We start from the raw sequence: 57671 nt of genomic DNA on the forward strand, positions 1-57671 counted from the left end.
CGGTGGCCGATGCGGCGGTTGCGGTGACAGTGGTGCCTGCGGCGAGAATAGCGGCAATAAGCAGTTTCTTCATGACTTGGTCCTCCAAGATGTGCAGCTGAAATCCTTGGGTGCTGCTGTTCGTGATGTGACCCAAATTAACCTTTTCGGGCTGAACCGCGTAGTCTGGAAAACCGGACGGAGGTATTCCTTACCCTTCGCTACGCTGCATCGGTGGTTTGCCAAACCGTCGCAGGGCGCTTGAAGCCCCTGAGGTGCGGCACTACTGTCCCGGCGAAACGGAGGGCAGGATGGCCGAGAAACGTAAGCTTTTCGAAGAGGTGGGCGCCGAGCGGCGTGACGAGACCCAGCGCCAGACCGGCATGATCGATCAGGGCCGCAAGGGTGCGCGCCGGGCGATCCGTGTGTGGCTCATGGTGTTGTTTGCGCTGGTGGTGGCGATGATCGCGGTGGGCGGGTTGACCCGGCTCACCGATAGCGGGCTGTCGATCACCGAATGGCGGCCGGTGACCGGGGCGCTGCCGCCGATGTCAGCCGAGGAATGGCAGGTCGAATTCGACAAGTATCGCGAAATTCCAGAGTACCAGTTGCAGAACAAGGGTATGTCGCTGGACGAATTCAAGGTCATCTATTGGTGGGAATGGGGGCATCGTCAGCTGGGCCGTTTCGTGGGGCTGGTCTGGGCGATCGGCTTCTTTGGTTTCCTTGCGCTGCGGAAAATTCCGCCGGGCTGGACCGGCAAGCTGCTGATCCCCGGCGTTCTGGGCGGGGTGCAGGGGGCTGTGGGCTGGTGGATGGTGTCCTCGGGGCTGACCGGGACCATGCTGGATGTGGCGTCCTACCGGCTGGCCACGCATCTGGGGCTGGCTTTCGTGATCCTTGGCATACTGGCCTGGTACATATTCCAATTGGGCTGTGAAGAGCGGGAATTGATGCAATGCCGCCGAAACCGCGAGAAAAAGCTGTTCTCCATGGGCACCGGGTTGATGCATTTTGCGTTTCTGCAAATCCTGATCGGTGCCTTGGTGGCCGGGATTGATGCCGGGCGGAACTATACCGATTGGCCGTTGATGGCGGGCGGGTTCTTTCCGCCGTTCCCGTTCGAGATCGAGCCGGTCTGGCGCAACTTCTTTGAAAATGACGGGTTGGTGCAGTTCATGCACCGGATTGCGGGGTATCTGCTGTTGATCTATGCCGTTGTTGTCTGGAATCGGGCGCGACGGTCGCCCAATGGGCAGACGCGCTTTGCCTTCAACGCGGTGCTGGCGGTGACACTGTTGCAGGTGGTGCTGGGGATCGTCACGGTGATCTATTCCGCGCCGCTGCATATCGCGATTGTGCATCAGCTTGGCGCGGTGCTCTTGTGGGTGCTGATCCTGCGGGCGCGGTTTATTGCGGGCTATCCGCGGGCGGATTCGATCCGGGGGAGCATCCGATGAGCGCTTATGATGATCTGATGGCCTATCAGCGCCAGACCGAGGCTTTGGCACAGGTGGCCGGGCGGCTGGGCTGGGACCAGGAAACGATGATGCCGCGCGGCGCGGCGGAGCAGCGGTCGGAAGAAATCGGGGCGTTGGAAAGCGTGCTACATGCGCGTCGCACGTCTCCTGAGGTCGGGGACTGGCTGGCGGCGATTGATGATGCATCGCTGGACGCGGTGGCGCGGGCTAATCTGCGCCACATCCGCAAGGATTTTGAACGGGCCAGCAAAGTGCCCGCAGCCTTGGCGTCCAGGATTGCGCAGGTGACCTCGGTGGCCTTTGGCAAATGGGCCGAGGCGCGCGAGAACGAGGATTTCGAAGCCTTCGCGCCGGTGCTTGAAGAGATCGTGGCGCTGCGCCGCGAGGAAGGCGCGCATGTGGCGGGTGGCGGCAATGTCTATGACGCGCTGTTGTCGGAATATGAATTCGGCGCCACGGGCGACGAGGTGGCGGCGCTGTTCGATGCGCTGCGTCCGGGGCTGGTGGCTTTGCGCGCGGCGGTGCTGGAGCAACCGGAGCCTGCCGGGCTGACCGGGCATTTCGAGGAAGAGGCGCAACTGGTTCTGGCACGGTCAATCGCCGAGATCTTCGGCTATGACATGACCCATGGGCGGCTCGACAAGTCCGTGCACCCGTTCAGCTCGGGCGGCGGGGCGGATGTGCGGATCACCACGCGCACGGCGGAGGATGATCCCCTCAATTGTCTGTATTCGACGATCCATGAGGTCGGGCATGCCACCTATGAGCAGAGGATCGACCCGGACTATCGCCTGACGCCGCTGGGGCAGGGTGTGTCGCTGGGGGTGCATGAGAGCCAGAGCCGGATTTATGAGAACCAGCTGGGCCGCAGCCGGGCGTTCTGTCACTATCTTTATGGCCGGATGCGCGATGCCTTTGGCGACATTGGCGTGACCAGCGAAGAGGCGTTTTACCGCGCGGTGAACCGGGTGCATCGTGGCTATATCCGCACCGAGGCGGATGAGGTGCAGTATAACCTGCATATCATGCTGCGCTTTGATCTGGAGCGCGCGATGATGGGCGGGACGCTGGAGGTGCGCGACCTTGAGGATGCGTGGAACGCGCGGTTCGAAGCGGATTTCGGCTATGCGGTGAACAAGCCCTCAAACGGTGTGTTGCAGGATGTGCATTGGGCCGCCGGGCTGCTCGGGTATTTCCCGACCTATGCCTTGGGCAATGTCTATGCCGGGTGCCTTTACGAGGCGCTGCGCGCGGCGGTGCCGGAACTGGATGAACAGCTTGCGCAAGGTGAGTTGGGCGCGGCGACGGGATGGCTGCGCGACAACGTGCAGCGCCATGGCGGGCTCTACCTGCCGCGCGAGGTTATAGAGCGGGCCAGCGGACAAGCGCCCAGCGAGGGGCCGCTCCTGCGCTATCTGGAGGCCAAATTCGGCGATCTCTACGGCATCTGAACGCAACAGAGACGCGCCTTGATCCCGGTCAAGGCGCAGAAATACGCGCCATGCCATGCTGACCCTCAAAGAGAGGGAGGATTGGTATGGATGATCTCATCAAACTCGGGCGCGACTTCGTTCAGGCAATGCGGGAGCGACGAGGCATCGGGCATGTGGACGAGATTTACGCGGAGAATGCGCAATCGGTCGAGGCGGTGGTGCCGCCGGGACGCGATGTGCGCATCGCCAAGGGGCGGGGGCCCATTGCCGCCAAGCGCGAGGATTGGGCGGCCACGCATGAGATCCATTCGTTGGAGGCGGACGGGCCTTATGTGCATCCGCCCAACCGCTTTGCCGTGCGTTTTGAGGCGGAGGTGACGCAGAAGGCCACGGGTCGCAAGATGACCCTGCGCGAGATTGCCGTGTATTCCGTGGAAGACGGCAAGATCGCCCGGGAAGAATTCTTTATGCTGCCGAAAGAGGAAGGCTAGAAGTTGCCGCATAAAACGGTGCCTTTACAATGTGTTAACTTCTTCAGTCTTGACTCTGCGCGCGGTTTCGCGTATCGATTGTGACATGCTAGGAGATGTGGGCGAACAGTCCCCGGGGTGACCCGGTGGGCTGTTTTTTCGTGTCTGTCGTGCGGGGGAACCACCCTTTGCATGAGAGGTATACGAGCAGAATGGTTCTTATTACCCCGGAGCAGGAAATCGCGCGGCTTGAAGGCGATCTTGAAGACGTGCGCGACATCCTCGGCGAGTTCGAGGAGACATTGAGAGACCTGAGAAAACGGGTCCGGGCCGGGGAAGTCGATAATCTGAAGGATGCCAGCAAGACGCTGACCGAGTTGCGGTCATGGCTCAGGCTGGCCAAGGAAACGGAGGCGCAGCTTGCGGAATATGCACGAAAGGAAGCAGGAATCGTCGGGTCCTGGGGGCTTGACCTCGACCGGGCGCGATCTGAGGTCGGGTGCCGTCTGGCTCGGGTCCGCGCCTGTTGCGGCGCAAGAGGCGTTTCTGGCTGATCTGGAGGAGGGAGAGCTTATGGCTCTCCCTTTTTTGTTCGAGTTCTGGGCGCATCCGCATCAATTGCCGCCCGACGGCGATTGGCGGGCTTGGGTGATCCTGGGTGGGCGTGGCGCGGGCAAGACGCGGGCGGGGGCGGAATGGGTGCGCGCGCAGGTGGAAGGCGCGCGGCCGCTGGACCGGGGCCGGGCGCGGCGGGTGGCGCTGGTGGGGGAAACCTATGACCAGGTGCGCGATGTGATGGTGTTTGGCGACAGTGGCATTCTCGCCTGTTCGCCGCCCGACCGGGTGCCGAAATGGGAGGCGACGCGGCGGCGGCTGGTCTGGCCCAATGGCGCGGTGGCGCAGTGTTTTTCGGCCAATGACCCGGAGGCTTTGAGGGGGCCGCAATTTGATGCGGCCTGGGCGGATGAACTGGCGAAATGGCCCAAAGGGCAGGAGACCTGGGACATGCTGGCCTTTGGTTTGCGGCTGGGTGATGACCCGCGGGTTTGCGTGACGACAACGCCGCGCAATGTGGAGGTATTGAAGGATTTGCTGGAGGTGCCGTCCACGGTGGTGACGCGCGCGCCGACCGAGGCGAATGCGGCGTATCTGGCGTCCTCGTTTCTTGATGAAGTGCGGGCGCGCTATGCCAATACGCGGCTGGGGCGTCAGGAACTGGATGGCGAGCTGCTCACCGATGTGGAGGGGGCGCTCTGGACCCATGCGATGCTGGATCAGGCGCGGGTGGAGCGTTCCGGGCGGCTGGACCGGATTGTCGTGGCGGTCGATCCGCCGGTCTCGGGCCATGCGGGGTCGGATGACTGCGGGATCATTGTCGCCGGCGTGCGGATGCGCGGGCCGGTGAGCGATTGGGAGGCGGTGGTCTTGGAGGATGCGTCGATTGCGGGCGCGTCCCCGGCGGAATGGGCGGCGCGGGCGGAGCCGGTGGCGGCGCTGTATGAGCAGGGGCGGGTCAGGCACCTGCCGGGGTTGGGTGATCTGGAAGACCAGATGTGCCGCATGGCGCTGCGTGGGTATCAGGGCAAGGGGAGCCCGGACCGGGTGGATGCCTTGGTCTGGGCCTTGACCGAGTTGGTCACGGCGCATGTGGGGCATGTGCAGGCGCGGGTGCGGGTGTTGTGAGTGGCGATTTCTTTTGAAGAAATCGGACCGAAATCTTTTGAAGATTTCGGTTTGGGGGCAGCGCGCGGTGTGATCGGGGGATGTTAACCCTTTTTTAGCAGAATGATCGGGACAGAGCCGAGGGGCGGTTGGCCCATCGGAGCGGGTTTCAGAAGTGGCGTCGGCGTCGTGGAGTGGTGGGCAGGATTGCCCACCCTTTGGGAAAAGGCGTGCCGCGAAAGAGATGAAGGAGCAGGACGCGATGTTCGATTTTTTGCGGCGGGACAAGGCGGGCGACGCGCCGGAGGCCAAGGCCAGCGCCACGGGGCCGGTGGTGGCGCATATGAGCGCGGGGCGCGTGGCCTGGAGCCCGCGCGACGCGGTGTCGCTGACCAAGACGGGATTTGCGGGCAATCCGGTGGCGCATCGGGTGGTCAAGCTGATCGCGGAGGCCGCCAGCGCCATCCCGTTGATGGTGCAGGACGATACGCAGCGTTACGAGATGCATCCGCTGGTGTCGCTTTTGGCGCGGCCCAATGCGGGTCAGGGGCGCGCGGAACTGCTTGAGGCGCTTTATGGGCATCTGCTCTTGTCGGGTAATGGTTATGTGGAGGCTGTTGCGGCGGAGGATGGCTTGCCGGTGGAACTGCATGTGCTGCGTTCTGACCGGATGGCGGTGGTGCCGGGGCGCGATGGTTGGCCGGTGGCCTATGAATATCGCGTGGGCGGGGCGAAGCACCGATTTGATGTGACCGGGCCGATCTCGCCCATTTGCCATGTGAAGAATTTCCATCCGCAGGATGATCATTACGGGTTCTCGCCCCTGCAGGCGGCGGCGCAGGCGCTGGATGTGCATAATGCGGCCTCGCGCTGGTCGAAGGCGCTCTTGGACAATGCGGCCCGGCCCTCGGGGGCGATTGTTTATCGCGGCGCGGATGGGCAGGGCGCGATGTCGACGGAGCAATATGAGCGCTTGGCGGGGGAGATCGAGGCCAACCATCAGGGCGCGCGCAATGCGGGGCGGCCGATGCTGCTGGAAGGCGGGTTGGACTGGAAACCGATGGGGTTCTCGCCGTCCGACATGGAGTTTCACAAGACCAAGGATGCGGCGGCGCGGGAGATTGCGCTGGCTTACGGCGTGCCGCCGATGCTGTTGGGCATCCCCGGCGATGCGACCTATGCCAATTATGCCGAGGCGAACCGGGCGTTTTACCGGCTGACCGTGTTGCCGCTGGTGGGGCGGGTCACGGGAGCCTTGTCGGCCTGGTTGGCCGGGTTTGCGGGGGAGGATCTGGCGATCAAGCCGGATCTGGACCAGGTGCCCGCGCTGGCGGTTGAGCGCGACCAGCTTTGGGCGCGGGTGAGTGCGGCGGAGTTCCTGAGCGAGGCGGAGAAGCGGCGGTTGTTGGGGTTGCCGGTGGAGCGGGTTGATGGGTGAAAGACCGGGTTTTGAGCCTTTTGACTGTGCGCCTGCGCTGAGGCTGGAAGCGCATGAGCGGGTGGCGGCATTGCAGTTCGACGCGATGAACAAACGGCTGGATCGGTTGGAAGAGCTGCTGGAGCGGTTGGAAAAACGGTTGTGGCTGGCGGTGTACGGGGTTGTCGCGGCGATTTTGGGTCAGGCGTTTCAGGGGTTGCTGAGCGCGGTGCCTTGAGGGGGACGGATCGGTGGGCAGATTGCCCACCCTACGGGGCGATGGAGAGAATGATGGTACTTGAGACGAAATTTGCGCGGTTTGAAGACGGGCTGAGCGTCACAGACGGGCATCAGATCGAAGGCTATGCGAGCCTGTTTGGCGCGGCGGATCAGGGTGGCGACGTGGTGCAAAAGGGCGCTTATGCGGAATCGCTCAAGGCGCTGGCTGCGGAAAAGCGGCAGGTGCGGATGCTCTGGCAGCATGACCCGGCCCAGCCCATCGGGATCTGGGATGAAGTACGTGAGGATGGCAAGGGTCTTTATGTGAAGGGCCGCATTCTGGAGAGTGTGGAAAAGGGGCGCGAGGCGGTGGCGCTTCTGGCTGCGGGCGCGATTGATGGCTTGTCGATTGGCTATCGCACCAAACGCGCCAGCAAGACCGACAAGGGCCAGCGGCTCTTGATGGAACTGGAGCTTTGGGAAGTATCGCTTGTCACTTTTCCGATGCTGCCCAGTGCTCGTGTCGGGGCGCGGGTCGCGGCCAAGGGGGAAACCCCGGTGACCGAGACCATGCGGGAATTGGCGGCGGTGTTTGACGCGGCGCGCCGGGAGATCGCGCGGGGCTAAGCCCGCCGAATTCAGGAGAGAGAGCGAATGGACATGACCCATGCAGAGGCATGGGACGGGGAAGATCTGTCTTCTCCGGCCCAGGAGGTGAAGCGCGCGATGGGCGGCTTTTTGTCCGAGCTGAAGGCCTTTCAGGCCGAGATCACCGAGAAAGTGGAAAAGCAGGAAGAGAAAATGACCAAGATGGAACGTAAATCCCTGACCGCGGCGCGCCCGGTTCTGGCCGCCACCGATTACGATGCGCCGCATCAGAAGGCGTTTGATGCCTATCTGCGCTCGGGCGATGACGATGGTCTGCGCGGGCTTGAGCTTGAGGGCAAATCCATGTCCACGGCTGTGAACAGTGATGGTGGTTACCTGGTGGACCCGGCGACCGCCGAGAAGATCAAATCGGTGCTGCATTCGGGCGCGTCGATCCGGGCGATTGCCACGGTCGTGAATGTCGAGGCGACGTCCTATGACGTGCTGGTGGACACCACCGATCTGGGCGCAGGCTGGGCGGATGAGACAACGGCGACCAGCGAGACCGGAACGCCGACCATCGACCGCATTTCCATTCCGCTTTACGAGCTGAGCGCACTGCCCAAGGCGTCGCAACGTCTGCTGGATGATGCGGCCTTTGACATCGAGAGCTGGCTTGCGGGGCGGATTGCCGAGAAATTCGCCCGTGCCGAGGCGAGTGCGTTCATCAATGGCGATGGCGTGGACAAGCCGACCGGTTTCCTGACCCATACGTCGGTGAACAATGATGTCTGGACCTGGGGCAATCTGGGCTATGTGCCGACCGGCGTCGATGGCGCGCTTGGCAATGGCGATGCGATCATTGATCTGGTTTATGCGCTGGGGGCGGAATACCGCGCCAAGGGCACCTTTGTCATGAATTCCAAGACTGCCGGTGCGGTGCGCAAGCTCAAGGATGGCGATGGCCGGTTCCTGTGGTCCGATGGTCTGGCTGCCGGGGAGCCCGCGCGTCTGCTGGGCTATCCGGTGCTGATTGCCGAGGACATGCCGGACATTGCCATTGGCGCGGATGCGATTGCCTTTGGTGATTTTGGCGCGGGCTACACCGTGGCCGAACGCCCGGACCTGCGCGTGCTGCGCGATCCCTTCTCGGCCAAGCCCAATGTGCTGTTCTACGCCACCAAGCGCGTGGGCGGTGACGTGAGCGATTTTGCCGCCATCAAGCTGCTGCGGTACGCCATCTCCTAAGCGGGGATGGTGAGGCCGGGGCCTCGTCAGGGGCCTTGGCGGGCGCGCGCCGGAGAGCCGGTGTTGTCTAGCTGCTCCCCTCCGTTCGAGCAACGCGGGTGGCGCGCGCCTGACTATTTGGCCGAGGGGCCGGGGATATCGGGAGACGAGACAAGATGATGTTGGTGGAAGAGACCACAGTGCCGGGCGCGGCCCTACCGGTCGAGGCATTCAAGGCGCATCTGCGGTTGGGGGCCGGGTTCTCGGGCGCGACGGTGCAGGATGCGGTGCTGGAAAGCTTCCTGCGCGCGGCCATTGCGGCCATTGAGGCGCGCACGGGCAAGGTGCTGATTGCGCGGGATTTCAGCTGGACGGTGAGCCAGTGGCGCGCGGCGAATCTGCAGCCGCTGCCGGTGGCCCCGGTGAGCGCGGTTGGTACGGTGGAGATCGAGGATGCGGGCGGTACGGTGAATGTGGCCGATCCCGGGGCTTACCGGTTGGTGGCGGAGACGCATGTGCCGAAACTGCGCGCAACGGGGGCGTGCCTGCCTGGGATCCCGGCGAGGGGCAGTGCAAAGGTGACCTTTACCGCAGGCTACAGCGCGGATTGGGGCGCGCTGCCCGCCGATCTGGGGCAGGCGGTGATGCTGCTTGCCGCACATTACTACGAATATCGCGATGAGACGGCGCTGGGACAGGGGTGCATGCCGTTTGGCGTGACCTCGCTGATCGAGCGTTACCGGGTGATGCGCGCGGGCTTTGGAGTGGTCCAATGATCCGGCCTAGGCTGACGCGGGCGCTGACGCTTGAAGCAGCGCAGGACGTGCCGGACGGGGCCGGGGGCTTTGACCGCATCTGGATGCCGCTGGGGGTGCATTGGGCCGAGGTCACGGCACGCACCGGGCGGCAGGCGCGGGGTGAGGCGGGACCGGTGTCCGTCATGCCATGGCGGATCGTGCTGCGCGGGGCCCCGGTGGGCGATCCGGCGCGGCCCGAGCCGGGGCAGCGGCTTCGTGAGGGTGGCCGCGTCTGGCGCATCGAGGCGGTGGCGGAGGCTGATCCGGAGGGCCGCTACCTGACATGTTTTGCAGAAGAGGAGGTGGCGACATGAGCTATGCGGTATCCGCGGCGTTGCAGGAGGCGGTGTATCAACGCCTGTCGGGCGATGTGGCACTGGGCAACATTGTTGGTAGTGCGATCTATGACGCGATCCCGTCGGGGACCTTGCCGCCGATCTATGTGACGCTTGGGTCCGAGACGGTGCGCGACCGGTCGGACAAGACCGGGGATGGCGCGGATCATGATTTTTCCGTGTCGGTCGTGACCGGGGCGCAGGGGTTTTCGCAGGCCAAAGAGGCGGCGGCGGCGGTGAACGATGCGCTGGGCGATGCGGCATTGACCCTGAGCCGAGGGCGGCTTGTGGGGCTGTGGTTCCGCAAGGCCAAGGCCGCGCGGGATACGGGCAACGGCACGCGGCGGATCGACCTGATCTTTCGGGCGCGTGTGGAAGATAACTGAAATTCTCAAACGGAGTGAATGATATGGCTGCTCAGAACGGCAAGGATCTGTTGATCAAGGTGGATGTGACCGGGGACGGACAGTTTTCGACGATGGCGGGGCTGCGCGCCAGCCGCGTGAGTTTCAACGCGGAAACGGTGGATGTGACCTCGCTCGAAAGCGCGGGGGGCTGGCGCGAATTGCTGGGCGGCGCGGGGGTGAAAAGCGCGGCGATTTCCGGCTCGGGCGTGTTCAAGGATGATGCGACGGACGAACGTGCGCGCCAGATTTTCTTTGACGGGGAAGTGCCGTCTTTTCAGGTCATTATCCCGGATTTCGGCACTGTTGAAGGCCCGTTTCAGGTGACCTCTCTGGAATATGCCGGGAGCCATAATGGCGAGGCGACCTATGAGCTTTCGCTCGCGTCTGCCGGGCAGCTGAGCTTCGTCGGCTTGTAACATGGCCAATCCGTGGAGGGGAGAGGTGACATTGGTCATCGACGGAGAGGCGCGTGTTCTCAAGCTGACGCTTGGGGCGTTGGCGGAGCTTGAGGAGGCGCTGGGCGAGGACACGCTGGTGGCGCTGGTCGAGCGGTTCGAGGCAGGGCGGTTTTCCAGCCGCGATGTGCTCAGGCTCATCGTGGCGGGGCTGCGCGGTGGCGGTTGGCAGGGGACTGGCAAGGACCTTGTTCAGTCCGAGATCGCGGGCGGGCCGATGGGGGCGGCAAAGGCGGCGGCGGAGTTGCTGGCGCGGGCCTTCATGGTGCCGGACGAGGCACCATCGTGAGCCGCATCAACTGGCCCCGGCTGATGGGCGCGGGGCTGCGCGTGCTGGGGCTGAGACCGGCGGAGTTCTGGGCGCTGACGCCTGCGGAACTGATGCTGATGCTGGGGGTGGGCGGCGGCGATGCGCCGCTCACCCGGGACCGGCTGGATCAGTTGATCCGGGCGTTTCCGGATGAAGAGAAAGGGCAATGAGATGAGTGACTTGGACGGGTTGGAAGACCTTGACCTGACGGTGGATGCGCTGGCGGAGTCGTTGGGGTCGGCGTCATCGCTGGCCGCCGGTTTCAACGCGGAATTGCAGCGCATTCACCAGACGTTTTCGGCCACGGGCAACCAGGCGCGGGATCTGAGCAAGACGCTGTCGGGCGGGCTGAAACAGGCCATCGACGGCGTGGTGCTGGACGGGATGAAACTGTCGGATGCGCTGGGACTGGTGGGCCAGTCGATGATCAACGCGGCCTATAACGCCGCCGTGAAGCCGGTGACTGATCACTTCGGGTCACTGCTGGGCGGGTTGGTCAATTCGATCATGCCGTTCGAGAAGGGCGGCGCGTTCAGCCAGGGCCGTGTGACGCCCTTTGCCACGGGCGGGATTGTCAGCGGTCCGGTGCAGTTTCCGATGCGGGGCGGCATGGGGCTGATGGGCGAGGCGGGGCCGGAGGCGATCATGCCGCTGACCCGTGGCCCCGACGGCAAGCTGGGCGTGATGGCCAATGGCGGGGGCCGGGCCGTCAACGTGGTGATGAATATCCAGACGCCCGATGTGGCCGGGTTCCAGCGCTCTCAGAGCCAGATCGCGGCGCAGATGGGCCGTGTGCTCGCCCGTGGGCAGCGCAACAGGTAAGCGGAGGGGACAGAGATGGGATTTCACGAGATACGGTTTCCGGCCAATCTGAGCTTTGGCTCGGTTGGGGGGCCAGAGAGGCGGACCGATGTGGTGACGCTTGCCAATGGGTTCGAGGAGCGCAACACGCCATGGGCGCAGTCGCGCAGGCGCTATGATGCGGGGCTGGGTCTGCGGTCGCTGGACGATGTGGAGGACCTGATTTCCTTCTTCGAGGCGCGGCGCGGGCAGATGTATGGGTTTCGCTGGAAGGACTGGTCGGATTTCCGGTCCTGCAAGCCCAGCGCCGAGATTCGCTATACCGATCAGGTGATTGCTATCGGGGATGGGACCAGCGTGACCTATCCGCTGGTCAAGACCTATCGCTCGGGCGAGGCGGAATATGTACGGCCCATCGTAAAACCGGTGGCGGGCACCGTGCGCGTGGGTGTGCAGGGGGATGAGCTTCAGGAAAGCATTCACTGGGAGGTGGATGGCGCGACGGGCGTGATCACGTTCGAGCGCCCGCCGTTGCAGGACGTGGAGATCACCGCCGGGTTCGAATTTGACGTGCCGGTGCGGTTTGACACGGACCGGATTGCCACCAGCGTCGCGTCCTTTCAGGCGGGAGAAGTGCCCAATGTGCCGGTTGTGGAGCTGCGGGTCTGATGGCGTTGCATGAGGGATTGAAGGCGCATCTGGCGGGCGGTCTGACGACGCTCTGCCGTGCCTGGGCGATCACCCGTGCGGATGGCACGGAGATGGGGTTTACCGATCATGATCGGGATCTGAGCTTTGAGGGGCTGGCGTTTTGCGCCGATACCGGGCTGAGCGCGATGGCGTTACAGCAGGGAACGGGGCTTGCGGTGGACAATACCGAGGCCGTGGGGGCGCTGTCGGATGCGGCGATCACCGAGGCCGATATTCTGGCCGGGCGCTTTGACGGGGCCGGGGTACGGGCCTGGCTGGTGAACTGGGCCGACGTGGCGCAGCGGCAGCTGCTGTTTCGCGGCACGATTGGCGAGATGCGGCGCGTGGACGGCGCGTTTCAGGCCGAACTGCGCGGGCTGTCTGAGGCGCTGAACCGGCCTTTCGGGCGGGTCTATCAGGCACCTTGCACGGCGGTGCTGGGCGATGCATCCTGCAAATTCGACCTCGATCAGCCGGGCTATCACTGGGAAGGTCCGGTGCTGGCGGTGGAAGAGACCTCGACCGTGACGCTGGACGGCGATGGCGCATTTGAGCCGGGCTGGTTCCAGCGGGGGCGGCTGGAGGTGCTGAGCGGTGCGGCTCACGGGCGTTATGGCGCGATCAAGCGGGATGTGCCGGTGGCGGAGGGCCGCGAGATCGAGCTTTGGGAGCCTTTGCGCGCGCAGGTGGCCGTTGGCGATGTGGTGCGGATCACGGCGGGGTGCGACAAGCGCATGGAGACCTGTCGGCTCAAGTTCAACAACCTTTTGAATTTCCGTGGTTTCCCGGATTTGCCCGAGGATGACTGGCTGATCGTGAACCCGTCGAAATCGGGGCAAGGCACCGGCGGGAGCCGCCGATGAGCGCGCGTATCGTAGCGGCAGCGCGGGGCTGGATCGGGACGCCCTATCTGCATCAGGCGTCGGTCGGGGGAGCCGGGTGCGATTGCCTGGGCCTGCTGCGCGGCGTGTGGCGCGAGGTGATGGGGGCGGAGCCCGAAGACGTCCCGGCGTACACGCAGGACTGGTCCGAGCCGCAGGGCGAAGAGCGGCTCTGGCGCGCGGCGATGGCGCATCTGGTCGAGAAGCCATTGGACGCGGCAGCGACGGGGGACGTACTTCTCTTTCGCATGCGTGCGGGTGCTGTGGCCAAGCATCTGGGGTTGCAATCATGCACCGGGCCTGAGGCGCGTTTCATTCATTCCTATTCCGGTCACGGGGTTATCGAAAGCCCGCTGAGCGCGCCCTGGGCGCGGCGCATCGTGGCCCGGTTCGCATTTCCCTTGGAGGGCTAAGACATGGCGACGATTGTACTTTCAGCAGTGGGCGCGGCGGTGGGCAGCGCCATTGGCGGCACGTTTCTTGGCCTGTCGATGACGGCGGTGGGCCGGTTCATCGGGGCCACGGCGGGGCGGGCGATTGACCAGCGCCTGATGGGACAGGGGTCTCAGGTGATCGAAGGTGCCCGGATCGACCGGTTCCGCGTCAATCGCGCGGGTGAGGGGGCGGATATTGCCCGTGCCTATGGGCGTATGCGCATGTCGGGACACGTGATCTGGGCCAGCGAGTTTACCGAACATGTGCGCAAGAAATCCAGCGGCGGGGGCGGCGGCAAAGGCGCACCCGCGGGGCCGAAGGTGACGACCAAGAGCTATTGGTATTCGGTGAACCTTGCCATCGCGATCTGCGAGGGCGAGATCAGCAGCGTCGGGCGCATTTGGGCCGATGGGTCAGAGATTGCACCGGATGAATACAATATCCGCGTCTATACCGGGTCCGAGGACCAACTGCCCGATCCCAAGATCGAGGCCATCGAGGGCACGGGGCAGGTCCCGGCCTATCGCGGGACGGCTTATGTCGTGTTCGAGGATCTTGACCTGTCGGATTTCGGCAACCGCGTTGCGCAGTTCAGTTTCGAGGTCACGCGCCCCGTGCAGCCGGATACGCCGGGGGGGCAGAACGAGGTGCCCTATAACCTGCGCGCCGTGGCCTTGATGCCGGGAACCGGGGAATATGCGTTGGCCACCAAGCCGGTGAAATACAAGTTTGGGCCCGGCTCCGCGCGGTTGGCCAATGTCAATTCGCCGTCCGGCAAGAGCGATCTTGAGACTTCGCTCGATCAGTTGCAGGCGGAATGCCCGAATGTGGGCGCGGCCTCGTTGATCGTAAGCTGGTTCGGCGACGATCTGCGGGCGGGACAATGCAGCCTGAAACCCAAGGTCGAGCAGAAAGACTATGACGGCCAGGGGATGAAATGGCGCGTGTCGGGGCTGCAACGGGAAGTGGCCGAGCTGGTCGCACGCGAGAGCGGCACGGACCGGCCGGTCTATGGCGGCACGCCTGCGGATGCCTCGGTTGTCGAGGCGATTCAGGAGATGAATGCGCGTGGACAGGCGGTGATGTTCTACCCCTTCATCCTGATGGAGCAGATGGCGGGCAATGGCCTGCCCGATCCGTGGAGCGATGCGGATGACCAGCCGGTGCTGCCTTGGCGCGGGCGGATCACGACCGCGAAAGCGCCCGGGCAGGCGGGGAGCACGGATGGCACGGCGGCGGCGGAGGCCGAGGTGGCGGCGTTTTTCGGCACGGCAAGCCCGGGGGATTTCGCCATTGGCAATGGGGAAGTGAGCTATTCCGGCCCGGCGGAATGGAGCTATCGGCGCTTCATCCTGCATTACGCGGCGCTGTGTGCGGCGTCGGGCGGCGTGGACAGTTTCTGCATCGGCTCGGAAATGCGGTCTCTGACGCAAATCCGTGGCGCGGGCGGCAGCTTTCCGGCGGTGGCGCAATTGGTGCAACTGGCGGCGGATGTGCGCGCGCTTTTGGGGCCGAATGTAAAGATCGGCTATGCGGCGGATTGGTCGGAATATTTCGGCTATCACCCGCAGGATGGCTCTGGCAATGTGTATTTCCATCTCGACCCGCTGTGGAGCCATGCGGAGATCGATTTTGTCGGCATCGACAATTACATGCAGCTCTCCGATTGGCGCGAGGGCGAGGACCATGCCGATGCGGGGTTTGGCGCGATCTATAACCCCGATTACCTGCGCGGCAATGTGGCCGGGGGCGAGGGCTATGACTGGTATTACCCCAGCCCCGAGGCGCGCGCGGCACAGCGACGGGAGCCGATCACCGATGGCGCGCATGGGGAGCCTTGGGTGTTTCGCTACAAGGACATCAAGGGATGGTGGTCGAACGCGCATCATGAGCGCATCGGCGGTGTCCGGCAGGCCAGCCCGACCGCTTGGGTGCCCGGATCGAAGCCTGTGTGGTTCACCGAATATGGCTGTGCGGCGATCGACAAGGGCACCAACCAGCCCAACAAGTTCCTTGATCCGAAATCCAGCGAAAGCGCGTTGCCACATTATTCCAATGGGCGGCGTGATGAGCTGATCCAGCGGCAGTATCTGCGCGCCTATGCGGAATTCTGGGGCGATCCGACGAATAACCCGGTCTCGGACGAATATGGCGGGCCGATGGTGGACATGGACCGCGCCTTTGTCTGGGCCTGGGATGCGCGACCCTTCCCGTGGTTTCCGGGCAATCGGGAACTCTGGACCGATGGCGGGAATTATGCGCGCGGGCATTGGCTCAATGGCCGGGTGTCGGGCATGTCCCTGGCCGATCTGGTGGGTGAGATCTGCCGCGAGGCGGGGGTGACGGCCTTTGATGTGTCGGAGCTTTATGGCTTTGTGCGCGGTTACGTGGCCAGCGGACAGGGCGAGATGCGCGGGCTGTTGCAGCCCTTGATGCTGCGCTACGGGTTTGACGCGGTGGAGCGCGATGGCGTGTTGCGCTTTGTCATGCGCGACGGGGCGGGGGCGGTTGAGCTCGACGCCGAGCGGCTGTCGCTGCATCCCGATCTCGACGGGGTGCTGACACAGGTCCGCGCGCCGGAGGCCGAGATGGCGGGGCGCGTGCGGCTTGATTTCGTGCGGGCCGAGGGCGATTACGACGCGATCAGCGAAGAGGCGGTGCTGCCCGATGAGGCGACCCATGCGGTGTCGCGTTCGGAGATCCCACTGTCCATGACCCGGGTCGAGGGGCGGCAGACCGTGGAGCGCTGGCTGGCCGAGGCGCGGGTGGCGCGCGAGGTGGCGCGCTTTGCCCTGCCGCCCTCGCAGCTGGAGATCGGGGCGGGGGATGTGGTGTCGCTGTCCGAGGAGACAGGGCGCGCGCTCTACCGGGTGGACAGCGTGGAACTCGGCCGCGAACAGATGATCGAGGCGGTGCGCATCGAACCGGAGGTCTATGACCCGGTGGAGATCGCGGACGATCCCGTGCGGCTGGACAGCTTCGTGCCGCCGGTGCCGGTGCTGCCGCTTTTCATGGACCTGCCGCTGATCACCGGGGACGAGGTGCCCCACGCGCCGCATCTGGCGTTGACGGCCAAGCCATGGCCCGGATCGGTGGCTGTCTATGATGCGCCGCAGGACAGCAATTACGCGCTGAATGACATTTTCGCGGCGCGGGCCACGGTTGGCGTGACACAAACGCCACTGTTCCGGGCCAAACCGGGGCTGATCGACCGGCAGGCGGCGTTGCAGGTGAAGCTGACCACCGGTGCGTTGTCGTCTGTGGATGAGGCGGCGCTGTTGTCAGGGGCGAATCTGGCGGCGATTGGCGATGGCACGCCGGGGGGCTGGGAGCTGTTCCAGTTCCGCGATGCGGTGCTGATCGACGCGGACACCTGGCTCTTGTCGCAGTGTCTGCGCGGGCAGTTGGGCACCGATGCGCTGATGCCCGAGACATGGCCGGTGGGCAGTTATTTCGTGCTGTTCGACGGGACGGCGCAGCAGATCAACCTGGCCTCGTCGGCGCGGCGTATGGCGCGGCATTACCGGATCGGCCCGGCGCGGCGCGGGATCAATGATCCGAGCTATGTGCATGAGGTGCATGCCTTTGATGGCAACGGGCTGCGGCCTCTGTCGCCGGTACATTTGACAGGGCAATGGCAGGGCAGCGATCTTCAGATCAGCTGGATACGGCGAACACGGATCGACGGCGACAGCTGGGATCTGGCCGATGTGCCGCTGGGCGAGGCGCGCGAGGAATATCTGCTGCGGGTGAGTGAAGGCACGGTGGTGAAGCGCGAGGTGACGCTGAGCACGCCGGGGTTTACCTATGACGCGGCGATGCAGGCTGCCGATGGGGTGGGTCCGGGATTCGCGGTGGAGATCGCGCAGGTTTCGGATGTCTACGGGCCGGGGCCGTTTGCCCGGTGGGTGGCCTGATGCGGCCCGTGGGTCATGGGGATGTGACGGCGGCGGCGCGCGCCATGCTCTGCGTGCCGCCCGTTGCCCGGGAATCCTTGTGTCGGCGGATGATCCAGGAGGCGGATTTCGCCGACCGCTTTGTCAAACGCATGGGGCGGCCGCATCGCCATTGGGGCAATGGCACGCTGATGGCGGCGGCGCGCGCGCGGCCTTTGGCGGATGAACCGCATTTGGGCGAAGAGCGCTATTGCCGCTGTCTTGAGACGGTGTTCCGGCTGCTTCTGGAGTGGCGGATGCGGCGCAGAACAGGCGATTTCTTCAAAAGAAATCGGTCCGAAATCTTTTAAAGATTTCGGATTCTGCTATCCATTCGCGCAGGAAATACAGCGCGTGACGGCGGGATCGAATTCCAGCCGTTTCAGCGCGATCTCCTCGCCGCAATCCTCGCAATAGCCGTATTCGTCGGTCTCCAGACGCGCCAGCGCCTGCGTCAGGCGCATCGCCTGCACATCTCGCCGCGCCTGCGTGGCCTTGGCCATGCTCTGGCTGAGCAACGCATCTTGACGGCTGAGCCGCCCGACCGATTGCTGGTCCAGTGTGACCACGGACTGGCCCTCCTGTCCGCGGGCTTTTTCTTCGTCCAGACGCGCGAGCATGTCATGGATCAGCTTGGAAAACCGTTGTTTTTCCGATGTGTTCATGATTTGCGATGGCTCCGATCACCAGAATGCGTTTGGCCTGCGCGTGCTCCGTGTTATATTCGAAGGCCAGACATGATGAATGAGGATGCCATGGCCCTTTCACAGACGCAAACCGGGGCGCAAACCGGGGCGCAGACACAGGCGCAGATTGCCAAGGTCGATCCGGTCTGGGCGCGAATCCTGACCGAAGCGGAACAGGCGATCCATGACGAACCGCTTCTGGGCGGGCTGGTGCATCAGAGCGTGCTGCACCACAAATCGCTGGAACGCGCCATGAGCTACCGTATCTCGCTCAAGCTGGCCTCGGGCGAGATGTCCGACCAGATGCTGCGCGAGATCTGTGACGAGGCGATGGGGGATGACCCGGCGATTGGCCAGGCGATCCGCGCCGATATCGCCGCCGTCTATGACCGCGACCCGGCCTGCCATAGGTTCCTGCAACCGGTACTGTTCTTCAAAGGCTTCCAGGCGGTGCAGGCGTACCGCGTGGGTCATTGGCTCTGGCAACAGGGGCGGCGCGATCTGGCCTATTTCATCCAGATGCGGGTCTCCGAGGTGTTCGGCATCGACATTCACCCCGCCGCGCGCATCGGCAAGGGGATCATGATCGACCACGCCCATTCCATCGTGATCGGTGAAACGGCCGTGGTGGGTGACAATGTCTCGATGCTGCATTCGGTCACGCTGGGCGGGACCGGCAAGGAAGAAGAGGACCGCCACCCCAAGATCGGCGATGGCGTGCTGATCGGCGCGGGTGCCAAGGTGCTGGGCAATATCCGTGTCGGCAATTGCTCTCGCATCGCCGCAGGGTCCGTGGTGCTGTCCGAAGTGCCGCCCTGCAAGACGGTGGCGGGCGTCCCGGCCAAGATCGTCGGCGAGGCGGGCTGTGACCAGCCTGCCATGACCATGGATCAGATTCTGAAATCAGGTGCCTGACACGTCCCGGGCGCTGCAAGAACAAAGCGCGCCGGGTTGATCGCAAACAGCGGCGCGCAGGAAAGGGACCATGCCCTTTGAGGGACACTTCCTGACGCTTTGGGCCGAGGCGGCTTTGCACAGCCTTGGATTTTTCTGGATGGCGTTCTGGGCCTTTGGCCTGGGCTATTCCATCAGCGCGGCGATCCAGGTCTTTACCTCGCGCGCGGCGATGAGCCGGACCATGGGCGGACGCGGACTGCGGCCCGTGGTGCTGGGTACGTTTTTCGGTTTTGTCTCGTCGTCCTGCAGCTTTGCCGCGCTGGCCGCGACGCGGTCCTTTCTGGCCAAGGGCGCGGGGCTGGTGCCGTCACTGGCCTTTCTTCTGGCCTCAACCAACCTTGTGATCGAACTGGGCATTGTCATCTCGGTCTTTCTGTCCTGGCATTTCGTGGTGGGTGAATATGTTGGCGGGCTGATCCTGATCGGGGTGATGTGGGGCGTGGTGCGGGCCACGCGGCCGGACAGCCTTGTGCGCCAGCTGCGTGACCGGCTTGAAGCGGGCGGCGATGACGATCCCTGGCCGCTTTCGGCGCTGTGGCGCGCGCCCCGGGTGTGGGCCGATCTGGCACAGGCTTATATCGGCGAATGGCAGATGGTCTGGAAGGACGTGACCATCGGCTTCACCGTGGCCGGGATCATCGCGGCCTTTGTGCCCGGTGAGTTCTTTGTCTGGCTGTTCCCAGGCACCGGGGGCGACAGCGCGCCGGGCTTTGGCGAGGTGCTGGCCCAGACCATCATCGGGCCGGTGGCGGCTTTCTTCACCTTTATCGGCTCGATGGGGAATATTCCGCTGGCCGGGCTACTCTATGCCAACGGGGTAAGCGTGGCGGGGATCATGGCCTTTATCTTCTCGGATCTGATCGTGTTGCCCGTATTGCGGGTGAATGCGCAGTTCTATGGCTGGCGCATGGCGCTTTATATTGCCGGGGTCTTCCTGATCGCGCTGATCGTGACCGCTCTGGCCATCCATTACGGGTTCTGGGCGCTGGGGCTGGCCCCCGAGGCGGTGACGCGCGGGCTGCCCGCGCCGGAAAGCCGCTTTGCGCTGGATTATACCTTCTGGTTGAATCTGGGCTTTGCCGCCATCAGCCTTGGCGCGTTTGTGCTGGCACAGCGGGCGGGGCATGGCGGCCATGATCACGACCATGATCACGGCTCCGGGACTGCGGATCATGTGCTGCGGGCACTGGCGCTGCTGTCCCTGGCCTGGTTGCTCGCCGGGGGCGTTCTGGCGCTTTGGGGATAATGCGCAGGGGCGGCCAGGAACATGTGCGCTGGCCAGCACCTGTCTGATCCGTCAACCCTTGCTTCGTTGCAGCATTCCGAACAGGTCGCGCGGATCATCCGGATCCGCCAGCAGATCGAGATCGGCGTATAGATCAGTGCCGCGAATGGCGTCGCGGACATAGCGGAGCGCGCTGAAGTCCTCGATGGCAAACCCCACGGAGTCGAACAGTGTCACCTGCCGCGCATCGCGGCGGCCCTGTGCGGTCCCGGTGATCACCTTCCACAACTCGGTAAAGGGGTGATCGGCGGGCATTTGCTGTAGCTCGCCCTCGATCCGGGTCTGCTCGGGATATTCCACGAACATATCGGCACGCGCCACGATGCCCGGATGCAGTTCCGTCTTGCCGGGGCAGTCGCCGCCGATCGCGTTGATATGCACGCCCGCGCCGACCATGTTGTCGGTCAGGATCGTGGCGTTGGCCTTGTCCGCCGTGCAGGTGGTGAGAATCTGCGCGCCCTCGATGGCCTCTTCGGCGGAGGTGCAGGAGATCACGGTCAGCCCCGATCCCGCGAGATTGCGCGCGGCTTTGGCGGTGGCTTTCGGGTCGATGTCATAGAGCTTGACCGTCTTGATCCCCACAAGCGCTTTCATGGCGAGGCTCTGAAACTCCGCCTGTGCGCCATTGCCGATCATCGCCATGGTCGTGGCCCCTTTGGGCGCGAGGTATTTCGCCGCCATGGCCGAGGTCGCTGCCGTGCGCATCGCGGTCAGCATGGTCATTTCCGTGAGCAGCACCGGATAGCCCGTATAGACATCGGCCAGAAGGCCAAAGGCAGTCACGGTCTGCAGCCCCTCGCGGGTGTTCTTGGGGTGGCCATTGACATATTTGAAGCCATAAGCCTCCCCATCCGAGGTGGGCATCAGTTCGATCACCCCCACATCGGAATGGGACGCCACGCGCGGGGTCTTGTCGAACAGCTCCCAGCGGCGGAAATCATCTTCGATATAGGCGGCCAGGTCGCGCAGCATCGGCTCCACGCCGATATGATGGATCAGCTGCATCATGTTGTCGACCGAGACAAAAGGCACCAGCGCCTTGTCCGAGGGCATGAGCTCAGAGGGTCGGAGCGGTTTCATGGGCATCTCCATCACGCAAAGGCCCGGGTCGGGCGGTCAAAGACACGGCGGCCAAGGGCCGAGGCGGCGAGGTCCACCATCGCCTGTGCCGTGCGGCCGCGCTCATCGAGAAAGGGGTTCAGTTCCACCAGATCGAGCGAAGTCATAAGCCCGCTGTCGCAAATCATCTCCATGACCAGATGCGCTTCGCGGATCGTGGCGCCGCCGGGCACGGTGGTGCCAACGGCGGGGGCGATGGTCGGGTCGAGGAAATCCACGTCCAGCGAGACATGCAGGAAACCATTGGCGGCGGCGACCTTGTCCAGGAAGGCGGCCAGCGGTGTGGCAATGCCGGTCTCGTCGATCTCGCGCATGTCGTGGCAGGAAATCTGCGTCTCCTGCAACATCGCCTTTTCCGGCGCGTCGACCGAACGTAACCCGATCATGCAGATATTCTCTTCGGGCACCGGCGCGGGCACCGCGGGAAAACCGGGAAAGCCCTTGCGCCCCGCCGCATAGGCCACCGGCGTGCCGTGCAGGTTGCCGGATTCGGTGGTCTCTGCCGTGTTGAAATCGCTATGCGCATCCAGCCAGAGCACGAATTGCGGGCGGTTCTGTTCGGCGGCATAGGCGGCGACGCCAGTCACGCTGCCCATGGACAGCGCGTGATCGCCGCCGAGGAAAATCGGCAGCCCGCGCGCCATCGACTCCCGGGCGACACGCATCAGCCGATGGGTCCAGCCAATGGTCTCGCGCGGGGCGTAGAGCCGTGTGTCGCCGCTGTCGGGCTCATGCGCGGCGGGCGTCAGGTTGCCCAGATCCTCGACCTTGTGGCCCAGATTGGCCAGTTCGCGGCCCAGCCCGGCGGTGCGATAGGCATCGGGCCCCATGAGACAGCCCATGCGGCGTTTGCCGCAATCCATCGGCGCGCCGACAAGGATACAGGTTTTCCGGGTCATGTGAGTCTCCAAAACGATATGGCACGATCATTTCCGCAGAAGCGGTTGTCTGTAAGCGGCCAAAGTGATCATATCGGAACCAATTAATGCAATTCGAAGGCTTTATACTCCGAAATGGATAGTTCCGACCAAAAACTCATCGCCGCGCTGCGCCACAATGCGCGCGCCTCGCTGTCTGATCTTGCGGCGCAGCTTAGCCTGTCACGCACCACGGTCAGGGCACGCATCGAACGGTTGCAGCAGCGCGGTGAGATCGTGGGATTTACCGTCGTGCTCAAGGGCGATACCGCCACCGATCCGGTGCGGGGTTTGATGATGATCGGGATCGAAGGGCGCGGCACCGACCGTATCCTGCGCCAGCTTCAGGGCCTGCCCGAGGTGCGTGCGCTGCATTCCACAAACGGGCGCTGGGACGTGATCGCCGAGATCGGCACCGACACGCTGGAAAGCTTTGACGCGGTGCTGGCGCGCATTCGTCGGTTTGACGGGGTAGCGCATTCGGAAACCAGCCTGCTTCTGTCCACCAAGAAATCCGGCTGACGCCGCGGCTTTGATCCGGGTCATGGAAAGAGCGGTCGCGCGCCCCTAGCTTTGGATCAGACGCAGATAAGGAGCGCCACGCCATGCTGTCCAACCGCATCGATCTTTTCACCATTCTGGGCTTTCGGGTCAGCGTGGACCTGTCCTGGACCGTGTTGGCGGTGCTGGTGACATGGTCGCTGGCCACCGGCTACTTCCCGGAAGCCGTCGAGGGCATTCGCCCCAACGCTGCCTGGTGGCTGGGGGCGATCGGGGCGCTGGGGCTATTTGCCTCGATCATCCTGCATGAGTTGGCGCATTCCGTGGTGGCGCGGCGGTTTGACATCCCGATCCGTGGCATCACGCTGTTCATCTTTGGCGGCGTGGCCGAGATGGAGCGTGAACCGCCCAGCGCCAAATCCGAGTTCTACATGGCCATCGCGGGTCCGATCATGAGCTATGTGCTGGCGGCGCTGTTCTATGTCGTTGCGGGCGCGGTGCCGGGTGAGCTGGGCACGGCGCTGTTTGTCTATCTGGCCGTGATCAATTTCATCCTCGCCACGTTCAACCTCGTCCCTGCCTTCCCATTGGATGGGGGGCGGGTATTCCGCGCGGCGATGTGGTGGAAAACCGGCGATTTCGCCCGCGCCACGCGGATGGGCGCGGCGCTGGGGCGGACATTCGGCATGGTGCTGATCGCGCTGGGGCTGTTCAGCCTGATTTCCGGCAATGCCATCGGCGGGATGTGGCAGGCGCTTTTGGGGTTCTTCATCATCACCGCGTCGCGGTCATCGGAAATGCAGATGGTCATGAAAACCGGGCTGGAGGGCGTCCGCGTGGGTCAGATCATGTTGCGCGACGTAGTGACCATCCCGTCAGATACGCCGCTGGACGAAGCGGTCGAGGCCTATTTCTACACCAGCCATCACAGCGCCTATCCGGTGGTGCGGGGCGCGCGGGTGCTTGGCACGCTCCGGTCCGAAGATATCGGCCGGGTGGCGCGCGAGGACCGCGCCACGACGCGCGCGGTGGATGTGGTGAACCCGCAGGGCCGGGTGGGACAGGTGGACCCGGACATGCCGGTGCTCGACGCGATCCGCCTCATGCAGGAACGCGGCAGCGGGCGGTTGCTTGTGGTAGGGCGGGATGGCGCGCTTGTCGGGCTTTTGACCATGCGCGACATCCTCGATTACCTGTCGGTGCGTCAGCAACTGGACGCGTGACAGATCAATCGCGTTTCAGCGCCGCCATGGCCCAGATCACCGCCAGCCCGAGCGAGGCGAAGGCATTGTAATTCGCCATGGTCAGGCCAAAGAGGAACGGCTCGAAACTGTCACACAGCACCAGCGCCGGTCCTTCACTGGCCCCGGGCAGGAGCGCATCGCCGCCAAGACCGCCCAGATCTTCACTGCCGCCGGTGCAGCTGTCGGGGCCTGCCCACCATTTGCGCTCGACGCCGCTGTGATAGACGCCGATACCCGCGGTGGTCAGCGCCGACAGCCCGCCGAGGAGAGGCATCATCGGGCCGGATATGGCCAGCGCCGCGCCGCCGAACACAACCGCCGCCGCATGCGGCCAGCGTTGCCACAGGCACATGGCGCAGGGTGCCCAGCCAAGGGCCTGAAAGAAAAAGGCAGCGGCCAGCAGGGCAAGCGAGCCCCCGGCGGCAAGAATGATGAGAAATTGGCGTGTCACGGGCATCTTGTCCTGATGTTTCTGTGCGATGCTGTATGGGCTGCGCATGAGTGCTGCGCAAGGTCTCAAAACCGCGTGAAGTATAGGGCTAAACGCCGAGCCAGGCCTTGATCAGGCTCAACAGAGTGGCACCCGCAAAGATCAGCGACGCGATCCATGCGCTGCCCAGCACGATCCCGAGCAGGGTGAGAATGCCGTCGCGCTCCAAAAGCCCCATGGCCACCACAACGACCGCAAAGCCGGGCACGGTATTGGTGGCGGGCAGGGGCACCATGATGGAGGCGCTGAACAGCACAAGCGCCAGACCGACTAGCCGGTCGGCCGGGGCGCGGGTCAGCACGCCCAGTCTTGGATGGCTGATCGCTTCGATCCGGCGCAGCCACGGCCGGGCGCGATTGGCAAGACTGACAAGACCGGGTTTGCTCACTTCGCGCGCGCCCAGGCGGACCGGAAGCCACGGCGCGCGCCGACCAAGCGCGATCTGCGCCGAGATGAACATCAGCGGCAGCGACACGATCTGTGGAATGCCATAGAGAAACGGTATACAGCAGGGCAGGGCGAGGATCAGCAGGAACAGGCCAAAGGCCCGCTCGTTCAGATGCTGCATGATCCAGTCAAGCGTTACGCCCTCCTCTGGTGCCTCGGCCACCAGATGATCGAGCCGATCCGAGATCGTCATGTCCTGTGAAACATGGACCGTCATTCTGCGGGTCTCCTTACGCCATCGGGCGCATTGTGGGTCCCGGCAAAGCACGGGGATCAATCGGCGGATAGCAAATCAAGCGCGCTGATTCCAGCGCTTGGGTGTCCGTATCGGGGGGCAAAACGCGATGTCCCGGCTCCGGGCAAATATCGCCGTCGGCCCCGCTTGCGGGCGTCCAAATTGCGGTGTAGGACAGACCCGTGCCCAAGTGGCGGAATGGTAGACGCAGGGGATTCAAAATCCCCCGATGGCGACATCGTGTGGGTTCGAGTCCCACCTTGGGCACCAGTTCCGCGATTTCTCTCAAATTTCATCTATCTGGCGCGGCGGTGTTAACGCGTTGTTAAGACATGCGCGATTCGCGCCAATCCGGTGCCGGTGTTTTTTCATTTCGGTGTTCAATTACCCAAGCTTCGGCCTATTGGTTCTGCTTCGGACACGATCAATGACCGCAACCTGCCACAGTTGAGGCCTCAACAATAAGGCCGAAAGGCGGCGAAAATTGGGTAGAGAAACGCTTTCATTTTCTCGCCTTGGTTGTGTGTGTTTTTTTAAGTTTTTGAAAAAAAACAATTAACGATTCCGGTTTCTTACGGATTTCACCGTGATTCCACTGCCCAAATTCACGGCTCCGAAAGCTATGTGCCTCATTTAAGACGTTTTTTCTGACAATTTCTCCTTTGTTTGAGCCAATCACCGCCATAATCTAACCCTTGCCCAACTGGGGGGTGAAGTCTGTTGGCCACGGGGGCGGCCGCTGAACCGTTGCGTGTCTGAAAAACGCAAAGGGACCTGAGGTGAAGTGCGTTTCGCATTTCACCGGACGCCGACGCGTGTCGTTTCGGTGTCCCGGCTCCTTTTGTCTGAAACCAGCCTCGCAGCATATGGAATGGCGGTACGTGAACCGAATGCGCCCAAGCGCGCGGCTCCGTCCCGGAACGAAAGTAGAAGGTGCGTTATGCCTGATTTATTTCTGAACTGGGGCGACCTGGGTCCTTATGGAAGCGCGGTGGTGTCCGGCGCGACAGATACAGGTGGCGTCAACGTTGCCGTAAGCGTGGCGGGTGTAACCGAGGGCGACGAAGGGTTCACCGTTACAAATGAATTTTACACCGAGACCGGCGAGCCGTTTAACCCGACGTCGAGCCTGAAACTCTTGAGCGACTCGCTCGAGGACCCGTCCGGCGGGACAAACAATGTCTCAACCACCGTGTTTGAGTTCTCTTCTGCCGATGCAGCCTATGACGACAGCGTGCAAAACGTGTCATTCCGTATCAACGACATTGATGCCGGTGTGGACGATTTCGGCGATGGCTCGACCGATTCCTATGCCGATGTCGTGACAGTGCGCGCCTATGACGCCGACGGCAACGAGATCCCGGTCACCTTTACCGCGGGCAGCGGTGTTGACGTCAGCGGCAACACCCTGACCGGCACGACCCAGACCCAGCTCCTTGATGGTGAGGGCTCTGTCCTTGTCGAGATTGCCGGGCCGGTCGCACGGATCGAGATCGATTACGACAACGGCGGCAATGGCGAATCCTTTGTCGATGTATCGGATGTGCATTTTTCCACGATGGACGCGGTGAATTCCGATCCCGTCGCCGGCGATGATGCCGCCTCGACCGATGTGGATGTGGTTCTGAACAATATCGACGTGCTTGGAAATGACAGCGATCCAGATGGTGACCCTCTGACCGTGACCAGCGCGGCTGCGCCGAATGGCACTGTGACGATCAATGCTGACGGTACGCTGAATTATGCGCCGGATCCGGGCTTTGTCGGCGAGGATACGATCTCCTACACCATTGATGACGGCAATGGCGGGACCGCGTCCGCAAATGTGATCGTCGCGGTGGACCCGGTGCTGGACGGAATTGTCGAGGGCACGCCGGATGGCGATCTGATCGATACCGGCTATACCGGCGATCCCGAAGGCGACATGGTCGACAATGACGACAATATCTTTTCGACCGATCCCGATGACTCCAACGACGATATCATCCAGGCCGGCGGCGGCGACGACACGATTGACGGCGGCGAAGGCAGCGATTCCGCTGATGGTGGCGACGGCAATGACGTGATTGATCTGGCCGGGACGCCTCCGGCGATTGACGTACCGACTTTCCCGGGCGTTCCCGTGGATGCCGATCCCGAGGATGATCGCGACCTGGCCATCGGCGGGCTTGGTGACGACACGATCCTGACCGGAGATGACCGCGACACGATCGATGGCGGGGATGGCAATGATGTCATCGAATCCGGTATTGACGATGACCTTGTCACGGGCGGCGCTGGCAATGACAGCATCACCGACACCCAGGGGGCCGATACGATCGACGGCGGGGACGGGGACGATACGATTGTCGCCGGGATCGACACCTTCTCCGACTATGTTGGCGATGACCCAAATCTGCCGATTGGCACGATCCTGTCCGACCCCAACACAGATGACGGTCGCGACCTTGTTTCCGGCGGGGCGGGTAATGACTCGATCCTGACCGGGGACGATTCAGATACCGTGCTTGGCGGTACGGGCAATGATACCATCGACGGTGGTATCGACGATGACGAGATCGACGGCGGTGACGGCGCCGATTCCATCATCGGCGGCCATGGCTCGGATAGCATCCTGGGGGGCGCAGGCGATGACAGCATCGATGCCAGCGCAGCCACCAGCCCGACCGACTTTACCAATGAGCCGGATGCAACCGATCCGGTGCCGGACAACGACCGCGACCTGGTCGATGGTGGCGCGGGTAATGACACGATCTTTGGCGGCGACGACGACGATACCCTGTTTGGCGGGATCGGAGACGACGTGCTCGATGGTGGCATCGACGAAGACAGCCTAATTGGCGGGGACGGGGCCGATACCCTGATCGGCGGCGATGGTGCCGATACGATTGACGGCGGCGACGGGCGTGACATGATCATTGGCGCCGATGTGGGCGACGTGGTCGATGGTGGATCGGGTCCCGCGGGGACCAATCCGGCTGATGGCCTGCCCTATGACTACGATACTCTGGATCTGCGCGGCTCCGCGCCGACCGGTGGCTCGCTCCGCGTCACCTATACCTCTGCCGACCGCGAAGACGGGACGGTCGAGTTCTTTGACGCCTCCGGCGCTTCGACCGGGACGATGAGTTTTGAGGATATCGAGAACATCGTGCCGTGCTTTACACCGGGCACCACCATCGCCACGCCGATGGGCGAGCGTCTGGTCGAGGATCTGCGCGAAGGCGACCGGGTGATCACCCGCGACAATGGTCTGCAGGAGATCCGTTGGATCGGCCGCAAGGAACTCACCGGGCATCAGCTGGCGCGTGCGCCGCATCTGCGCCCCGTGCTGATCCAGGCGGGCAGCCTTGGCCCGAACCTGCCCGAGCATGACATCCTGGTCAGCCCGCAGCACCGGATGCTGATCAACAACGACCGGTCGGCGCTCTATTTCGAAGAGCGCGAGGTTCTGGCCGCGGCCAAGCACCTGACCGACCTGGACGGGGTGGACGAGGTGGGCACGCTTGGTGTCACCTATATCCACTTCATGTTCGATCAGCACGAAGTGGTCCTGTCCAACGGTGTCTGGAGCGAAAGCTTCCAGCCCGGTGATCAGACCATGGACGGTATGGGTGACGCGCAACGCGCAGAGATCTTCGAGCTGTTCCCGGAGCTGAAAACCGAGGACGGTCTCAAGGATTATGCGGCGGCCCGCCGGTCACTCAAGAAGCACGAAGCCAAGCTTCTGGTTCGCTGATCCTCTGAAACAACCGAATATGCAGCCCATGCGCCCCTCTTGATAAGAGAGGGTCGCATGTGATCGGCCGGAGGCGTGGTAGCGCCTCTGGCCGATCTGGTTTTGCCGTGGTTTTGCCACAATGTTTTGACGTCGTTCTGCGGTGCAGCACACGTAAGACGGGTGCGGTGGGGTATTGCTGAACTCACGGTTAAGCGGCGATCATGGAAGTATCTGAAAATTAATAAAACTTTTAAGTTTCACCTTGGGAAACGTATTGTTTCGCCTTTTGGTGGAAATGCCGCTTTTGTGCTCGGCTGCGCCTGCATTTTTCACTGCCTTGCCCCGTTTTGATCCCCGGTTACGTCGCATTGCGATGCGATCAACAGACCAAAGGGCGTAGTGCGTCCATACGGAACTTTGTGAACGAGGCAGTTAAATGGCAACCGGTTATCTTGTGACCCTCGGGGACGGAAGTCTCGATCCCAACGACTACATCACCGCATCTCCCAGTACCTTTACAATCGACAGCACGATTGGGACGGGTTCCTGGAACTGGTCGGGCATCTGGGATGGCGATGGCCAGTTCTATTCCAACATCTCAGATACCGGCGTCTACTATCTTGGTACGGACGGCAATGTCTATTTCATCCCCGATACCTGGACGACCTCCAGCGGTGATGCCTATGCGGTGAACCCGCCCGCCTACACGTCAGTGTCTGATGGCATTGTGTCCGGGACAAATGGCGACGACGTGATTTCCGCCGGGTTTTCCGATGGTGACGGCGACGCCATTGACGGTGGCGACGGCACGGGCACGCTGGGCAATGAAGACACGGTCAGCGCGGGCGATGGCAATGACAGCGTGAATGCCGGGGCCGAGGCCGATCTTGTCTATGGTGGCGGCGGCTCCGACACTCTGGAGGGTGGCACGGGCAACGACACGATCTATGGCGATACTGATCCGAACGCTCCGCCGCCTGCGGACGTGTCGATCAACGACACGAATTTTGCAGATACAACAAGCGGTTACACGGTCACCGGCCGGATCATTTCGGGCGGTGTTCTGAGCGGTGAAAGCGTCGGCAATATCGGCACCTATTCCGGTGGCGGATTCGGTGTGAACGGTGCGATTTCCGACAGTGACAGCGCAGTCGCCGAACAGATCGGCTATGACCTTGCCTCGGGCCAGTCCGAGGAAATGATCGTCCGTTTCGACAATGACATCGACGAAGTGACCTTCTCTTATTCCGTTCTGTTCACGCAGGACTTTGCCGAGGTGGGGCACTATGCCGTCTATAATGACGGTGTGCTTGTCTACGAGGCCGATTTCACCGAGCAGACCGCAGGCAGCGGATCGGGCACCATCACCGTGACCGGTGTCGGGTCGTTCGACCAGATCGTCTTTACCGCCCTGCCGCAGACCGATGGCACCGACGGGTCCGACTATCTGATCACCGACATCACCTTTACCCCTGCCACGGCGGCCAGCACGCCGGGCGCGGACAGCATCAGCGGCGGTGATGGAGCCGATCTTATCTATGCCGAGGCCGGCAACGATACGGTCGATGGCGGCATTGGCGATGACACGATTTATGGTGGAGATGGCGATGACTCGCTCACTGGCGGCACACCTGCGCTGGACCTGACCGGCAATGACGTCATCTATGGCGATGCCGGCAACGACTCGATCAAAGGCAACCAAGGCAGCGACACGCTATATGGCGGCACGGGTGACGACACTGTCGGCGGCGGTGCCGAAGGCGACTCGATATTTGGCGGTGCCGGCAACGACAGCCTCCGCGGCGGCGCTGGCGATGACACAATGGACGGCGGCACCGAGGATGACCTGATCCTAGGCGGTACCGGTGCCAACCTGATGCAGGGTGGCACGGGCAACGACACTTTTGTGTCTGATGGTACGCTCGATACCATTCAGGGCGGTGATGGCTGGGACGTGATCGACCAGCGTCTCAGTACCCAAACCTTTGATGTCGACAGCTTCAGCGGCATCGAGGAAATCTATGCCAGCAATGTCGGCGACTCGTGGAACTGGGCCTCTGACCCCATCGTGTTCCACGGTGGCGATGGCAGCGACACGGTCAGCGCGGGGTCCGGTGCGGATACCATCGACGGCGGCGCAGGTGGCGACAGCATCGATGGCGGCGGCGGCAATGACTATATCCAGGGTGGCCCAGAGGTCGCAGATGCGGATCTGTCGCTGAACTGGAGCGCCGAAGGCACGGGTGGCACCGATATCTCGGGCGGCTTCACGCAGGATACCGGCGGCATTCTCGTCGGCGTCAGCTTTACCAATGACAGCGGTAATGCCACCGCGTTCCAGACCTCGACCGCCACGCAATACAGCGGAACGGGCGAGCCCTATGCCACCGACTCCGCCCTTTATCTCTCGGGCGGCGCAACCACCGGCGACACGTCGACCACAACAATCGACTTCTCGGCTGTGGGTGGCTCGGGCTACGACAATGAAGTCACCAATGTCAGCTTCCGGATCAACGACCTGGACCAGAGCGGCTGGGAAGACCTTATCACCATCCGGGCCTATGACGCGGATGGCAACCTGCTCAATGTCACGCTGACATATCAGGGCGCGGTGACATCCGGCACCTCGCCAACCGAGGATGGCGAAGGCTCCTATACCCAGGCGGATCAACTTGGCTCCATGCTGGTCGAGATCGACGGTGCGGTGTCTTATTTCGAGATCGACTACGACCAGGGCGGCACCGCCGGCCAGGCGCTTTGGGTGTCCGACATCCACTTTACTGCCGTGGGCCAGACCGACGGCAATGACACGATCGACGGCGGCACCGGCGACGACACATTGCTGGGGGACGCGGGCGATGATGTGTTTCAGCTGTCGGACAATTTCGGCAATGATGTGATCACTGGCGGCGAAACCGGCGAAACCAATGGCGACACGCTGGACCTGTCCGGTCTGACCACCGACACCACCGTTGACCTGACCTCTGCCGACCCCGAGGCCGGGACCGTCAGCGACGGCACCTCGACCGCGACATTCACCGAGATCGAGAATATCATGCTGGGCGGTGGCCGGGATACGCTGGTGCTGGCCGATGGATCGGGCGCGGACGTGGTGTCCGGCTTTGACCTGACCGATAGCGGCGATGGCACCACCAATGACCAGCTGGATGTGTCCGGCCTGACCTCGGATGGTGGCACGACCCCGGTCAACACCAATGACGTGACCGTCACCGATGACGGCAACGGCAACGCGGTCCTGACCTTCCCGGGCGGTGAGAGCATCACGCTGATCGGCGTGGCGCCGTCCTCGGTAGACTCCGTAGACGAGCTTGTCGCCATCGGTATCCCGGACGGGCGCGACTACATCGTCGAAGGCACCGCAGGCGGCGATACGATCGACGCGGGCTATACCGGCGACCCCGAAGGCGACATGATCGACAGCCTTGATCATTCCGATGGCTCCAACAATGACAGCGTGCTCGCGGGCGCGGGCAATGACAGTGTTGTGGCTGGCGCAGGCGATGACACCGTCTTTGGTCAGGACGGCGCTGACACGCTGTTGGGCGGTGCAGGCAATGATACGCTGGACGGCGATGACGTGTTCGCCTCGGGTGGCGCAGACTATATCGACGGCGGTACGGGCAACGATCAGATCATTGGCGATGTCGGCAACGACACGCTGCTGGGCGGCGACGGCAATGATACGATCTACGCCGGGGCCGACAATGACAGCATCAACGGCAATGCCGACAACGACCTGATGTATGGCGAAGGCGGAGACGATAGTTTCTGGTTCGATGACGGTTTTGGCAGCGACACGGTCATCGGTGGCGAGACCGGCGAGACATTCGGCGACAAGCTTCAACTGGCCTCGCTGACCCAGGACACCACCATCGACCTGACGGCATTTGACCCTCAGTCGGGCACCGTGACTTCGGGCTCCGACACGATCACCTTCTCAGAGATTGAAAGCATCGTTCTGGGGGGTGGCCGCGATACCATCGTGCTGGCCGACGGATCGGGCGATGATTGGGTCAACAATTTCGACATGACCGACTCGGGCGATGGCACGACCAATGACCAGCTGGACGTTTCCGGCCTGACCGATGCGAACGGGGCACCTGTCAACACGAATGACGTGACGGTGACAGATGATGGAAACGGCAACGCTGTCCTGACCTTCCCGGGCGGGGAAAGCATCACGCTGATCGGTGTGGCGCCCACCCAGCTGGACAGCGAGGCAGCGCTGGTCTCCATCGGTATCCCAGCGCCCGACTACATCGTCGAAGGCACCGCAGGCGATGATATCATCGACGCGGGCTATACCGGCGACCCCGAAGGCGACATGATCGACAGTCTCGATCATTCGGATGGCTCCAACAATGACAGCGTGCTGGCGGGTGCGGGCAGTGACGTCGTCTCGTCCGGTGCAGGCGATGATACGGTCTTTGGCGAGGCCGGTGCGGACACGATCTCGGGTGGAGATGGTGCTGACACAATCGACGGCGGGATTGGCGCGGACAGCCTGTCCGGTGGCATCGGCGATGACCTCGTTCTGGGCGGCGACGATAATGACTGGCTCACCGGGTCGGACGGCAATGACACCGTGGATGGCGGCGCAGGCGCGGACAGCGTCTATGGCGGCGCGGGCGACGATTCCATGCTCGGCGGCGGCGGTAACGACTCCATGGAAGGCTGGATCGGCAACGACACCATGGAGGGCGGTGCCGGCCACGACTATATCGACGGCGCCGACGGCGCGGACAGCCTTGTGGGTGGCGACGGCAACGACACGCTGCTGGGTGGCAATGACACCAGCGCGGACACTCTTATCGGCGGCCCTGCCTCCGACAGCCTGAGCGCCGGGGACGGCGACGATCTTCTCTATGGTGGGACCGATGCCGACAGCATGTTCGGGGGCGGCGGGGACGATACGTTCTTCCTCGAAGACGGGTTTGGCAACGACACGATCCATGGCTGGTCCTCGAACGAGGTCAATGGCGATACGCTGGACCTGAGCGCACTCACCACGGACACCACCGTGGACCTGACCAGCTCTGACCCGGAGGCGGGCACTGTCACCTCTGGCGCTGACACGGCGAGCTTTGTCGAGATCGAGAACATTGTGTTGGGCGGTGGGCGCGACACCATTGTACTGGCCGATGGCTCGGGCAGCGATGCGGTGTCGGGCTTTGACATGACCGACAGCGGTGACGGCACGACCAATGACCAGCTGGACGTCTCCGGCCTGACCTCGGATGGTGGCACCACGCCGGTAACCACTGCGGATGTGACGGTCACCGATGACGGGCTTGGCAACGCGGTTCTGACCTTCCCGGGTGGGGAGAGCATCACTCTGATCGGCGTGGCTCCGGCCCAGGTGGACAGCGAAGCAGAGCTGGAAGCCATCGGTATTCCGGCGCCGACACCAGACTACATCGTCGAGGGCACGGCAGGCGGCGACATCATTGACGCGGGTTATACCGGCGACCCCGAAGGCGACATGGTCGATGCGGGCGACAACCTGCTCCTGAATGATGATGACAGTATCGAAGCCTATGGCGGCGATGACGTTGTGTCCGCAGGTCTGGGCAATGACACTGTAGATGCAGGCACCGGCAATGACTCGGTGCTGGGTGAGGCGGGCAATGACCTGATCCTTGGCGGCGACGGTCTGGACACGCTGATCGGTGGCGCGGGGGACGATACCATTGACGGCGGCAACGATGCCGACACGATCTTTGGTGGCGACGCGAATGACTCGATCACCGGCGGTCAGGGCTTTGACTCGATCAGCGGTGATCAGGGCGACGATACGCTGTCCGGGGATGGCGGCAATGACACGATCCTTGGCGGCGTCGGCGGCGACTCGATCCTCGGTGGCGTGGGGGCGGATGACCTCTTTGGCGGCGATGACAACGACACGCTTCTCGGCGAAGACGGCAATGACGAGATGTGGGGCGAGACCGGCGCAGACAGTCTTGTCGGCGGCGCGGGCAATGACACGCTGTTCGGCGGCTCCGAGAACGACACGCTTCAGGGCGGCGCAGACAATGACCTGATCTTTGGCGGCACAGGTGTCGACCAGATCGAAGGCGGTGACGGCAATGACACCATGAATGGTGGCATCGGCGGTGACAGCCTCTCGGGCGGCGCGGATGCGGATGTCTTCGTGATCGAAAACGATTTCGGCCCCGACACGATCACCGGCGGCGAAACCACCACCACCGGCGTGGATTACGATACGATCGACGTGAACACCGTGTCGATCACCAGCGGCGTGGATGTGCAGTTCACCGGTGACGAGGCCGGCACGCTGAGCGATGTGAGCCACACCGCCACCTTCTCCGAGATCGAAGCGCTGAACCTGAGCGATTTCAACGACACGGTGGATGCGTCGCTGACCACCAGCGGCGTCGATATCGACGCGCGGGGTGGCGATGATTCCATCCTTGGCGGCGCGGGCAATGACACGATTGATGCGGGTCCTGGCGCCGACACGGTGGATGCGGGCGCGGGCAATGATATCATTGACGCGGGCCTGGCTGATGGCGCGACCGACGTCTTTGTCCTGTCGGACGGCGACGGTGACGACACGATCAGCAACTTCGAGACGCCCACCGCCAATGGCGACGGCACATTTACCGGCATCGACCAGCTTGACGTGTCGGGCCTGACCGATGCGGGCGGCGATCCGGTCACCACCGATGATGTGACCGTGACCGACACCAATGGCGACGGCACGGGCGATGCGATCCTGCAATTCCCCAATGGCGAAAGCATCACGCTGGTTGGGGTTTCTCCCTCCGAGGTGAGCAGCTTTGAACAGCTTGTGGCGCTGGGCATCCCGCCGACCCCCGATTACGTGGTCGAAGGAACCGCGGGCGACGATACCATCGACGCAGGCTATACCGGCGACCCCGAAAACGACATGGTGGACGCTAATGACAATGCCACGGGCACCAATGACGATCTGATCGACGCGGGCGCAGGCAATGACAGCATCGTGGCCGGTCTGGGCGATGACACGATCCGTGCCGACGAAGGCGACGACAAGGTCTTTGGCGAAGACGGCAATGACAGCATCTTTGGCTTTGAGGGCTCGGATGTGGTCGATGGCGGGGCAGGGGATGACTACATCAACACCCGCACCTCGCCCGGCACCGGTGCGCCGGATGAAGGCTATACCGGTTCGGGCTTTCCGCCGGATTACGCGGCCGATAGCGACCCCAACAATGACCGCGACAGCGTCATCGGCGGTACCGGCAATGACACGATCCTGACCGGGGACGACAATGACACGGTCTATGCGGGCGCGGACAATGACTTGGTTGATGCGGGCTTTGACGACGACCTCGTCTTTGGCGAAGCAGGGGCCGACACGCTTGAAGGCAACGAGGGCAATGACACCATCCTGGGCGGCATCGGTGATGACCTGATCTATGGTGAACTGTCGCCCACCAACCCGGATTTCGCGACGTCGGACCTTTATGACCTGCCCAATGACGGCACCGACGCCGCACCGACCAACAATGGCGACAGCCTTGACGGCGGTGATGGCAATGACACGATCTATGGTCAGGACGATGATGACACCATCGACGGCGGCACCGGCAACGACCTGCTGGATGGTGGCAATGACAATGACCTGATCAACGGTGGCGACGGGCTCGATACCATCACCGGCGGCCACGGTAACGATACGGTCTTTGGTGGCCTCGGTGATGACAGTATCGACGGCGGCATTGGCGACGATTCGCTGATGGGCAATGAGGGCAACGACACCCTGACCGGTGGCGATGGCTCGGATGACATGGATGGCGGGTCCGAAAATGACCTGATGTTCGGCGGTGACGGCAACGACACGGTCTATGGCAATACCGGCGATGACACGCTCTATGGCGGCGCGGGCGACGATTTTGTGCGCGGCAGCTTTGGCGCGGATGAGCTGCACGGCGGCACCGGCAATGACTCGATCTGGGCCGGGTTCGGCGATGACACGATCATCATCGAAGACAATTTCGGCAATGACACCATTGACGGTGACTTTGACCAGGAAACCAATGGCGACACGCTTGATCTGAGCGCGGTCACCACGGGTCTGACCATCGATCTGACCGACTCGAACCCTGAAAACGGCACCTTTACCGATGGCACCAGCACGGCGAACTTCTCGGATATCGAGAATATCGTGCTCTCCAGCGGCAATGACACCATCACGCTGGCCGATTTCGGCGGTGCCGATACGGTCTATGGCTTTGAAAGCCCGACGGTGAATGGCGATGGCTCGCTGACCGGCAATGACATGCTGGATGTGAGCGGTCTGACCTCGGATTTCGGCACCACGCCGATCAATGCGCGTGATGTGGTGGTCACCGATGATGGCAGCGGCAACGCGGTCCTGAATTTCCCCAATGGCGAAAGCCTGACCCTGATGGGGGTGGACCCGGTGACGGCGTCGGATCACGCCTACCTGGTGGCGATTGGCATCCCGTCCAACCTGATCGTGGATGGCACCGCCGGGGCCGATGTCATGGGCACGACCTTTGTCGATAGCGAAGGCGACCAGACCGACGGCACAGACGGGCTTGATGACACGATCATGGGCTATGCCGGGGATGACACCATCGACGGTGGCCTTGGCGCGGATACCATCGACGGTGGTGCCGACAATGACGTGATCGATGGTGGCGCGGGCGCGGACAGCATCCTTGGCGGCGACGGCAATGACACCGTGACCGGCGGGGCCGACAACGACATCATCGACGGCGGTGCGGGCAATGACTCGCTCTCTGGCGGTGCGGGCGACGACACCATTGACGGCTGGGTTGGCGATGACACGCTGGTGGCTGACGGTGGCAATGACAGCCTGAGCGGTTTTGACGGCGACGATACGTTCCAGCTCACCGACGCTACCGGCAACACCACCATCGTAGGCGGCGAAGATGCGGAGGTTGCGGGCGACACGCTGGATCTGTCCGGTGTGACCGAGGACCTGACCGTGGACCTGACCAATTTCGATTGGGAATCCGGCACGGTCAGCGATGGCACCAACACCACGAGTTTCTCCGAGATTGAGACCATCGTTCTGGGCGGTGGCACCGATACGCTGGTGCTGGCCGATGGCGGCGGCGTCGATACGGTCGAAGGGTTCGAGGCTCCCACGCCCAATGGCGACGGCACCTTTACCGGCGTTGATCAGTTGGATGTCAGCGGGCTGACCTCGGATGGCGGCACCACGCCGATCCATGTGAATGACGTGGTGGTGACCGATGACGGCTCCGGCAACGCGGTTCTGAACTTCCCCAATGGCGAGACATTGACGCTGATCGGTATCCCGGTCGCTGATGCCAGCGATCCGGCCTATCTGGTGGCCATGGGCATCCCCAGCGACGGGATTCTCACCGGCACGGACGGGGCGGATACGATTGTTGCGGGCAGCTGGGTCGACGAAGACACCGAGGTGGTGGACGGTGGCGATGCGCTGCTGACAGGCGCGGCCCCCGATGACGACAGCATCCGCGCGGGTGCTGGTGATGACGTGGTCGAGTCCGGGCTGGGCGATGATCAGGTCGATGCAGGCTTTGGCAATGACACCGTCGATGGCGGCGCAGGCGATGACAGCATCATCGGTGGGTCCGGCAATGACAGCCTCACGGGCGGCGCGGATAATGACACGCTTCTGGGCGAGGATGGTTCGGACACGCTGACCGGTGACACCGGCAATGACAGCGTGAGCGGCGGCGCCGAACAGGACCTCATCATCCTTGGCCGTGACGAAGGTGTCGACACGATCGACGGTGGCTTTGACGGGATCGACAACGATACGCTGAGCATCACCGACACGATTGGTGCCGATGTGACGCTGACTGCGGACGAGGACGGCACTGTCACCTCGGGCACCGGTTCGGCGACATTTACCGATATCGAGAACCTGCAACTGGGCAGCGGTGCGGATACGGTGGACGGCTCTGCCACCACCGGCGGCATCAATGTCGACGGCGGCGCAGGGGCGGATTCGATCATCGGTGGCGACGGGGCCGATATCATCTTTGGCGGCGACGATGCCGACACCATCATCGCGGACCGCAACGACACTGTGGACGGCAGTTCGGGCGGCGATGACAATGACACACTGGTCATCATGGGTCCCGCAACCATCACCTATACCGACGCCATGGGTGAAAACGGCACGGTTACCTGGCTTGACGGCCAGACCATGGCCTTTACCGATATCGAGAATATCGACTATATCCCATGCTTTACGCCGGGCACGCTGATCAAGACCGCGCGCGGCGAAGTGCCGGTGGAACAACTCCGCGTCGGTGACCGCGCGCTTACCCGCGACAGCGGGTATCAGGTGATCCGCTGGGTCGGTGCCCGTGCGCTGAAAGGGGCCGATCTGGCCGACGTCCCTGCGCTCAACCCGATCCTGATCCGACAGGGCGCGCTGGGCGGCGGGCTTCCTGTGCGGGACATGATGGTGTCACCGCAGCACCGTATGCTGATGTCCGGCCCGTCCTGCGAATTGTGGTTCGGCGAACAGGAAGTGCTGGTTGCGGCCTGCCACCTGACCCATCTGGACGGCGTGGAAGAGGTACAGCCCGAGGACGGCGTGACCTATGTGCATATCCTCTTTGACCAGCATGAAGTTGTGCAAAGCGATGGCACATGGTCCGAAAGCTTCCAGCCCGGTGATCTGACGCTGGGGGCGCTTGATGCGCCACAACGGGCGGAGATTCTGACGCTGTTCCCGGAACTGGCCAGCGAGACGCCCGCGCATGAGGTCTATCCCGCCGCGCGGATCACGCTCAAGGCGCATCAGGCGCGGGTGCACTTCGCCTGAGCCCATGCCGAAGAGATTGACGCGACTGAACCTGCCACGTCAGTCGCGTCGGGCGGCCTGTCCTGCTCGCCAGGCCGCCCAATCTTCGGGCGTATCCAGATCAAGCCGCGCCGCGCTGCCGGGGCGTTTGACCAGCCGCCTGTGTTCGGAATGCCGTGCAATCACCTCGCGCGCGCCGGTGTCACCGGTGAGCGCTGAAATCTCGGCAAAGAGCGGCGCGCGGAACAGCACCGGGTGACCGGGCGTTCCATCCTCTGTCGCCGCCTGCACGATCAGCGCCTCGGGGTGGGTGCGGGCCTCGTCGATCACGGCCCGTAGATCGTCAGCCTCAAGTCCCGGCATATCCGCGGGCAGGATCATTGCGGCCTCGGTGCCATCAGGCAATGCCGCGATCCCGGCACGCAAGCTTTGGGCCATACCTTGATCGGCCTCCGGCACGGGCAGGCGCAGCACAGGCGTTTCCGCCAATGCAACCGCGCGGGGGTGGTCGCGTGCGGGCAGGGTGACGATCACCTGCATCCCCGCTGCCAGCCCGCGCAGAGCCATCGCCTTGACGCAAGCCATCCCGCCCACATCCTGCAACAGCTTGTCCGCACCGCGCATACGCGTGGATGACCCTGCGGCCAAAAGAATGAGAGCGGTCTGCATGCCGTGGCTCCTGCTGTTGCACTGTGCGTCAAGCTAAGCACGCGCGCTCCGCGATACAACGACGGTGCTCAGCCCCGCATCCGCGCGCCATCGGCGTCAAATAGCGGCTCGGTCAGCAGCGTCGCGCGGCACATCTGGCCAAGGATCTCGATTTCGGCCACCAGCCCGGGCCGGGCTTTTTCGGTTGGGATCAGCGCCAGCGCAATGGATTTTTGCGCGTAGTGGGAATAGCCCCCCGAGGTGCAGAACCCCTGCACTTGACCGTCGATCCAGACCGGTTCATAAGCGTGCACATCGGCATCCCCGGCGGCCACCTCAAAGGCGACAAGCGTGCGGGCCGGGCCTGCATCTCGTTCCGCCTCGGCGGCTTTCCTTCCAATGAAATCAGCGGCTTTCTTGAAAGACATAAAGCGGTCCAGCCCGGTTTCCGCCGCCGTGTAGTCGGGCGAAAACTCCGACAGCCAGGAGCCAAAGAACTTGTCCAGCCGCAGCGACATCATCGCCCGCATGCCAAAGGGTTTCATGCCATGCGGTTGGCCTGCCTCCCAAAGCGTTGCCCAAAGCTGGCGCTGGGCCATCGGGTCGCAATAGATCTCATAGCCCAGATCTCCGGTATAGGAGACGCGTTGCACCAGACAATCGGTCATGCCGATCGTGAGCGGGCGAATATCCATGAAACGCATGTCGGAGATGTCGCTGCGGGTGACCGCTTGCAGAACCTCCCGCGCCTTGGGGCCTGCGATCTGGAAGCCATTCAGTTTATTGCTGATATTCTCGATGCTTACGCCCGGTTCTGCATGTTGCAGGAACCAGCGCATATGGAACGCTTGTGACCCGTAAGACGCGGTAAGCTGGAACGCCTCTTCATCCAGACAGGAAATGGTGAAATCGCCGATCAGCTTGCCCTTGGGTGACAGCATTGGGGTGAGGGACAGCCGCCCCGGTTTCGGCACGCGCCCCGCCATGATCCGGTCAAGCCAGTCCCGCGCCTCCGGCCCGGTGACGCGGTACTTGCCAAAGTTGTGAACCTCATTGATTCCAACGGCTTCGCGCACGGCCTTGACTTCGCGCGCGGTGGCGTCAAAGGCGTTGGAGCGGCGGAAAGACGGCGTCTCAAACCTTGGTTCATCGCGTTGGGCGAAATAGTTCACCACCTCCAGCCCGTATTGCGCGCCCCAGACCGCGCCCATGCCATCAAAGATGTCATACATCGGCGTCGTGCGGTTGGGCCGCGCAGCGGGTAGTTCTTCGTTCGGGTAGGCGACGGAGAAACGTTTCTGGTAGTTTTCAATGACTTTCGGGCGGGTATAGCCCGGGCTGATCCAATCGCCAAAGCGTGCCACGTCCATGGCGAACACATCGCGCTCCGGCTCGCCCTCGATCATCCACTGCGCCAGCGTCAGCCCCAAGCCGCCGCCTTGGCTGAACCCGGCCATCACGCCACAGGCGGACCAGTAATTGCGCACACCCGGCACAGGACCCACCAGCGGGTTGCCATCGGGGGCAAAGGTAAAGGGGCCATGAATGACCGATTTCACCCCCGCCGTAGCCAGAACGGGGAAGCGTTTGTATGCAAATTCAATGCTTTCCTCGATCTTGTCAAAGTCATCGGGCAACAGTTCATGGCCAAATTCCCAGGGCGTGCCATCCACCGCCCAGGGTTTGCAGGGCTGCTCATAAAACCCGATGCAGAGCCCGCGCCCCTCTTGCCGGAGATAGCTTTCGCCCGCCGGGTCCATCACATGCGGGTGCTCTGCGCCGCGCTCATATATCTCGGGGATGTCATCGGTGACGATATATTGATGCTCCATCGGGTGCAGCGGGAAATAGATGCCCGCCATCGCCCCAACTTCGCGCGCCCAGAGACCGCCCGCATTAACGATATGCTCGGCGTGGATCGTGCCTTTTTCTGTCACCACATCCCATGTGCCATCGGCGCGCTGGTTGGTCTCGATCACCTTGCAATGGGTCTCGATCGTGGCCCCGCCCATGCGCGCGGCCTTGGCATAGGCATGGGTGGTGCCCGATGGGTCAAGATGGCCGTCCAGCGGATCATAAAGCGCGCCCAGAATGCCATCGAGATTGGTGATCGGCGCTATTCTCGCGATTTCCTCTGGCCCGACGATCTCGGTCTCCAGCCCCATATAGCGGTGCTTGGCGCGCTCGGCCAAGAGCATGTCAAAGCGTTCCTGATTATCCGCCAGCGTCACGCCCCCCACATGGTGCAGCCCGCAGGACATGCCGGTGATTTCCTCCAACTCCTTGTAAAGTTTGATCGTATAGCCCTGCAGCGCCGCCATGTTGGTGTCGCCGTTGAGCGTGTGAAACCCGCCCGCCGCGTGCCATGTGGAACCGGATGTCAGTTCGGAGCGTTCGATCAGCATCACGTCCGACCAGCCAAGTTTCGTTAGGTGATAGAGCACCGAACAGCCGACAACTCCGCCGCCAATAACGGCCACACGCGTGGTGGTTTTCATGGGGGACCTCCCTTTGGATTTGCGGCGATGCTGGCGCGGGGCGGGGATGCGGGCAAGCGGGAATGCGACAGAATTTGTCGTGATCGGCTTGCGCGAATTTGTTGCCACTTGGCGTCAGGTGCGTTAATGTTGGTTAACAAAACTTTAACGCGAAAATACATTTCAAGCCGAGGACCGTCTCATGAAGCGCCTGATTCTTGTTCTTGCAATGGTTGCTGTTCCGACCGTATCGCTTGCCGATGAGCCGCGCGAGCAGCTTGTTGACCCCGATCAGTTCATGCAGCGTGTGCTGATCCTGGATAAGCCGGTTGCCACCTATCAGAGCTGCTGCAAGACGTGTCGCAAGGGCAAGGCTTGTGGCGATTCCTGCATCTCGCGCAGCAAGACCTGTCGTGTTGGAAATGGGTGTGCCTGCGACGGTTGATCGCTTCGCCCCTCAATAGCAGGTGCGAGAGGTCAATTCTTCTTCCTTGCCTCACAGCGACAGAACAGGTCGGGTTCCGGCAACATTCGCGCCGCTTGGAGCGTAACTCTTGGCCAAACCGACCAAGGAACCCAATATGCGTACCCATGCTCAGGCCGTCGTGATCGGCGGCGGCGTCATCGGCTGCTCCATCCTCTATCACCTGACCAAGCTTGGCTGGACCGATGTGGTCCTGCTGGAGCGTGACGAGTTGACCTCCGGCTCCACCTGGCACGCGGCGGCCAATATTCACGGGCTGCATGACAGCACCAATATCAGCCGCATCCAGCATTACACGATGTCGCTCTACAAGTCGCTTGAGGAGGAAACCGGGCAAAGCTGTGGCGTGTTCCAGCCCGGTTCGCTCTACCTCGCCCAGACGGTCGAGCGGGAACACCAGCTGCGCCTGCAAGAGGCCAAGGCGCGGCTGTATGGCATGAATTTCCACGAGGTCAGCCGCGATGAGGCCGAACGCCTGCACCCGCTGGTCAATTTCGACGGCATCCGCTGCATCATGTATGAACCCGATGGCGGCAATGTGGACCCCTCGGGCGTGACCAATGCCTATGCGGTGGGCGCGCGGCAGCGTGGGGCGGAGATTCACCGCTTTACGCCGGTCACCGCGACCGAGGCGCAGCCCGATGGCACCTGGTTCGTGCGCACGCCCAAGGGCGACATTCACACGCCATGGGTGGTGAACGCCGCTGGTCTCTGGGGGCGCGAGGTGGCGGCGCTGGCCGGGCTGAAACTGCCCCTGCAACCGACCGAGCACCAGTATTTCGTGACCGAGACCATTGCCGAGATTGCCGGGATGGACCGGCGTCTGCCGTCGGTTGCGGACCGGGACGGGGAATATTACCTGCGCCAAGAGGGCAAGGGCTTGCTGATCGGGGCTTATGAGCGCGACCTGAAATTCTGGGCCGAGCACGGCACGCCGCTGGATTTCGCCCATGATCTCTTTCCCGATGATCTGGAGCGGATCGAGGAGAACATGATGCGCGCCATCGACCGGGTGCCGGTGGTGGGCGAGGCGGGGATCAAGCGGGTGATCAACGGCCCGATGATCTGGTCGCCGGATTCGAATGTGCTGATGGGACCGGTGCCGGAACTGCCGGGCTATTTCTGCTGCAACGGTATCATCCCGGGCTTTTCGCAATCGGGCGGCATGGGGCTGATGGCGGCGCAATGGATCGTCGAGGGCGAGATGCAATATGACCTCTTCGCCTGGGACATGGCGCGGTTTGGCGATTGGGCCGATGCGAAATTCGCCAAGTCGCGGGTGGGGGACCAATACGCGCACCGGTTCAAGATACATTTCCCGAACGAGGAACGTGAGGCGGGCCGCCCGGTCCGCACGCGGCCCGTGCATGACATGCAGAAAGACATGGGCGCGGTGATGGGGCTGAACTATGGCTGGGAGCATCCGCTGTGGTTCGCGCCTGAGCCGGGGACGCGCGACACCGATGGGTTCACCCGCCAGAACTGGTGGGCGCCGGTCGGGGACGAATGCCGGATGCTGCGCGACAAGGCGGGGATCATCGACATCTCGAACTTCGCCAAATACCGGGTCCAAGGTCCGGGCGCGGCCGAATGGTTGAACGCGGTCTTTGCCAATAACATGCCCAAGGCGGTGGGCCGGTCCTGCCTCACGCCGCTGATCGGCAAGCGCGGTGGTATCGCCGGGGATTTCACAGTGACGCGGCTGGGTGAGGACGAGTTCTGGGTCATTGGGTCCGGCATGGCCGAACGCTATCACAGCCGCTTTTTCAAGGCCGTGCCGCTGCCCGAAGGTATCACGTTTGAATGCCTGACCGAGGCGGTCTGCGGCTTCAACGTGGCGGGGCCCGAGGCGCGGAACCTGTTGCAGCGGCTGACAAATGCCTCTCTGGCGACCGAGGATTTCCCCTTCATGCGCTCGCAGCGCATCGAGATTGCCGGGGTGGAGTGTGTGGCCCTGCGGGTGTCTTTCACCGGCGATCTGGGCTGGGAACTGCATTGCGCGACGGAAGATCAGGCCAAGCTTTACGGTGCGTTGATCGACGCGGGCAAAGACTTTGGCGCAGGGCCGGTGGGCAGCCGGGCGCTGATGTCGCTGCGCGTGGAAAAGGGCTATGGCTCGTGGTCGCGCGAATACAGCCCGGAATACTGGCCGCAGGAGGTGGGGCTGGACCGGCTGGTGAAGCTGGAAAAGGATTTCCTGAACAAGGCGGCGGTCGAGGCGATCATTGGCAATCCCGCGCGTGAACAGCTTGTGATCCTGGAACTGTCCGAGGAGGATACTGCCGCCAGCAATGCCGATGCGACGGGCGGTGAGCCGATCTTCAAGGACGGGCAGGGCGTGGGGCGCGTGACCTCCGGCACCTATGGCTACACGGTCGGGAAATCTCTGGCGCTGGGCTATGTGAAGGGCGCCGCGCCGGGCGATACGGTCGAGGTCATGGTGCTGGGCCGTCCGCACCGGGCGGTGATTCTGAGCGAGCCGCCGTTTGATCCGAAGGGTGAGAAGCTGCGGGCTTAAGGTGCCGAAATCTTTAAAAGATTTCGGTCCGTTCAGCAGGAAAACTGTCCCCCAGACAGTTTTCTCTGCCTCACTCTTCAAAAGAAATCGGTGGTTCAAACCGGCCGGATCGGGGCCTGATTGCAGAAGATCACGATCTGGCCGGAGTTCTCCACAGCCCGGAAGCCGCGTCGATCCAATTCGGCTCGAAAGGCCTCCCACCCCACAAAGCGCTCAATGTCGCGCACCTTGCGGCGGATCACTTCACCGCGCATGGCGGCCTTGGAGCGGAACAAATCGTTCAACCAAATGTCTGGATCCAGAGGGGAGCAGGTCTGTGTCATGCCGTGACCCTTGCAGATCACGGTTAACGGGTCTTTACGCTTCTTTAGAGGCCCGCGCCGCCAGAACGTCATGGCCCAGCGTCTCGGTATAGGCCGCAAGCTCCGCCAGCGCCTGATCGACGGTCGCGGCATTGCGCGCCTCCAGCCCATCGGCGATGTCCGTATGAAGCCCGATGATCCGCGCCCGGTTGCGCGCCGTGAAGGTGATCATGTTCATCAACGGCTGCATCGCCTCGACCGCGCCGGCCAGTTGATAGGACAGCACCGGATTGCCCGCCGCATCCACCAGCGCGCGGTGAAAGGCCACGTCAGAGGCGCAGAACGCCTCATCGGTCAGCCCCTCGGCCCCCTGCCGGGTGATCTCGGCCCGCATGGCGGCCAGATGATCGGCTTGCCGACGCTGGGCGGCAAAGGGCGCGCAAGCGCGTTCCATCGCAAAGCGCGCTTCGCAGGCCACGTCAAAGCTCACCTCATTCATCGACAGCAAAAGCGTCGAGGTGGTGATCTGCTGGGCGTAGGCATCCGGATAGCTCAGCCGGTTCACGAACGCGCCCCCAAAGGCCCCGCGCTGGGTGCGGATCAGCGATTGCGCCGCCAACCGTTTCAGCGCCTCGCGCACGGTGGGGCGGGAGACGTCGAACTGGTCTGCCAGTTCGGCCTCGGAGGGCAGGCGTTCATCGACGATGAGCCGACCCTCGATGATGGCATCGCGGATGGCTTTGGCGATCTGGGCCGAGAGGTCTGACGTCACGTCGAAATTCCTTTTTCAATTGTCAGACTTTTAATTGTCTGACAATTTAAATGCAAGACATGTGAGTCGGGCCAAGAAGTCGGAAGAGGGGCGCATGATTGCAGATCGGATCAGATCCATGGGGCAGACCCATTGGCTGATGCTGTTCGGGGGCATCGCGCTGGCCTGGGTCGTGCTCTGGCTCATGTCTGTCCCGGCCGAGATGCGCGCGCTCAGCCGTGTCTACGGCGCGGATTTCTGGGAAAGCCTGTGCACCGTGACGCCGGATGCCGCGGGGTTTGCACGGGTTCTGCTGATGTGGGCGCTGATGTCGGCGGCGATGATGGCACCCACGGCGTTGCCCGCCTTTGCCACCTATGACGACCTGCGTCACTCCGGGGCTGAGACCGATTTCGGCAAGCTGGTGGCGGGGTATCTCACGGTCTGGCTCGGCTTTGCGGTGATCGCGGCAGGGGCGCAGATGGCCCTGTTTCTAAGCGGCGCGGTGGATGCGCTGGGCCAGAGCCAATCGCGGTGGCTCACCGCCGGGCTGCTGATCGTGGCGGGCGGCTATCAGTTCAGCGCCCTCAAGGAAGCCTGCCTGTCGAAATGCCGCCACCCGGTGACGTTCTTTATGGCGCATTACGAGGAAGGCCCGTGGCGCAACGGCTTGCGCCTTGGCGCGGTCTGCCTGGGCTGCTGCTGGGCGCTGATGATGCTGGCTTTCGTGGGCGGCGTGATGAGCCTCGCCTTCATGGCGCTGGCCACGGTTCTGATGATTTTCGAGAAACTGCCCGATATCGGGCGGTACCTGACACGACCGCTCGGGGTCGCGCTGATTGGCGCGGGCTTCTGGGTGGCGCTCTGACGGGAGGATGAGATGAGCGACACGACCACCAAAGACATCGCCGAAACCGGCCAGGGCGCACCGGGCACGGTGCCTTGGGCCATCAAGGGGGAACTGGTGCTGAACTGTAACTGCACCGTGTTCTGTCCCTGCGTGATCAGCCTTGGCCAGCACCCGCCGACCGAAGGCCATTGCCAGACATGGGGCGGGGTTCGCATTGACGAGGGCCATTACGGCGATATCGACCTGTCGGGGCTGAATATCGGGTTGATGATCGAGATCCCGGGCATGATGGGGCGCGGCAACTGGAAAGTGGCGCTGTTCATCGACGACCGCGCCAGCGACGAGGCCTATGACGCGTTGCTGAACATTTTCAGCGGCAAGGCCAAGGGCACAACGGGCCTGTTCAAGGTTCTGGTGGGCGAGATCCTCGGTGCCGAGCGCCAGCCGGTCACCTATGAAACCGACGGCAAGGCGCGCCACATCACCGTGGGCCGCAAGATCGAAGGCGTGGTGCATCCGGTGGCGGGCAAGGACGCCGACAGCGATCTGGTGGTGACCAACACCCAGTACTGGATGGGGCCGGATATCACCGTGGCCACGGCCAGCAAAGGCAAGCTGCGCGCCTATGGCCGGGTCTGGGACTTTGACGGGCGATCGGCAGAAATCTGTCAGATCGACTGGCACGGTCCGCGCTAAGTCCAAAAACCTTGCTCAAAGCGCCCGCGCATCGCGTCGCGGGCGTGTTTGCAATCGTCATATCAAGGGTCTGAACGGATGGCGGTCATTTCTCTTTCGCGTCGGCTGCGGCGCACCCCCTTTTCCGACGGCGTCGAGGCGGCCGGGGTCAAGGGCTACACGGTCTATAACCACATGCTCCTGCCGACGATGTTTCGGTCCATCGAAGAAGACTACCGCCATCTCAAGGCCGCGGTGCAGGTCTGGGACGTGGCGTGCGAGCGGCAGGTGGAGCTGCGCGGGCCGGATGCCGGGCGGCTGATGCAGATGCTCACCCCGCGCGACCTGCGCGGCATGATGCCGGGGCAGTGTTTCTACGTGCCCATCGTGGACGAGACCGGCGGCATGCTGAACGACCCGGTGGCGGTGAAACTGGCCGAGGACCGCTGGTGGATCTCCATTGCCGACAGTGACCTGCTCTACTGGGTCAAGGGGTTGGCCTATGGGTTCCGGCTGGATGTGCTGGTGGATGAGCCGGACGTGTCGCCGCTGGCGGTGCAGGGGCCGAAAGCCGACGCGCTGATGGCGCGGGTCTTTGGCGACAGCGTGCGGGATGTGCGCTTTTTCCGCTTCGGTTGGTTCGATTTCCATGGCCGGTCGCTGGTGGTGGCGCGCTCGGGTTATTCGAAACAGGGGGGCTTCGAGATCTATGTCGAGGGCGGTGATATCGGAATGCCGCTGTGGAACGCGCTGATGGAGGCGGGAAAGGACTTGGACGTACATGCGGGCTGTCCCAACCTGATCGAGCGGATCGAGGGCGGATTGCTGAGCTATGGCAATGACATGACCGCCGCCAACACGCCGCATGAATGCGGGCTGGGCCGGTTCTGTAACACCCATACGGCGATCGGTTGTGTGGGGCGTGATGCGCTGTTGCGCGTGGCCAAGGAAGGCCCGGTCAAACAGATCCGCGCCATCGAGATCCACGGCGATGCGGTGCCGCCCTGTGACCGGGCGTGGCCGCTCATGGCGGGGGATCGCTATGTCGGGCGCGTCACCAGCGCGGCCTGGTCCCCGGATTTTGCCACCAATGTGGCCATCGGCATGGTAAAGATGACCCATTGGGATGCCGGCAGCGAGGTGGACGTGGTGACGCCCAAGGGGGTGCAGGCCGTGACGGTACATGAAACATTCTGGTCCTGAGAGGGGATCAGAGCGGGGAGGGGGCTCTGCCCCCACGCCCTAAGGGTGCCCCCCGAGGTATTTGGAAACGACAAGAAGTACAGGAGTAGGCGCGATGAAGGCATTGTTGGTACGCAAGGACGAGGAAAGCGGCAAGACGTCCGCGGCGGTGGAAGATCTGACCGAGGCGGATCTGCCCGAGGCCGAAGTCACGGTTGCGGTCGAGTATTCGACGGTGAACTACAAGGACGGGCTGTGCATCGGGCCGGGGGGCGGGTTGGTCCGCAAGTATCCGCATGTGCCGGGGATCGACTTTGCCGGGACCGTCGAGGAGAGCTCGGATGACCGCTACAAGCCCGGCGACAAGGTGGTGCTGACCGGCTGGCGCGTGGGCGAGGCACATTGGGGGGGCTATTCCCAGAAAGCGCGGGTGCGGGCCGATTGGCTGGTGCCGCTGCCGGATGGGATTGATACGCGTCAGGCGATGGCGGTGGGCACTGCGGGGCTGACCGCGATGCTGGCGATCATGGCGCTGGAAGATCACGGGCTAGCGCCCGGGCATGGGCCGGTCCTGGTGACCGGGGCTGCGGGGGGCGTTGGCTCGGTCGCGACGGCGATCCTTGCCAATCTGGGCCATGAGGTGGCCGCCGTCACCGGGCGTCCCGATCAGGGGGCCTATTTGCAGGAACTGGGCGCGACCCAGATCGTGCCGCGTGACGAGCTGACCGAGGTGACCCGCAAGCCGCTGGAAAGCGAGATGTGGGCGGGCTGTGTCGATGCGGTGGCCGGTGCCATGCTGGGCCGGGTGCTGAAACAGATGAAATACGGATCTTCTGTGGCGGCGATTGGCCTTGCCGGGGGCGCGGCCATCGAGGGCGCGCTGATCACGCCGTTCATCCTGCGTGGTGTGAACCTGTTGGGCATCGACAGCGTGATGCAGCCCTATGAGAACCGGCTGCGCGCCTGGGAGCGGATTGCCCGCGATCTGCCGATGGACAAGCTCGAGGCCATGGTGCAGCCCGCGACGCTTTCGGACCTGCCGGGACTGGGCCGCGACATTCTCAAGGGCCAGGTCAAGGGCCGGGTTGTTGTGGATGTGAACGCCTGAGGCAGGCAACAGACATACAGAAATGTAACGACGCCCGGGCCATGGTCCGGGCGTTGTCATGTCGGGGCATTCTGGGCCGTGCCGATAGGAAAGACAGCGCTATCGCGCGGCGCGGTCTCATTCATGCCGATCCCGTCAACAAAATTGACGCAATCACAGCAGACCGGCTGACCCGACGGAAATGACAAAAATGGACACCAAGTATATTGAATAAATACAGTATGTTAGATCAATTCATGCATTTCACAGGTGTCGTTTTCTCGTGACAAAGCGCCGTGCCTGTTTGCGATGCATGGTGTTTTCGCGTTAGCGTGAGCTTATCGAATGCGCCGTTGGGGCGTGATCGACCGCAATCCGTGCAGGCCATCCGGCACGCTCCGGATGTGCCGAGCCCAAAGGGCCGCCGCACGTTGACAGGAGAGGAATGGATGTTCACCAACATAATCGTACCGGTGGATCTTGCGCATGAGGAGACGCTGTCAAAGGCGTTACAGGTGAGCGCGGATCTGGCCAAGCATTACGGGGCGAAAGTGACCTATCTCGGGGTCACCAGCAACACGCCAAGCTCTGTGGCGCACAACCCCGATGAGTTCGCCGAAAAACTGGCGCGTTTTGCCGCCGCGCAGGGCGAAGTGCATGGCGTGGAGGCCGGATCCCACGCCGCGATCGCCCATGATCCGACGGTTGACGTGGATGATGTTCTGCTTCGGGCGGTCGGGGAACTGGCCCCCGATCTTGTCGTGATGGCCAGCCATGTACCGGGAATTGTCGACTATGTCTGGCCGTCCAATGGCGGCAAGATCGCCGGACATGCCAAGGCTTCTGTGATGGTGGTGCGCGACTGAGGCGCATCGGGAAACGGCGCGGGGTGGGGACATCCGACGCGCGAGCGAACAAACAGGGGAGGTCGTCAACATGAGCGACGCCACAAACAACCAGGGTATCCCTGAGCCGGAAGGCCATTCGGATATCATCGATACCGATTACCAGATCGGTCAGGACAATATCGACGGCCGGGTCGGGCCGTTCGGTTTCGACATTCACAACCCGGTCTTCGTGATCTCCGGGCTCGCGATCGTGGCCTTTGTGGCCTATGCGCTGATCGCACCGACGCAGGCCGGGGATTTCTTTGGCTGGCTGCGCCCGGCGCTGACATCAACCTTTGACTGGTTCTTCCTCTGGTCGGCCAATATCTTTGTGGTCTTCTGCCTTTTGCTGATCGTGTCGCCCTATGGCTCGGTCCGGCTGGGCGGGACTGACGCAACGCCGGATTATGGCTATGCGGGCTGGTTCGCGATGCTGTTTGCGGCCGGGATGGGCATCGGGCTGATGTTCTTTGGCGTGCTGGAGCCGGCCTATTACTTTGGCACCCCATGGGGCGACGCGCCGCTTGGCGTTGTCCGGCCCTTTACCGAGGATGGCGTGCTGATCCCCGAAAATGTCGAGGCCGCGCGGCGCATGGCACTGGCGGCCACGTCTTACCACTGGGCGCTGCACCCCTGGGCGATCTATGCGGTGGTGGCGCTGGCGCTGGCGCTGTTCACCTATAACAAGGGTCTGCCGCTCACCATCCGCTCGGCCTTCTACCCGATCTTCGGGGATCGTGTCTGGGGCTGGACCGGCCATATCATCGACACGCTGGCGGTGTTCGCGACGCTCTTTGGTCTTGCCACATCGCTGGGTTTTGGCGCGCAACAGGCCAATGCCGGTCTGGAATATGTCTATGGCGTGCCCAACAACGTGACGGTGCAGGTGATCCTGATCATCGTGATCACCGCCGTGGCGCTGATCTCGGTTGTGCGGGGTCTGGATGGCGGGGTGAAAGTCCTGTCCGAGATCAACATGGTCATCGCGCTGCTGCTTCTGCTCTTCGTGCTCTTTACCGCCGGGGCAGGTGCGATCCTGAGCGATTTCGTGATGGGCATCGGTGCCTATTTCCAGGAGGTCATCCCGCTGTCGAACCCGCATGGCCGTGAAGACACCGGTTACATGCAGGGCTGGACCGCCTTCTACTGGGCCTGGTGGATTTCCTGGTCACCCTTTGTCGGTATGTTCATCGCCCGTGTGAGCCGTGGCCGCACCGTGCGTGAATTCATCACCTGCGTTCTGATCATCCCGTCGCTGGTCTGTGTGTTGTGGATGGCCGTATTTGGCGGCACCGCGATCAATGACATGGTCGCCAATGGCGCGGACTCGGCGGTGAAAAGCCAGGTGATCGACAATTACGTGCCGGAACTGTCGCTCTTTGCGATGCTCGAAAGCCTGCCTCTGTCGGCAATCACCTCGACCATCGGGATCATCCTGGTGATCGTGTTCTTTGTGACCTCGTCGGACTCCGGGTCGCTGGTCATTGACACGATCACCGCAGGCGGCAAGGTGGACGCACCCGTCCCGCAGCGGATCTTCTGGTGCACCTTTGAAGGGCTGGTGGCGATTGCGCTGTTGATCGGCGGGGGCCTCGGGGCCTTGCAGGCGATGGTGATCTCGACCGGATTGCCGTTCACGGTGATCCTGCTGCTGATCTGCGTGGCGATCGTCAAGGGCCTGCGCACGGAAAAACGCGGCTGACATCGGGCCGCCCGACACTGAAAAAGCGAAAGGCTCCCGCGTGGGGGCCTTTTTGTGTTCCGGGTGGCCAATCAGCCAGGGCTGCCTGATTGAGCCTTCTGAAACAAGAAAGTTATGATCCGCCCCGAAACCCCTGACGTAGAAGAGAAAAGAGGGCGGGACGTGAGCGATCATTCAGCGACAATTCTATGGGTCCGGCGCGACCTGAGGCTCAGCGATCATGCGGCTTTGCTGGCGGCCTGCGCGGCGGGCGGTCCGGTCATTCCGGTCTTCATCCGCGATGACAGCGTCGATGATCTGGGTGCCGCGCCGAAATGGCGGCTGGGCCTTGGGATCGAACAGTTTGCCGGGGCGTTGGCGGACACGGGCAGCCGGCTGATCCTGCGGTCTGGACGGGCTCTGGATGTGTTGCGCACCCTTCTGGACGAGACAGGGGCGAAACGCGTCTTCTGGCAGCGCGCCTATGATCCAACGGCGATTGACCGCGACACCGAGGTGAAATCCAGCCTGAAGGAATACGGCATCGAGGCGCGCAGCTTTGGCGGGCACCTGATGTTTGAGCCGACCAGCGTCGAGACCAAGACCGGGGGGCCATACAAGGTTTACACACCTTTCTGGAACGCCGTGAAAACCCGCGAGGTCGAGGCCCCGCGCTCTGCGCCGTCGCGCATTCCCGCGCCCGATACTTGGCCCGACAGCGAGACGCTGGAGAGCTGGAGTCTCGGACATGCGATGAACCGCGGGGCAGAGGTTGTCCGCGCGCATGTTCAACTGGGTGAGGCCGCCGCGCAGGGGCGTTTGGGGGCGTTCATGGCCTCCAAAGTGGGCGATTATAATGACACCCGCGATCTGCCCGGCGTGGACGGCACTTCGCGCCTGTCGGAAAACCTCGCTCTTGGTGAAATCAGCCCGCATCAATGCTGGCACGCCGCGATCCGCGCACGTGAAGAGGGCAAGCGTGGGGCCGAAACCTTTATGAAGGAACTGGTCTGGCGCGAATTTGCCTATCACCTGATGGTGCATACGCCGCGTCTGCTCACCCGCAACTGGCGCGAAGACTGGGATGCTTTCCCATGGAACGAGGATGAGCGCCGCGCCGAGGTCAAGGCGTGGAAGCAGGGCCGGACAGGTATCCAATTCGTCGATGCCGCGATGCGCGAGATGTATGTCACCGGCCACATGCACAACCGCGCGCGGATGATCGTGGCGTCTTATCTGACCAAGCATCTCTTGTGCCACTGGCGGATCGGCCAAAAATGGTTCGAGGATTGCCTGACCGACTGGGACCCGGCGTCGAACGCCATGGGCTGGCAATGGTCGGCAGGCTCCGGCCCGGATGCGACACCCTATTTCCGGGTGTTCAACCCGGTCACCCAGCTCGACAAATTCGACCGCGACCGTACCTACGCCCGCCGTTGGATCGCCGAGGGGCAGGGCAACCCGCCTGACACGGCGCTGAGCTATTTCGACGCCATTCCGCGCAGTTGGGGAATGGCGGCCAGTGATCCCTATCCCGATCCCATTGTGGATCACGCCGAGGGGCGCAAACGCGCGCTCGCGGCTTATGAAAACCGCAGCTTCTGAGACCGCCCATGACCATGACTTGCCAGAGCGCGCCTGCATTGCCTAATCTGTTAACCATTGAGGGGGAGGATCCGCCCATGATCCTGACATCATTGGACGGCCAGACGAAACTGCCACGCTATTTTGCGCGCGTCTATGCCATGGCCTGCAACCTGTCGCAGGGGCGGCTGGATTTCGTGCTGCCCGATGGCCGAAGGTTCCGGGCCGAGGGGCGCGCGCCCGGCCCGGTGGCGGAATTGATTGTCAACAATGACGATCTGTTTGCGCGGCTGATCCGCGAGGGTGATCTGGGCTTTTGTGACGCTTATGTCGATGGCTGGTGGGACACGCCGGACCTGATGGCCTTTCTCGATCTGGCCCATGCGGATATGGAGCTGTATGACAGTTTCCCGGGCATGGGGTTGGTGCGGGCCTATGAAAAACTGCGCTTCTGGCTGCAATCCAACAGCCGCAAACAGGCCCGTAAAAATATCAGCTATCACTATGATCTGGGCAACGAGTTCTACGGGCTGTGGCTGGATGACACGATGACCTACTCCTCGGCGGTGTTCCGCACCAGCCAGGAAAGCCTTGAGGCGGCACAGACCGCGAAATACGCGCAGCTTGTGGACGAGATGGGCGCGCAGCCCGGCGATCACGTGCTTGAGATCGGTTGTGGCTGGGGCGGGTTTGCGGAATATGCGGCGCGCGAACGCGGGCTCAAGGTCACCGGGCTGACCATCAGCCGCGAACAATTTGCCTATGCGCAGGAGCGGATCGCCCGGGCCGGGCTGTCGGAACAGGTGACGTTCAAGCTTCAGGATTACCGCGATGAACGCGGCACCTATGACGGCATCGCCAGCATCGAGATGTTCGAAGCGGTGGGTGAGAAATACTGGCCCACCTATTTCAACACGGTGCGCGAGCGGCTCAAACCCGGGCGCAACGCGACGCTGCAGATCATCACGGTCCAGCACAAGCGCTGGGACGTATACCGGCGCGGGGTGGATTTCATCCAGAAATACATCTTTCCGGGGGGCATGTTGCCCTCGCCCGTGGTGCTGCGGCAGGAAATCGAAAAGGCCGGGCTGGGCGTCATGCGCTCGGTCGAATTCGGCGAAAGTTACAGCCAGACCCTGCGCCGCTGGCATGATACGTTCAACGCCCGTTGGGACGAGGTTGCGGCGCTGGGATTTGACGATCGGTTCCGCCGGATGTGGAATTTTTATCTCACCTCTTGCGCTGCGACCTTTCACAGCGGAAATTGCGACGTGACTCAGATCACGATACAAAGGCCCGCCACCTGATGCCCACGATCCCGAAACTCGTTGCCGCGATCTGTCTTGCGGCTCTGGCGTATTTTGTTTCGGGAATGGTGGTCCCGCTCATGCCCGAGGGGACCGATTTCGGGATTTTCCGGCCGCTCAATGTCCTGATCGGTCTGGTGACCGGATGGGTCTATGTCGGGCGGCAGCATATGGAAACCATGGCCGAGGGGGTGAGCTACGGGTTGACCGGGGCGGGCATCCTGACCGGGGTGTCGCTGTTTTTGCAATCCTCGAACGAAATGATCCGGCTGGCCATGCGCCACCGCTATGACGGTCCGGTCGAGGCGGTGGCCGCGGTGTTCCAGATCGGGGTGGAGTTCGGTGCCGTCGTGTTCACCATTCCGGTGATCGCGGCCCTTGCGATCGGTGGATTTGCCACTGGCTTCGTCACCTATATCGTGTCGCTGCGCTGGAGATAGGTGCAGGTGGCTGATCTGTTTTTTTTCGGGACCTTGTGTCATGGTCCGCTGCTGGCCTGCGTGCTGGGCGGCGACGTGGCAGAACACCGGGTGCGGCCCGCGCAACTGTCGGGATGGGCGGTGCACTGGGTCAAGGATGCGCCTTTCCCGATGATCCTTCAGGTTGCAGACGGAACCGCGACGGGCGTTGTGCTGTGCGACGTGACAGAGGAGGAGCGCGCGCGCCTGTCCTTTTACGAAGGCGGTTTCGATTATGCGCTGCGCGAGGTGTCGGTCGAGACAGATGCAGGCCCGCGCGCGGCAGAGCTTTATGTCCCGGCCGAGGGCCGCTGGACGCCCGGTGCGGACTGGGACCTGGGCGATTGGGCGGCGCGATATGGTGAGCTGACGCTACATGCGGCGCGCGAGGTGATGGACCGTTACCCCGACGCCACGCCTGCCGAGATCGACGCGCTGTTTCCGTGGATACGCGCGCGTGCGTGGAGCCAGATGCTGGCCAAGCGGACCGCGCCGACCGTGTTGCGGCGGGGTGACGGGGCGGGGGACATCGTCCTGTCTGCCCGAAGCGGCGGCTTTGACGGGTTTTTCCGGCTTCGGCCCTTTGACATCGCCTATCGTCGCTTTGATGGCCAGATGAGCGACCGGATCAGCCGCGAAGTGTTTGTCTCTTACGATGCGGCGCTGGTCCTGCCTTATGACCCGGCCCGCGATCAGGTTCTGTTGATTGAACAGCTGCGCTTTGGCCCGCTCTGGCGTGGTGATCCGGCCCCTTGGGTGCTGGAGCCGATTGCCGGGCTGGTGGATGCGGGCGAGGCCCCCGCAGATTGCGCCCGTCGTGAGGCCGAGGAA

Annotated in this window: 51 protein-coding genes and 1 tRNA gene (2 of these 52 running past the window's edge); 41 read left to right on the plus strand and 11 right to left on the minus strand. The window is 63.0% G+C overall.

Translation table 11 applies throughout. The features are described from left to right. A protein-coding gene (locus tag PGB28_RS15230; RefSeq protein ID WP_271422379.1) for an SH3 domain-containing protein crosses the window boundary here: on the minus strand, positions 1 to 73 show its start. 236 nt of this gene lie to the left of the window's left edge; only the first 73 of its 309 coding nucleotides appear in the window; it begins with the start codon at positions 71 to 73; its stop codon lies off the left edge, out of view. Between the two features lie 217 nt (positions 74 to 290). Here PGB28_RS15230 and ctaA point away from each other — a divergent pair, with 217 nt between their 5' ends. From ctaA to PGB28_RS15335, 21 genes are all read left to right on the plus strand, one after another. Then, positions 291 to 1439: a heme A synthase gene (gene ctaA, locus PGB28_RS15235; RefSeq protein ID WP_271422380.1), complete on the plus strand. Its 1149-nt coding sequence runs from the start codon at positions 291 to 293 to the stop codon at positions 1437 to 1439. After that, on the plus strand, positions 1436 to 2911 hold the full coding sequence (locus PGB28_RS15240; RefSeq protein ID WP_271422381.1) for a carboxypeptidase M32: 1476 nt from the start codon (positions 1436 to 1438) through the stop codon (positions 2909 to 2911). Before ctaA ends, PGB28_RS15240 begins: the two co-directional genes overlap by 4 nt. An 86-nt stretch (positions 2912 to 2997) precedes the next feature. Further along, on the plus strand, positions 2998 to 3384 hold the full coding sequence (locus PGB28_RS15245; protein ID WP_271422382.1) for a nuclear transport factor 2 family protein: 387 nt from the start codon (positions 2998 to 3000) through the stop codon (positions 3382 to 3384). A 191-nt stretch (positions 3385 to 3575) separates the two neighbouring features. Continuing rightward, the gene (locus tag PGB28_RS15250; RefSeq protein WP_271422383.1) at positions 3576 to 3917 is read left to right on the plus strand and encodes a hypothetical protein; all 342 of its coding nucleotides are present in this window, start codon (positions 3576 to 3578) and stop codon (positions 3915 to 3917) included. A gap of 19 nt (positions 3918 to 3936) precedes the next feature. Next, positions 3937 to 5046, plus strand: a complete 1110-nt coding sequence (locus PGB28_RS15255; protein WP_271422384.1) for a DNA-packaging protein — start codon at positions 3937 to 3939, stop codon at positions 5044 to 5046. Between the two features lie 241 nt (positions 5047 to 5287). Then, complete coding sequence (locus PGB28_RS15260; RefSeq protein WP_271422385.1) at positions 5288 to 6463, plus strand: phage portal protein; 1176 nt, start codon at positions 5288 to 5290, stop codon at positions 6461 to 6463. Continuing rightward, positions 6456 to 6680, plus strand: coding sequence for a GTA head formation protein, RCAP_rcc01685 family (locus tag PGB28_RS15265; RefSeq protein WP_271422386.1), 225 nt, complete (start codon positions 6456 to 6458; stop codon positions 6678 to 6680). The genes PGB28_RS15260 and PGB28_RS15265 overlap by 8 nt, the downstream gene beginning before the upstream one ends. Positions 6681 to 6733: 53 nt before the next feature. Then, on the plus strand, positions 6734 to 7288 hold the full coding sequence (locus PGB28_RS15270) for an HK97 family phage prohead protease (protein ID WP_271422434.1): 555 nt from the start codon (positions 6734 to 6736) through the stop codon (positions 7286 to 7288). Positions 7289 to 7315: 27 nt separating this feature from the next. Continuing rightward, positions 7316 to 8497 (plus strand): phage major capsid protein, encoded by a 1182-nt coding sequence (locus PGB28_RS15275; protein WP_271422387.1) that lies wholly within the window; start codon positions 7316 to 7318, stop codon positions 8495 to 8497. A 155-nt stretch (positions 8498 to 8652) separates the two neighbouring features. Beyond that, positions 8653 to 9252: a head-tail connector protein gene (locus PGB28_RS15280; RefSeq protein ID WP_271422388.1), complete on the plus strand. Its 600-nt coding sequence runs from the start codon at positions 8653 to 8655 to the stop codon at positions 9250 to 9252. Continuing rightward, positions 9249 to 9587, plus strand: coding sequence for a head-tail adaptor protein (locus PGB28_RS15285; protein ID WP_271422389.1), 339 nt, complete (start codon positions 9249 to 9251; stop codon positions 9585 to 9587). The genes PGB28_RS15280 and PGB28_RS15285 overlap by 4 nt, the downstream gene beginning before the upstream one ends. Next, entirely contained in the window at positions 9584 to 9994 is a 411-nt protein-coding gene (locus PGB28_RS15290; protein ID WP_271422390.1) for a DUF3168 domain-containing protein, read from the plus strand. The genes PGB28_RS15285 and PGB28_RS15290 overlap by 4 nt, the downstream gene beginning before the upstream one ends. A 23-nt stretch (positions 9995 to 10017) precedes the next feature. Then, positions 10018 to 10431 (plus strand): phage major tail protein, TP901-1 family, encoded by a 414-nt coding sequence (locus tag PGB28_RS15295; protein WP_271422391.1) that lies wholly within the window; start codon positions 10018 to 10020, stop codon positions 10429 to 10431. A 1-nt stretch (position 10432) separates the two neighbouring features. Further along, on the plus strand, positions 10433 to 10759 hold the full coding sequence (locus PGB28_RS15300; RefSeq protein WP_271422392.1) for a gene transfer agent family protein: 327 nt from the start codon (positions 10433 to 10435) through the stop codon (positions 10757 to 10759). Continuing rightward, the gene (locus PGB28_RS15305; RefSeq protein ID WP_271422393.1) at positions 10756 to 10950 is read left to right on the plus strand and encodes a rcc01693 family protein; all 195 of its coding nucleotides are present in this window, start codon (positions 10756 to 10758) and stop codon (positions 10948 to 10950) included. Before PGB28_RS15300 ends, PGB28_RS15305 begins: the two co-directional genes overlap by 4 nt. A gap of 1 nt (position 10951) precedes the next feature. Continuing rightward, positions 10952 to 11602 carry a phage tail tape measure protein gene (locus PGB28_RS15310; protein ID WP_271422394.1) on the plus strand — a complete coding sequence of 217 codons (651 nt, stop codon included), beginning with the start codon at positions 10952 to 10954 and terminating at the stop codon, positions 11600 to 11602. 15 nt (positions 11603 to 11617) lie between these two features. Further along, positions 11618 to 12250: a DUF2460 domain-containing protein gene (locus PGB28_RS15315; RefSeq protein ID WP_271422395.1), complete on the plus strand. Its 633-nt coding sequence runs from the start codon at positions 11618 to 11620 to the stop codon at positions 12248 to 12250. Further along, complete coding sequence (locus PGB28_RS15320) at positions 12250 to 13134, plus strand: DUF2163 domain-containing protein (protein WP_271422396.1); 885 nt, start codon at positions 12250 to 12252, stop codon at positions 13132 to 13134. Before PGB28_RS15315 ends, PGB28_RS15320 begins: the two co-directional genes overlap by 1 nt. Next, the gene (locus tag PGB28_RS15325) at positions 13131 to 13565 is read left to right on the plus strand and encodes an NlpC/P60 family protein (protein ID WP_271422397.1); all 435 of its coding nucleotides are present in this window, start codon (positions 13131 to 13133) and stop codon (positions 13563 to 13565) included. The genes PGB28_RS15320 and PGB28_RS15325 overlap by 4 nt, the downstream gene beginning before the upstream one ends. A gap of 3 nt (positions 13566 to 13568) precedes the next feature. After that, positions 13569 to 17504 carry a baseplate multidomain protein megatron gene (locus PGB28_RS15330; protein WP_271422398.1) on the plus strand — a complete coding sequence of 1312 codons (3936 nt, stop codon included), beginning with the start codon at positions 13569 to 13571 and terminating at the stop codon, positions 17502 to 17504. Then, positions 17504 to 17833: a DUF7742 family protein gene (locus tag PGB28_RS15335; protein WP_271422399.1), complete on the plus strand. Its 330-nt coding sequence runs from the start codon at positions 17504 to 17506 to the stop codon at positions 17831 to 17833. The genes PGB28_RS15330 and PGB28_RS15335 overlap by 1 nt, the downstream gene beginning before the upstream one ends. A 15-nt stretch (positions 17834 to 17848) precedes the next feature. Here the strand turns inward: PGB28_RS15335 and PGB28_RS15340 are convergent, their stop codons facing one another. Further along, positions 17849 to 18187, minus strand: coding sequence for a TraR/DksA family transcriptional regulator (locus PGB28_RS15340; RefSeq protein ID WP_271422400.1), 339 nt, complete (start codon positions 18185 to 18187; stop codon positions 17849 to 17851). A 90-nt stretch (positions 18188 to 18277) separates the two neighbouring features. Here PGB28_RS15340 and cysE point away from each other — a divergent pair, with 90 nt between their 5' ends. Beyond that, a complete protein-coding gene (cysE, locus tag PGB28_RS15345; RefSeq protein WP_271422401.1) occupies positions 18278 to 19123 on the plus strand; it encodes a serine O-acetyltransferase in 846 nt (281 codons plus the stop codon). A gap of 70 nt (positions 19124 to 19193) precedes the next feature. Continuing rightward, on the plus strand, positions 19194 to 20411 hold the full coding sequence (locus PGB28_RS15350) for a permease (protein WP_271422402.1): 1218 nt from the start codon (positions 19194 to 19196) through the stop codon (positions 20409 to 20411). A gap of 51 nt (positions 20412 to 20462) precedes the next feature. Here the strand turns inward: PGB28_RS15350 and PGB28_RS15355 are convergent, their stop codons facing one another. Next, on the minus strand, positions 20463 to 21530 hold the full coding sequence (locus tag PGB28_RS15355) for an ornithine cyclodeaminase (protein ID WP_271422403.1): 1068 nt from the start codon (positions 21528 to 21530) through the stop codon (positions 20463 to 20465). Between the two features lie 11 nt (positions 21531 to 21541). Next, positions 21542 to 22468: an arginase gene (rocF, locus tag PGB28_RS15360; protein ID WP_271422404.1), complete on the minus strand. Its 927-nt coding sequence runs from the start codon at positions 22466 to 22468 to the stop codon at positions 21542 to 21544. Positions 22469 to 22582: 114 nt separating this feature from the next. On the opposite strand from rocF, the gene PGB28_RS15365 reads away from it, so the two are divergent. Both PGB28_RS15365 and PGB28_RS15370 read left to right on the plus strand, forming a co-directional pair. Then, positions 22583 to 23008 carry an Lrp/AsnC family transcriptional regulator gene (locus PGB28_RS15365; RefSeq protein ID WP_271422405.1) on the plus strand — a complete coding sequence of 142 codons (426 nt, stop codon included), beginning with the start codon at positions 22583 to 22585 and terminating at the stop codon, positions 23006 to 23008. 83 nt (positions 23009 to 23091) lie between these two features. Next, entirely contained in the window at positions 23092 to 24210 is a 1119-nt protein-coding gene (locus tag PGB28_RS15370; protein WP_271422406.1) for a site-2 protease family protein, read from the plus strand. Between the two features lie 4 nt (positions 24211 to 24214). Here PGB28_RS15370 and PGB28_RS15375 read toward each other — a convergent pair whose 3' ends face one another. Both PGB28_RS15375 and PGB28_RS15380 read right to left on the minus strand, forming a co-directional pair. Continuing rightward, positions 24215 to 24688, minus strand: a complete 474-nt coding sequence (locus PGB28_RS15375) for a disulfide bond formation protein B (RefSeq protein WP_271422435.1) — start codon at positions 24686 to 24688, stop codon at positions 24215 to 24217. A gap of 82 nt (positions 24689 to 24770) precedes the next feature. After that, positions 24771 to 25385, minus strand: coding sequence for an exopolysaccharide biosynthesis protein (locus tag PGB28_RS15380; protein ID WP_271422407.1), 615 nt, complete (start codon positions 25383 to 25385; stop codon positions 24771 to 24773). Positions 25386 to 25587: 202 nt separating this feature from the next. Between PGB28_RS15380 and PGB28_RS15385 the strand changes: the two genes are divergently transcribed. After that, a tRNA-Leu gene (locus PGB28_RS15385) sits at positions 25588 to 25673 on the plus strand. A gap of 232 nt (positions 25674 to 25905) precedes the next feature. On the opposite strand, the gene PGB28_RS15390 is transcribed toward PGB28_RS15385, so the two are convergent. Beyond that, positions 25906 to 26088, minus strand: coding sequence for a hypothetical protein (locus tag PGB28_RS15390; protein WP_271422408.1), 183 nt, complete (start codon positions 26086 to 26088; stop codon positions 25906 to 25908). A gap of 255 nt (positions 26089 to 26343) precedes the next feature. Here PGB28_RS15390 and PGB28_RS15395 point away from each other — a divergent pair, with 255 nt between their 5' ends. The 3 genes from PGB28_RS15395 to PGB28_RS15405 all read left to right on the plus strand — a co-directional run bounded on the left by PGB28_RS15395 (position 26344) and on the right by PGB28_RS15405 (position 39970). Beyond that, positions 26344 to 29142, plus strand: a complete 2799-nt coding sequence (locus PGB28_RS15395; RefSeq protein ID WP_271422409.1) for a Hint domain-containing protein — start codon at positions 26344 to 26346, stop codon at positions 29140 to 29142. 75 nt (positions 29143 to 29217) lie between these two features. Beyond that, entirely contained in the window at positions 29218 to 29475 is a 258-nt protein-coding gene (locus PGB28_RS15400) for a hypothetical protein (RefSeq protein WP_271422410.1), read from the plus strand. A gap of 85 nt (positions 29476 to 29560) precedes the next feature. Further along, entirely contained in the window at positions 29561 to 39970 is a 10410-nt protein-coding gene (locus PGB28_RS15405; RefSeq protein ID WP_271422411.1) for a Hint domain-containing protein, read from the plus strand. A 39-nt stretch (positions 39971 to 40009) separates the two neighbouring features. On the opposite strand, the gene PGB28_RS15410 is transcribed toward PGB28_RS15405, so the two are convergent. Together PGB28_RS15410 and PGB28_RS15415 are read right to left on the minus strand one after the other, a co-directional pair. Next, entirely contained in the window at positions 40010 to 40618 is a 609-nt protein-coding gene (locus tag PGB28_RS15410) for a nucleotidyltransferase family protein (protein WP_271422412.1), read from the minus strand. Between the two features lie 68 nt (positions 40619 to 40686). Further along, complete coding sequence (locus PGB28_RS15415) at positions 40687 to 43095, minus strand: GcvT family protein (RefSeq protein ID WP_271422413.1); 2409 nt, start codon at positions 43093 to 43095, stop codon at positions 40687 to 40689. A 181-nt stretch (positions 43096 to 43276) separates the two neighbouring features. Between PGB28_RS15415 and PGB28_RS15420 the strand changes: the two genes are divergently transcribed. Both PGB28_RS15420 and PGB28_RS15425 read left to right on the plus strand, forming a co-directional pair. Beyond that, on the plus strand, positions 43277 to 43519 hold the full coding sequence (locus PGB28_RS15420; protein WP_271422414.1) for a hypothetical protein: 243 nt from the start codon (positions 43277 to 43279) through the stop codon (positions 43517 to 43519). 136 nt (positions 43520 to 43655) lie between these two features. Beyond that, complete coding sequence (locus PGB28_RS15425; protein ID WP_271422415.1) at positions 43656 to 46076, plus strand: GcvT family protein; 2421 nt, start codon at positions 43656 to 43658, stop codon at positions 46074 to 46076. Between the two features lie 95 nt (positions 46077 to 46171). On the opposite strand, the gene PGB28_RS15430 is transcribed toward PGB28_RS15425, so the two are convergent. Both PGB28_RS15430 and PGB28_RS15435 read right to left on the minus strand, forming a co-directional pair. Then, complete coding sequence (locus PGB28_RS15430; RefSeq protein WP_271422416.1) at positions 46172 to 46399, minus strand: N-(5'-phosphoribosyl)anthranilate isomerase; 228 nt, start codon at positions 46397 to 46399, stop codon at positions 46172 to 46174. A 34-nt stretch (positions 46400 to 46433) separates the two neighbouring features. After that, positions 46434 to 47150, minus strand: coding sequence for a FadR/GntR family transcriptional regulator (locus PGB28_RS15435; RefSeq protein WP_271422417.1), 717 nt, complete (start codon positions 47148 to 47150; stop codon positions 46434 to 46436). A gap of 94 nt (positions 47151 to 47244) precedes the next feature. Between PGB28_RS15435 and PGB28_RS15440 the strand changes: the two genes are divergently transcribed. The 10 genes from PGB28_RS15440 to PGB28_RS15485 form a co-directional block, all read left to right on the plus strand. Further along, complete coding sequence (locus PGB28_RS15440) at positions 47245 to 47997, plus strand: DUF2182 domain-containing protein (RefSeq protein WP_271422418.1); 753 nt, start codon at positions 47245 to 47247, stop codon at positions 47995 to 47997. 12 nt (positions 47998 to 48009) lie between these two features. Continuing rightward, the gene (locus PGB28_RS15445) at positions 48010 to 48675 is read left to right on the plus strand and encodes a DUF1326 domain-containing protein (RefSeq protein WP_271422419.1); all 666 of its coding nucleotides are present in this window, start codon (positions 48010 to 48012) and stop codon (positions 48673 to 48675) included. A 78-nt stretch (positions 48676 to 48753) separates the two neighbouring features. Then, positions 48754 to 49857: a dimethylsulfoniopropionate demethylase gene (locus tag PGB28_RS15450; protein WP_271422420.1), complete on the plus strand. Its 1104-nt coding sequence runs from the start codon at positions 48754 to 48756 to the stop codon at positions 49855 to 49857. 94 nt (positions 49858 to 49951) lie between these two features. Then, positions 49952 to 50944, plus strand: coding sequence for an acryloyl-CoA reductase (acuI, locus tag PGB28_RS15455; RefSeq protein ID WP_271422421.1), 993 nt, complete (start codon positions 49952 to 49954; stop codon positions 50942 to 50944). A 428-nt stretch (positions 50945 to 51372) separates the two neighbouring features. Then, complete coding sequence (locus PGB28_RS15460) at positions 51373 to 51789, plus strand: universal stress protein (RefSeq protein ID WP_271422422.1); 417 nt, start codon at positions 51373 to 51375, stop codon at positions 51787 to 51789. Between the two features lie 70 nt (positions 51790 to 51859). Continuing rightward, positions 51860 to 53512 (plus strand): BCCT family transporter, encoded by a 1653-nt coding sequence (locus PGB28_RS15465; protein ID WP_271422423.1) that lies wholly within the window; start codon positions 51860 to 51862, stop codon positions 53510 to 53512. Between the two features lie 162 nt (positions 53513 to 53674). Continuing rightward, positions 53675 to 55096 carry a cryptochrome/photolyase family protein gene (locus tag PGB28_RS15470; RefSeq protein ID WP_271422424.1) on the plus strand — a complete coding sequence of 474 codons (1422 nt, stop codon included), beginning with the start codon at positions 53675 to 53677 and terminating at the stop codon, positions 55094 to 55096. 77 nt (positions 55097 to 55173) lie between these two features. Then, positions 55174 to 56382 (plus strand): SAM-dependent methyltransferase, encoded by a 1209-nt coding sequence (locus tag PGB28_RS15475; RefSeq protein WP_271422425.1) that lies wholly within the window; start codon positions 55174 to 55176, stop codon positions 56380 to 56382. Then, positions 56382 to 56822, plus strand: a complete 441-nt coding sequence (locus tag PGB28_RS15480; RefSeq protein ID WP_271422426.1) for a TrgA family protein — start codon at positions 56382 to 56384, stop codon at positions 56820 to 56822. The genes PGB28_RS15475 and PGB28_RS15480 overlap by 1 nt, the downstream gene beginning before the upstream one ends. Before the next feature lie 6 nt (positions 56823 to 56828). Beyond that, positions 56829 to 57671 carry the 5' portion of an NUDIX domain-containing protein gene (locus tag PGB28_RS15485; protein WP_271422427.1) on the plus strand. The gene runs 300 nt beyond the window's last position, so only the first 843 of its 1143 coding nucleotides appear in the window; it begins with the start codon at positions 56829 to 56831; the stop codon falls past the right edge of the window.

The organism is Primorskyibacter aestuariivivens, assembly GCF_028023675.1.
Taxonomy (GTDB): domain Bacteria; phylum Pseudomonadota; class Alphaproteobacteria; order Rhodobacterales; family Rhodobacteraceae; genus Marinovum; species Marinovum aestuariivivens.

Coding starts and splice junctions, on each gene's coding strand:
- ctaA (WP_271422380.1), top strand. CDS start 291: ATGGCCGAGAAACGTAAGCTTTTCGAAGAGGTGGGCGCCGAGCGGCGT.
- PGB28_RS15240 (WP_271422381.1), top strand. CDS start 1,436: ATGAGCGCTTATGATGATCTGATGGCCTATCAGCGCCAGACCGAGGCT.
- PGB28_RS15245 (WP_271422382.1), top strand. CDS start 2,998: ATGGATGATCTCATCAAACTCGGGCGCGACTTCGTTCAGGCAATGCGG.
- PGB28_RS15250 (WP_271422383.1), top strand. CDS start 3,576: ATGGTTCTTATTACCCCGGAGCAGGAAATCGCGCGGCTTGAAGGCGAT.
- PGB28_RS15255 (WP_271422384.1), top strand. CDS start 3,937: ATGGCTCTCCCTTTTTTGTTCGAGTTCTGGGCGCATCCGCATCAATTG.
- PGB28_RS15260 (WP_271422385.1), top strand. CDS start 5,288: ATGTTCGATTTTTTGCGGCGGGACAAGGCGGGCGACGCGCCGGAGGCC.
- PGB28_RS15265 (WP_271422386.1), top strand. CDS start 6,456: ATGGGTGAAAGACCGGGTTTTGAGCCTTTTGACTGTGCGCCTGCGCTG.
- PGB28_RS15270 (WP_271422434.1), top strand. CDS start 6,734: ATGGTACTTGAGACGAAATTTGCGCGGTTTGAAGACGGGCTGAGCGTC.
- PGB28_RS15275 (WP_271422387.1), top strand. CDS start 7,316: ATGGACATGACCCATGCAGAGGCATGGGACGGGGAAGATCTGTCTTCT.
- PGB28_RS15280 (WP_271422388.1), top strand. CDS start 8,653: ATGATGTTGGTGGAAGAGACCACAGTGCCGGGCGCGGCCCTACCGGTC.
- PGB28_RS15285 (WP_271422389.1), top strand. CDS start 9,249: ATGATCCGGCCTAGGCTGACGCGGGCGCTGACGCTTGAAGCAGCGCAG.
- PGB28_RS15290 (WP_271422390.1), top strand. CDS start 9,584: ATGAGCTATGCGGTATCCGCGGCGTTGCAGGAGGCGGTGTATCAACGC.
- PGB28_RS15295 (WP_271422391.1), top strand. CDS start 10,018: ATGGCTGCTCAGAACGGCAAGGATCTGTTGATCAAGGTGGATGTGACC.
- PGB28_RS15300 (WP_271422392.1), top strand. CDS start 10,433: ATGGCCAATCCGTGGAGGGGAGAGGTGACATTGGTCATCGACGGAGAG.
- PGB28_RS15310 (WP_271422394.1), top strand. CDS start 10,952: ATGAGTGACTTGGACGGGTTGGAAGACCTTGACCTGACGGTGGATGCG.
- PGB28_RS15315 (WP_271422395.1), top strand. CDS start 11,618: ATGGGATTTCACGAGATACGGTTTCCGGCCAATCTGAGCTTTGGCTCG.
- PGB28_RS15320 (WP_271422396.1), top strand. CDS start 12,250: ATGGCGTTGCATGAGGGATTGAAGGCGCATCTGGCGGGCGGTCTGACG.
- PGB28_RS15325 (WP_271422397.1), top strand. CDS start 13,131: ATGAGCGCGCGTATCGTAGCGGCAGCGCGGGGCTGGATCGGGACGCCC.
- PGB28_RS15330 (WP_271422398.1), top strand. CDS start 13,569: ATGGCGACGATTGTACTTTCAGCAGTGGGCGCGGCGGTGGGCAGCGCC.
- PGB28_RS15335 (WP_271422399.1), top strand. CDS start 17,504: ATGCGGCCCGTGGGTCATGGGGATGTGACGGCGGCGGCGCGCGCCATG.
- PGB28_RS15340 (WP_271422400.1), bottom strand. CDS start 18,187: ATGAACACATCGGAAAAACAACGGTTTTCCAAGCTGATCCATGACATG.
- cysE (WP_271422401.1), top strand. CDS start 18,278: ATGGCCCTTTCACAGACGCAAACCGGGGCGCAAACCGGGGCGCAGACA.
- PGB28_RS15350 (WP_271422402.1), top strand. CDS start 19,194: ATGCCCTTTGAGGGACACTTCCTGACGCTTTGGGCCGAGGCGGCTTTG.
- PGB28_RS15355 (WP_271422403.1), bottom strand. CDS start 21,530: ATGAAACCGCTCCGACCCTCTGAGCTCATGCCCTCGGACAAGGCGCTG.
- rocF (WP_271422404.1), bottom strand. CDS start 22,468: ATGACCCGGAAAACCTGTATCCTTGTCGGCGCGCCGATGGATTGCGGC.
- PGB28_RS15365 (WP_271422405.1), top strand. CDS start 22,583: ATGGATAGTTCCGACCAAAAACTCATCGCCGCGCTGCGCCACAATGCG.
- PGB28_RS15370 (WP_271422406.1), top strand. CDS start 23,092: ATGCTGTCCAACCGCATCGATCTTTTCACCATTCTGGGCTTTCGGGTC.
- PGB28_RS15375 (WP_271422435.1), bottom strand. CDS start 24,688: ATGCCCGTGACACGCCAATTTCTCATCATTCTTGCCGCCGGGGGCTCG.
- PGB28_RS15380 (WP_271422407.1), bottom strand. CDS start 25,385: ATGACGGTCCATGTTTCACAGGACATGACGATCTCGGATCGGCTCGAT.
- PGB28_RS15390 (WP_271422408.1), bottom strand. CDS start 26,088: ATGGCGGTGATTGGCTCAAACAAAGGAGAAATTGTCAGAAAAAACGTC.
- PGB28_RS15395 (WP_271422409.1), top strand. CDS start 26,344: ATGCCTGATTTATTTCTGAACTGGGGCGACCTGGGTCCTTATGGAAGC.
- PGB28_RS15405 (WP_271422411.1), top strand. CDS start 29,561: ATGGCAACCGGTTATCTTGTGACCCTCGGGGACGGAAGTCTCGATCCC.
- PGB28_RS15410 (WP_271422412.1), bottom strand. CDS start 40,618: ATGCAGACCGCTCTCATTCTTTTGGCCGCAGGGTCATCCACGCGTATG.
- PGB28_RS15415 (WP_271422413.1), bottom strand. CDS start 43,095: ATGAAAACCACCACGCGTGTGGCCGTTATTGGCGGCGGAGTTGTCGGC.
- PGB28_RS15420 (WP_271422414.1), top strand. CDS start 43,277: ATGAAGCGCCTGATTCTTGTTCTTGCAATGGTTGCTGTTCCGACCGTA.
- PGB28_RS15425 (WP_271422415.1), top strand. CDS start 43,656: ATGCGTACCCATGCTCAGGCCGTCGTGATCGGCGGCGGCGTCATCGGC.
- PGB28_RS15430 (WP_271422416.1), bottom strand. CDS start 46,399: ATGACACAGACCTGCTCCCCTCTGGATCCAGACATTTGGTTGAACGAT.
- PGB28_RS15440 (WP_271422418.1), top strand. CDS start 47,245: ATGATTGCAGATCGGATCAGATCCATGGGGCAGACCCATTGGCTGATG.
- PGB28_RS15445 (WP_271422419.1), top strand. CDS start 48,010: ATGAGCGACACGACCACCAAAGACATCGCCGAAACCGGCCAGGGCGCA.
- PGB28_RS15450 (WP_271422420.1), top strand. CDS start 48,754: ATGGCGGTCATTTCTCTTTCGCGTCGGCTGCGGCGCACCCCCTTTTCC.
- acuI (WP_271422421.1), top strand. CDS start 49,952: ATGAAGGCATTGTTGGTACGCAAGGACGAGGAAAGCGGCAAGACGTCC.
- PGB28_RS15460 (WP_271422422.1), top strand. CDS start 51,373: ATGTTCACCAACATAATCGTACCGGTGGATCTTGCGCATGAGGAGACG.
- PGB28_RS15465 (WP_271422423.1), top strand. CDS start 51,860: ATGAGCGACGCCACAAACAACCAGGGTATCCCTGAGCCGGAAGGCCAT.
- PGB28_RS15475 (WP_271422425.1), top strand. CDS start 55,174: ATGATCCTGACATCATTGGACGGCCAGACGAAACTGCCACGCTATTTT.
- PGB28_RS15480 (WP_271422426.1), top strand. CDS start 56,382: ATGCCCACGATCCCGAAACTCGTTGCCGCGATCTGTCTTGCGGCTCTG.